This window comes from Nostoc sp. EspVER01, from assembly GCF_034530635.1.
In the GTDB taxonomy this organism is placed as follows: Bacteria; Cyanobacteriota; Cyanobacteriia; order Cyanobacteriales; family Nostocaceae; genus Nostoc.
Genome location: NZ_JAVRCS010000035.1, coordinates 1 through 57,671, shown reverse-complemented (window position 1 = coordinate 57,671; position 57,671 = coordinate 1). Strand labels below are relative to the sequence as shown.

General features: G+C 42.5%; 51 protein-coding genes and 1 pseudogene (1 of these 52 running past the window's edge). 25 read left to right on the top strand and 27 right to left on the bottom strand.

Annotation, left to right across the window (positions count from 1 at the left end; genetic code table 11):
- Both ptsP and RMX69_RS23665 read right to left on the bottom strand, forming a co-directional pair.
- Positions 1-2,147 carry the 5' portion of a phosphoenolpyruvate--protein phosphotransferase gene (gene ptsP / locus RMX69_RS23670; RefSeq protein WP_289797556.1) on the bottom strand. Its footprint begins 424 nt before the window's first position, so 2,147 of the gene's 2,571 nt are visible here — the first part of the coding sequence; its start codon is at positions 2,145-2,147; the stop codon falls past the left edge of the window.
- An 88-nt stretch (positions 2,148-2,235) separates the two neighbouring features.
- Complete coding sequence (locus RMX69_RS23665; protein WP_322638887.1) at positions 2,236-2,550, bottom strand: hypothetical protein; 315 nt, start codon at positions 2,548-2,550, stop codon at positions 2,236-2,238.
- A 387-nt stretch (positions 2,551-2,937) separates the two neighbouring features.
- Between RMX69_RS23665 and RMX69_RS23660 the strand changes: the two genes are divergently transcribed.
- From RMX69_RS23660 to RMX69_RS23650, 3 genes are all read left to right on the top strand, one after another.
- On the top strand, positions 2,938-3,396 hold the full coding sequence (locus RMX69_RS23660; protein WP_322638886.1) for a M67 family metallopeptidase: 459 nt from the start codon (positions 2,938-2,940) through the stop codon (positions 3,394-3,396).
- 140 nt (positions 3,397-3,536) lie between these two features.
- Positions 3,537-4,709 carry a molybdopterin-synthase adenylyltransferase MoeB gene (gene moeB, locus RMX69_RS23655; protein ID WP_322638885.1) on the top strand — a complete coding sequence of 391 codons (1,173 nt, stop codon included), beginning with the start codon at positions 3,537-3,539 and terminating at the stop codon, positions 4,707-4,709.
- A 371-nt stretch (positions 4,710-5,080) separates the two neighbouring features.
- The gene (locus RMX69_RS23650; protein ID WP_322638884.1) at positions 5,081-6,280 is read left to right on the top strand and encodes an MFS transporter; all 1,200 of its coding nucleotides are present in this window, start codon (positions 5,081-5,083) and stop codon (positions 6,278-6,280) included.
- 173 nt (positions 6,281-6,453) lie between these two features.
- Here the strand turns inward: RMX69_RS23650 and ftsH4 are convergent, their stop codons facing one another.
- A complete protein-coding gene (ftsH4, locus tag RMX69_RS23645) occupies positions 6,454-8,322 on the bottom strand; it encodes an ATP-dependent zinc metalloprotease FtsH4 (protein ID WP_289797561.1) in 1,869 nt (622 codons plus the stop codon).
- 1,051 nt (positions 8,323-9,373) lie between these two features.
- On the opposite strand from ftsH4, the gene RMX69_RS23640 reads away from it, so the two are divergent.
- Positions 9,374-10,030 (top strand): class I SAM-dependent methyltransferase, encoded by a 657-nt coding sequence (locus RMX69_RS23640; RefSeq protein WP_322638883.1) that lies wholly within the window; start codon positions 9,374-9,376, stop codon positions 10,028-10,030.
- Between the two features lie 107 nt (positions 10,031-10,137).
- Here the strand turns inward: RMX69_RS23640 and RMX69_RS23635 are convergent, their stop codons facing one another.
- Positions 10,138-11,094 carry an aldo/keto reductase gene (locus RMX69_RS23635; protein WP_289797563.1) on the bottom strand — a complete coding sequence of 319 codons (957 nt, stop codon included), beginning with the start codon at positions 11,092-11,094 and terminating at the stop codon, positions 10,138-10,140.
- 204 nt (positions 11,095-11,298) lie between these two features.
- Here RMX69_RS23635 and RMX69_RS23630 point away from each other — a divergent pair, with 204 nt between their 5' ends.
- Complete coding sequence (locus RMX69_RS23630; RefSeq protein ID WP_289797564.1) at positions 11,299-11,589, top strand: SDR family NAD(P)-dependent oxidoreductase; 291 nt, start codon at positions 11,299-11,301, stop codon at positions 11,587-11,589.
- Here the strand turns inward: RMX69_RS23630 and RMX69_RS23625 are convergent.
- Complete coding sequence (locus tag RMX69_RS23625; RefSeq protein WP_322638882.1) at positions 11,576-13,327, bottom strand: serine/threonine-protein kinase; 1,752 nt, start codon at positions 13,325-13,327, stop codon at positions 11,576-11,578. The two genes, RMX69_RS23630 and RMX69_RS23625, sit on opposite strands and share 14 nt — an antisense overlap.
- Before the next feature lie 313 nt (positions 13,328-13,640).
- On the bottom strand, positions 13,641-14,117 hold the full coding sequence (locus RMX69_RS23620; RefSeq protein WP_322638881.1) for a hypothetical protein: 477 nt from the start codon (positions 14,115-14,117) through the stop codon (positions 13,641-13,643).
- A 900-nt stretch (positions 14,118-15,017) separates the two neighbouring features.
- Between RMX69_RS23620 and RMX69_RS23615 the strand changes: the two genes are divergently transcribed.
- Positions 15,018-15,881, top strand: a complete 864-nt coding sequence (locus RMX69_RS23615) for a class I SAM-dependent methyltransferase (RefSeq protein ID WP_322638880.1) — start codon at positions 15,018-15,020, stop codon at positions 15,879-15,881.
- A 355-nt stretch (positions 15,882-16,236) separates the two neighbouring features.
- Here the strand turns inward: RMX69_RS23615 and RMX69_RS23610 are convergent, their stop codons facing one another.
- Positions 16,237-17,790: a GTP-binding protein gene (locus tag RMX69_RS23610; protein WP_322638879.1), complete on the bottom strand. Its 1,554-nt coding sequence runs from the start codon at positions 17,788-17,790 to the stop codon at positions 16,237-16,239.
- Positions 17,791-18,030: 240 nt separating this feature from the next.
- Here RMX69_RS23610 and RMX69_RS23605 point away from each other — a divergent pair, with 240 nt between their 5' ends.
- Positions 18,031-19,485 carry a carotenoid oxygenase family protein gene (locus RMX69_RS23605; protein ID WP_322638878.1) on the top strand — a complete coding sequence of 485 codons (1,455 nt, stop codon included), beginning with the start codon at positions 18,031-18,033 and terminating at the stop codon, positions 19,483-19,485.
- Positions 19,486-19,969: 484 nt separating this feature from the next.
- Here the strand turns inward: RMX69_RS23605 and RMX69_RS23600 are convergent, their stop codons facing one another.
- Positions 19,970-20,362 carry a hypothetical protein gene (locus RMX69_RS23600; RefSeq protein WP_322638877.1) on the bottom strand — a complete coding sequence of 131 codons (393 nt, stop codon included), beginning with the start codon at positions 20,360-20,362 and terminating at the stop codon, positions 19,970-19,972.
- Positions 20,363-20,840: 478 nt separating this feature from the next.
- Here RMX69_RS23600 and RMX69_RS23595 point away from each other — a divergent pair, with 478 nt between their 5' ends.
- The 3 genes from RMX69_RS23595 (at position 20,841) to RMX69_RS23585 (ending at position 25,314) form a co-directional block, all read left to right on the top strand.
- Positions 20,841-23,378, top strand: a complete 2,538-nt coding sequence (locus tag RMX69_RS23595) for a calcium-binding protein (RefSeq protein ID WP_322638876.1) — start codon at positions 20,841-20,843, stop codon at positions 23,376-23,378.
- A gap of 323 nt (positions 23,379-23,701) precedes the next feature.
- Complete coding sequence (locus RMX69_RS23590) at positions 23,702-24,184, top strand: hypothetical protein (RefSeq protein ID WP_322638875.1); 483 nt, start codon at positions 23,702-23,704, stop codon at positions 24,182-24,184.
- Between the two features lie 272 nt (positions 24,185-24,456).
- Positions 24,457-25,314, top strand: coding sequence for a lysophospholipid acyltransferase family protein (locus tag RMX69_RS23585; RefSeq protein ID WP_289797569.1), 858 nt, complete (start codon positions 24,457-24,459; stop codon positions 25,312-25,314).
- Positions 25,315-25,417: 103 nt separating this feature from the next.
- Here the strand turns inward: RMX69_RS23585 and RMX69_RS23580 are convergent, their stop codons facing one another.
- The 4 genes from RMX69_RS23580 to RMX69_RS23565 all read right to left on the bottom strand — a co-directional run bounded on the left by RMX69_RS23580 (position 25,418) and on the right by RMX69_RS23565 (position 27,920).
- Positions 25,418-25,678: a MoaD/ThiS family protein gene (locus RMX69_RS23580; RefSeq protein ID WP_099103963.1), complete on the bottom strand. Its 261-nt coding sequence runs from the start codon at positions 25,676-25,678 to the stop codon at positions 25,418-25,420.
- 370 nt (positions 25,679-26,048) lie between these two features.
- On the bottom strand, positions 26,049-26,339 hold the full coding sequence (gene gatC, locus RMX69_RS23575) for an Asp-tRNA(Asn)/Glu-tRNA(Gln) amidotransferase subunit GatC (protein ID WP_322638874.1): 291 nt from the start codon (positions 26,337-26,339) through the stop codon (positions 26,049-26,051).
- A gap of 110 nt (positions 26,340-26,449) precedes the next feature.
- Positions 26,450-26,971, bottom strand: coding sequence for a photosystem I assembly protein Ycf3 (locus tag RMX69_RS23570; protein ID WP_289797571.1), 522 nt, complete (start codon positions 26,969-26,971; stop codon positions 26,450-26,452).
- 247 nt (positions 26,972-27,218) lie between these two features.
- Positions 27,219-27,920, bottom strand: coding sequence for an SOS response-associated peptidase (locus RMX69_RS23565; protein ID WP_322638873.1), 702 nt, complete (start codon positions 27,918-27,920; stop codon positions 27,219-27,221).
- A gap of 199 nt (positions 27,921-28,119) precedes the next feature.
- On the opposite strand from RMX69_RS23565, the gene RMX69_RS23560 reads away from it, so the two are divergent.
- Positions 28,120-28,731 (top strand): glutathione S-transferase family protein, encoded by a 612-nt coding sequence (locus tag RMX69_RS23560; protein ID WP_289797573.1) that lies wholly within the window; start codon positions 28,120-28,122, stop codon positions 28,729-28,731.
- A 123-nt stretch (positions 28,732-28,854) separates the two neighbouring features.
- Here the strand turns inward: RMX69_RS23560 and RMX69_RS23555 are convergent, their stop codons facing one another.
- On the bottom strand, positions 28,855-29,082 hold the full coding sequence (locus RMX69_RS23555; RefSeq protein WP_322638872.1) for a DUF167 domain-containing protein: 228 nt from the start codon (positions 29,080-29,082) through the stop codon (positions 28,855-28,857).
- The gene (locus RMX69_RS23550) at positions 29,060-29,476 is read right to left on the bottom strand and encodes a DUF2809 domain-containing protein (protein WP_322638871.1); all 417 of its coding nucleotides are present in this window, start codon (positions 29,474-29,476) and stop codon (positions 29,060-29,062) included. The genes RMX69_RS23555 and RMX69_RS23550 overlap by 23 nt, the downstream gene beginning before the upstream one ends.
- An 849-nt stretch (positions 29,477-30,325) precedes the next feature.
- Here RMX69_RS23550 and RMX69_RS23545 point away from each other — a divergent pair.
- The 3 genes from RMX69_RS23545 (at position 30,326) to RMX69_RS23535 (ending at position 37,732) form a co-directional block, all read left to right on the top strand.
- Positions 30,326-32,143 carry a calcium-binding protein gene (locus tag RMX69_RS23545; RefSeq protein ID WP_322638870.1) on the top strand — a complete coding sequence of 606 codons (1,818 nt, stop codon included), beginning with the start codon at positions 30,326-30,328 and terminating at the stop codon, positions 32,141-32,143.
- A 286-nt stretch (positions 32,144-32,429) separates the two neighbouring features.
- Positions 32,430-37,295: an eCIS core domain-containing protein gene (locus RMX69_RS23540; protein WP_322638869.1), complete on the top strand. Its 4,866-nt coding sequence runs from the start codon at positions 32,430-32,432 to the stop codon at positions 37,293-37,295.
- Positions 37,296-37,342: 47 nt separating this feature from the next.
- Positions 37,343-37,732: a hypothetical protein gene (locus RMX69_RS23535; protein ID WP_322638868.1), complete on the top strand. Its 390-nt coding sequence runs from the start codon at positions 37,343-37,345 to the stop codon at positions 37,730-37,732.
- 16 nt (positions 37,733-37,748) lie between these two features.
- Here the strand turns inward: RMX69_RS23535 and RMX69_RS23530 are convergent, their stop codons facing one another.
- Positions 37,749-37,952, bottom strand: a complete 204-nt coding sequence (locus RMX69_RS23530) for a hypothetical protein (protein WP_322638867.1) — start codon at positions 37,950-37,952, stop codon at positions 37,749-37,751.
- A 93-nt stretch (positions 37,953-38,045) separates the two neighbouring features.
- Here RMX69_RS23530 and RMX69_RS23525 point away from each other — a divergent pair, with 93 nt between their 5' ends.
- From RMX69_RS23525 to RMX69_RS23515, 4 genes are all read left to right on the top strand, one after another.
- Positions 38,046-38,270, top strand: a complete 225-nt coding sequence (locus RMX69_RS23525; protein ID WP_322638866.1) for a hypothetical protein — start codon at positions 38,046-38,048, stop codon at positions 38,268-38,270.
- Positions 38,271-38,276: 6 nt separating this feature from the next.
- The gene (locus tag RMX69_RS29500; RefSeq protein WP_409880095.1) at positions 38,277-38,420 is read left to right on the top strand and encodes a PIN domain-containing protein; all 144 of its coding nucleotides are present in this window, start codon (positions 38,277-38,279) and stop codon (positions 38,418-38,420) included.
- A 49-nt stretch (positions 38,421-38,469) separates the two neighbouring features.
- Positions 38,470-38,703: a PIN domain-containing protein gene (locus tag RMX69_RS23520; RefSeq protein ID WP_322638865.1), complete on the top strand. Its 234-nt coding sequence runs from the start codon at positions 38,470-38,472 to the stop codon at positions 38,701-38,703.
- 108 nt (positions 38,704-38,811) lie between these two features.
- The gene (locus tag RMX69_RS23515; protein ID WP_322638864.1) at positions 38,812-39,945 is read left to right on the top strand and encodes a YbjN domain-containing protein; all 1,134 of its coding nucleotides are present in this window, start codon (positions 38,812-38,814) and stop codon (positions 39,943-39,945) included.
- Between the two features lie 53 nt (positions 39,946-39,998).
- Here the strand turns inward: RMX69_RS23515 and RMX69_RS23510 are convergent, their stop codons facing one another.
- Positions 39,999-40,586, bottom strand: a complete 588-nt coding sequence (locus RMX69_RS23510) for a L,D-transpeptidase (protein WP_322638863.1) — start codon at positions 40,584-40,586, stop codon at positions 39,999-40,001.
- Between the two features lie 686 nt (positions 40,587-41,272).
- On the opposite strand from RMX69_RS23510, the gene RMX69_RS23505 reads away from it, so the two are divergent.
- Complete coding sequence (locus RMX69_RS23505; RefSeq protein ID WP_289797581.1) at positions 41,273-41,689, top strand: hypothetical protein; 417 nt, start codon at positions 41,273-41,275, stop codon at positions 41,687-41,689.
- On the opposite strand, the gene RMX69_RS23500 is transcribed toward RMX69_RS23505, so the two are convergent.
- The 3 genes and pseudogenes from RMX69_RS23500 to RMX69_RS23490 all read right to left on the bottom strand — a co-directional run bounded on the left by RMX69_RS23500 (position 41,670) and on the right by RMX69_RS23490 (position 44,604).
- On the bottom strand, positions 41,670-42,347 hold the full coding sequence (locus tag RMX69_RS23500) for a hypothetical protein (RefSeq protein ID WP_322638862.1): 678 nt from the start codon (positions 42,345-42,347) through the stop codon (positions 41,670-41,672). The two genes, RMX69_RS23505 and RMX69_RS23500, sit on opposite strands and share 20 nt — an antisense overlap.
- Before the next feature lie 263 nt (positions 42,348-42,610).
- Positions 42,611-42,829 (bottom strand): annotated as a pseudogene (locus tag RMX69_RS23495) (transposase); the annotation flags it as partial.
- Between the two features lie 242 nt (positions 42,830-43,071).
- Positions 43,072-44,604, bottom strand: coding sequence for a protein kinase domain-containing protein (locus tag RMX69_RS23490; protein ID WP_322638861.1), 1,533 nt, complete (start codon positions 44,602-44,604; stop codon positions 43,072-43,074).
- A gap of 154 nt (positions 44,605-44,758) precedes the next feature.
- On the opposite strand from RMX69_RS23490, the gene RMX69_RS23485 reads away from it, so the two are divergent.
- Positions 44,759-45,004, top strand: a complete 246-nt coding sequence (locus RMX69_RS23485) for a hypothetical protein (protein WP_289797585.1) — start codon at positions 44,759-44,761, stop codon at positions 45,002-45,004.
- A 108-nt stretch (positions 45,005-45,112) separates the two neighbouring features.
- Here RMX69_RS23485 and ilvN read toward each other — a convergent pair whose 3' ends face one another.
- Positions 45,113-45,631, bottom strand: coding sequence for an acetolactate synthase small subunit (gene ilvN / locus RMX69_RS23480; protein WP_289797586.1), 519 nt, complete (start codon positions 45,629-45,631; stop codon positions 45,113-45,115).
- 270 nt (positions 45,632-45,901) lie between these two features.
- On the opposite strand from ilvN, the gene RMX69_RS23475 reads away from it, so the two are divergent.
- On the top strand, positions 45,902-46,267 hold the full coding sequence (locus RMX69_RS23475; RefSeq protein WP_322638860.1) for a phospholipid-binding protein: 366 nt from the start codon (positions 45,902-45,904) through the stop codon (positions 46,265-46,267).
- A 79-nt stretch (positions 46,268-46,346) separates the two neighbouring features.
- Here the strand turns inward: RMX69_RS23475 and RMX69_RS23470 are convergent, their stop codons facing one another.
- A complete protein-coding gene (locus tag RMX69_RS23470) occupies positions 46,347-47,258 on the bottom strand; it encodes an alpha/beta fold hydrolase (protein WP_289797588.1) in 912 nt (303 codons plus the stop codon).
- Positions 47,259-47,437: 179 nt separating this feature from the next.
- Positions 47,438-48,457, bottom strand: a complete 1,020-nt coding sequence (bioU, locus tag RMX69_RS23465; protein ID WP_322638859.1) for a (S)-8-amino-7-oxononanoate synthase BioU — start codon at positions 48,455-48,457, stop codon at positions 47,438-47,440.
- 278 nt (positions 48,458-48,735) lie between these two features.
- Between bioU and RMX69_RS23460 the strand changes: the two genes are divergently transcribed.
- Positions 48,736-49,305, top strand: coding sequence for a hypothetical protein (locus tag RMX69_RS23460; RefSeq protein WP_289797590.1), 570 nt, complete (start codon positions 48,736-48,738; stop codon positions 49,303-49,305).
- Between the two features lie 165 nt (positions 49,306-49,470).
- On the opposite strand, the gene RMX69_RS23455 is transcribed toward RMX69_RS23460, so the two are convergent.
- The 3 genes from RMX69_RS23455 to RMX69_RS23445 form a co-directional block, all read right to left on the bottom strand.
- Positions 49,471-49,857 (bottom strand): VOC family protein, encoded by a 387-nt coding sequence (locus tag RMX69_RS23455; protein WP_322638858.1) that lies wholly within the window; start codon positions 49,855-49,857, stop codon positions 49,471-49,473.
- Positions 49,858-50,084: 227 nt separating this feature from the next.
- Positions 50,085-50,210 (bottom strand): PEP-CTERM sorting domain-containing protein, encoded by a 126-nt coding sequence (locus tag RMX69_RS23450; RefSeq protein WP_289797592.1) that lies wholly within the window; start codon positions 50,208-50,210, stop codon positions 50,085-50,087.
- Positions 50,211-50,299: 89 nt separating this feature from the next.
- Positions 50,300-51,376, bottom strand: a complete 1,077-nt coding sequence (locus RMX69_RS23445) for an alpha/beta hydrolase (RefSeq protein WP_289797593.1) — start codon at positions 51,374-51,376, stop codon at positions 50,300-50,302.
- 240 nt (positions 51,377-51,616) lie between these two features.
- Here RMX69_RS23445 and RMX69_RS23440 point away from each other — a divergent pair, with 240 nt between their 5' ends.
- Positions 51,617-52,543 carry an AraC family transcriptional regulator gene (locus RMX69_RS23440; RefSeq protein ID WP_322638857.1) on the top strand — a complete coding sequence of 309 codons (927 nt, stop codon included), beginning with the start codon at positions 51,617-51,619 and terminating at the stop codon, positions 52,541-52,543.
- Between the two features lie 918 nt (positions 52,544-53,461).
- On the opposite strand, the gene RMX69_RS23435 is transcribed toward RMX69_RS23440, so the two are convergent.
- Together RMX69_RS23435 and RMX69_RS23430 are read right to left on the bottom strand one after the other, a co-directional pair.
- A complete protein-coding gene (locus tag RMX69_RS23435; protein ID WP_322638856.1) occupies positions 53,462-54,742 on the bottom strand; it encodes a VWA domain-containing protein in 1,281 nt (426 codons plus the stop codon).
- Positions 54,739-55,995 (bottom strand): VWA domain-containing protein, encoded by a 1,257-nt coding sequence (locus RMX69_RS23430; RefSeq protein WP_322638855.1) that lies wholly within the window; start codon positions 55,993-55,995, stop codon positions 54,739-54,741. The genes RMX69_RS23435 and RMX69_RS23430 overlap by 4 nt, the downstream gene beginning before the upstream one ends.
- Positions 55,996-56,233: 238 nt before the next feature.
- Between RMX69_RS23430 and RMX69_RS23425 the strand changes: the two genes are divergently transcribed.
- The gene (locus RMX69_RS23425) at positions 56,234-56,896 is read left to right on the top strand and encodes an ATP-dependent Clp protease proteolytic subunit (protein WP_322638854.1); all 663 of its coding nucleotides are present in this window, start codon (positions 56,234-56,236) and stop codon (positions 56,894-56,896) included.
- A 104-nt stretch (positions 56,897-57,000) separates the two neighbouring features.
- Positions 57,001-57,612 (top strand): ATP-dependent Clp protease proteolytic subunit, encoded by a 612-nt coding sequence (locus RMX69_RS23420; protein ID WP_179067384.1) that lies wholly within the window; start codon positions 57,001-57,003, stop codon positions 57,610-57,612.
- Positions 57,613-57,671 lie beyond the last annotated feature (59 nt).

Below are 57,671 nucleotides of genomic sequence, written 5' to 3'. Positions count from 1 at the left end.
GGAACCTCCACCATAATCCCCACTTTCATCGCTGCATCAAATGCGATACCAGCTTGAGTTAATTCAGCTTGCACTTCACCCAAAATTACCTTAGCTGCACGTATTTCAGTTACAGTAGCAATCATCGGCAACATGATCTTAATTTGGTGTCCCACACTAGCCCTCAAAATTGCCCGTAACTGAGTTTTGAAGAGTTCTGGACGATCTAAACAGAAACGAATTCCCCGCCAACCCAAAAAAGGGTTAGCTTCTGGAAACCCTACTCTGATATAGGGAAGCGGCTTATCACCACCGACATCGAGGGTACGAATAATTAGCGGACGATTATCTAAAACTTGAGCGATCGCCTGATACACTTCTAGTTGTTCTTCTTCAGTGGGGGCACTTGTCCTATCAAGATAGAGAAACTCTGTGCGGAGTAGTCCCACCCCTTCTGCACCGCTAGCCACCGCAACTTGCACATCACTAATACTACCAATGTTGGCAAAAACGCTAACTTGCCGACCATCATGAGTAATTGCTGGCTGATGTGCCGTAGCTCGTGCTTCCTGTTGGGCAGTTTGCCAAGCTGACTGCTTTGCTGCCAGTAAATCCAGGATATGTGATTCTGGTTCTACCCAAGCTTTGCCACTTTCACCATCAAGCGCCATTAGTGTACCATCTACCAAGTGCAACACTTGGGCATCCACTCCCAGAACTGCGGGAATACCTAATGTCCGGGCGATAATTGCGCTGTGAGATGTGGCACTGCCTAAAGTCGTACAAATACCCAACACCTTTGTCGGATCTAGTCCAGCGGTATCTGAGGGGGTTAAATCAGTCGCCACCAAAATGGCGGGTGACTCAAGATGCAGGTTAGCCGGAGCCTTCCCACCTAGTAATCGCAGCACTCTTCGCCCGACATCCACAACATCGTCAACGCGCTCTTGCAGATAAGAATCCTCAAGTGCGCGGTAGGAAGTCGCTACTTCATCGACTACAGCTTGCCAAGCGGCTTCAGCATTTATATGGTTGTCTAAAATGCGCTGATGAGCCGCTTCCAACAGTACTGGATCTTCTAAAAATAGTAGTTGGGCATCAAAGATGGCGGCTTCAGCATCACCAATTTGCAGAGATGCTTGGGAAAAAACTGCTTGAATTTCTTGTCGGGCAGTGTTGATCGCTGCCTGTAATCGTTGCCACTCTGCATCAGGATCGTTTACGTGGTATTCCGTAATAGAAATGTGGGTAGGTTGATAATGAACAACAGGTGCGATCGCTACTCCAGCGGAAGCTGCAATTCCCGAAAGTTCGCCGTGAGTTGTTGGTGTAACTTCATGGTGAAATGCTGGTGGAGAATTCAAAGTAACATTATCTTCACTCTCCGGGTTCGGCAGTCCCTCTTTGTTGGAACAATAAGACTGGGCTGCCTCACCAAAGTTATTTGCGAATAATCCCTGTAATGCCGCTAGCGCCTCATCTGCATCAGAACCAGTGGCAGTAATCACCAATTCGTGTCCTTGACGTACCCCTAAAGTTGTGACTTGGTTAATACTGTCACCCCTGACTAGCTCAGTATTTCTCGTTAAATTCCGTACCAGAATTTGAGATTGAAACCGGGCTGCGGTTGCCACAAACTGGGCGGCGGGGCGGGCGTGTAATCCTAAGCGATTGCTCACAAGCAGCCGGATTTCTCGCGTTGGGGATTCTATATTGGTTGTTATTGGGCTGACAACAGACAACGGCCTACTAACTACACCCAATTGAGTTGCTTTGGCGAGAAGTGCCCCGCGTGCTTCCGCCATAACTTGATGAATATCTCTACCAGCCGCCGCCGCCACCACAGCAGCGATCGCGCCTTCTACTAGAGGTGCTTCACACAAATACACTTTCTCCTGCTGTGCTTCTGGCAGAAACTCGATTGCCATTTCCGCACTCAGCAAAGCACTACCCAAATCCATCAACACCAAGACACCATCATCAGAAAAAACAGAAGCGATCGCCTCATAAACCTGAATCGGATCTGTACCCAATGGATTTTCCGGATCTTCAATACCTGCTGCAACAGCAATGGGAACTTGGTTCTGAACCATCTGCGCGGCGAGTTCCCGCACACCCAAAGCTAGTTGTCTACTGTGAGAAACGATAACAATTCCGATCCCTGCCACACCGTCAACCTTATTGAGAGGTTTGCGTTTAGCTAGTTATCCATTTCATTTTCTCATTCCGCACCGCTAAAAATAGCGCTAATCTTTATTACAATTGCAACTGCCCAAAAATATTCCGGTCTTTCCAGCTAAAAATACGAATAAAATAGCCTTCTTTTACGGAAATAGGTGGTTTCCACTCATAAACTCCATCGCTAGCAGTACGGGAAGAAATGTTTTGGATAAGTTTGTTCCCATCGTACAACTTAATCGAGACATCGCTGTCAAAATTATCCCGCCACAATATTAAAAAAGGTTGATCCTTCTTTGGAAGTACTTTATCAACTGGCTGACTAATTGAGATTTTGGCTAATACTTTTGCCGGATGATCGCTATATCGGTAAGTGACAATCGCATTTTTCACCACATATTTGGGTCTGTTCGCGAAGCGTCTCGTAGAGAAGCCCCGTGCTTCACGCAATGCTTTAAAGTAATGAGTAAGGAGTAAGGAGTAATGAGTAAGGAGTAATGAGTAATGAGTAAAAACTTATTACTTATTACTTCTTACTCATTAGTTTTCCCCGGCACTTGCGCGGGCTTTAAGAGGTGTGGTGAGAAATCCGGGAAAAGCTACTCAGAATCGGCAACAAAAAAAGCAGTAAATTGATTAGAGCATTCATCGTCTTGCGATCGCAATTCCACAAAAAGTTGTTGTTACTACTTTAAGGCTAATGAGTTGTGATGCCTGCGGTAAATGCTCACCCACGCATGACGGTATTTACTATAGGCGATTAAAATTCCGAACGCAGACATGATCCAACTTAGTCAAAAACACTTGCAAACCATCCGCACTCATGCCGAAAGCACCTACCCAGATGAGTGCTGTGGTATAATTTTAGGCTATCTGGCTAATGAGGGCAAAACTGTGGTAGAAGTCATGCCAACAGAAAATGCTTGGAATACAGAAGCGGCTGCTGAGTTTCCAGGGGGACGCACAACAGAAAGTAAAAGACGGCAATATACGATCGCACCCGAAGTTATGTTAAAAACACAAAGGGAAGCTCGCGATCGCTCATTGAATATTATCGGCATTTTTCACTCCCATCCAGATCATCCTGCTATACCCTCAGAATGCGATCGCCTATACGCTTGGCAGGGATACTCGTATATAATAGTTTCCGTCCAAAACGGCAAAGCTGGAGAACTAAAAAGTTGGAGCCTTGATGATACTCATCAGTTTCAAATAGAGGCAATTGAAAATATAAAATAACTGACTTGGTTTAAAGACAGTCATTCATCGCGGTTTTCGCCGCCACCACAAATGAAAATTCGTCTTTACCACTCCTATCTCTATATAAGATCCAGTTTTTCGATAGGATTAATATTCCGCTTTCCCACATCATAACTGCTATGCTCAATCCCAATCTGGACGAAATCCAGTTGACCAAAGACGATTACGAACGCTACTCCCGACACCTGATTTTACCGGAAGTAGGACTAGAAGGACAGAAGCGCCTGAAAGCCGCTAGTGTAATGTGTATCGGTACAGGTGGACTCGGTTCACCATTACTTTTATATTTGGCGGCGGCGGGTGTTGGACGCATCGGGATTGTCGATTTTGATGTTGTCGATACTTCTAATCTGCAACGCCAAGTAATTCACGGGACATCCTGGGTGGGTAAACCCAAGATTGAATCGGCAAAAAACCGCATTCACGAGATTAACCCCTATTGTCAGGTTGATTTATACGAAACTCGTCTGACTTCCGAAAACGCCCTAGAGCTGATTCAACCTTACGATATCGTAGTGGATGGTACTGATAACTTCCCCACCAGATATCTAGTTAACGACGCCTGCGTATTGCTGAATAAGCCCAACGTCTACGGTTCAATTTTACGCTTTGAAGGGCAAGCTAGTGTATTTAATTACGAAGGTGGGCCAAATTATCGTGACCTTTTCCCAGAACCACCACCACCAGGGATGGTTCCTTCTTGTGCAGAAGGTGGCGTCTTAGGAATTTTGCCAGGAATTATTGGTTTAATCCAAGCAACCGAAACTGTTAAAATCATTCTCGGACAAGGTAACACTCTTAGCGGGCGATTGCTGCTATACAACGCCTTGGATATGAAATTTCGGGAGTTAAAGCTCCGTCCGAACCCGATTCGCCCAGTAATTGAAAAGCTGATAGACTACGAAGAATTCTGCGGGATTCCACAAGCTAAGGCAGAGGAGGCAAAACAGCAGATGGAAAGTCAAGAAATGACTGTCAAGGATTTGAAGGAATTGTTGGATAGCGGTGCGAAGGATTTTGTACTGCTGGATGTCCGCAACCCCCATGAGTACGACATTGCCAAGATTCCGGGTTCAGTGTTGGTTCCTTTACCAGACATTGAAAATGGGAATGGTGTTGCTAAGGTGAAGGAAATATTGAACGGCCACCGCTTAATTGCTCATTGTAAGATGGGCGGGCGATCGGCAAAAGCCCTAGCGATTCTCAAGGAAGCCGGGATTGTCGGGACGAATGTCAAAGGCGGAATTACCGCTTGGAGTAAAGAAATCGATCCGTCAGTTCCGGAGTATTAACAAGAGAGGCAGGAGGCAGAAGGCACAAGGAAGGGTTAAAGGGGAAGGGTGAAAGGGGAAAGGAGAATATCTGTCCTTTTCCCTTTAACCTTTTCCCTTTCCCCCTCTTCTTCTGCCGTGAGCAGAGCGAGTTTGCAGTTTAAATCCCCACTTCCCATCTGCTGATGACGTTTTTAGAATTAAAAGTTAAAAATTATTCTATTTTTAATTAATTAATTTTGGTACAGAGCTAACAATGATAGATAGCGTAATGTTAGCGAGGCCACGTACTCCTGCAAAGAAGCAAGCTAGGCGCAGCGTCTCGTAGAGAGCGTCTTGAAATTTTTAATTAATAATTTTTAATTTTTAATTTTTAATTGGAGCGAAGCGACTTGACTATCTCGAAATCTCATTTCAATATTTTATGGGTGCAAGTTTGGGTGTTGGCAGCGGTGCAGGGAGCAATTACCCTCTCGTGGTTAATTTATAATATTTATTTGCCGCAACTTTTGACTCAGTTTGGTTTTCCGGCCTCATTGGCAGTTGGTTTGGTGCTAGTCGAAAATGCTTTAGGTGCGGTGCTGGAACCAGTGATGGGTGGACTTTCAGACCAAGCTAGACGCTGGGTAGGAACTCGGTTTCCTTTTATCTCAGTAGGTATGATTCTGGCATCGGCTTTGTTTATTGCCATACCATGCGTTGTAAGTTTGATCCCGCCCACTACCGTGATGCGATCGCTCTTACCTATAGTATTGGTAGCCTGGGCATTGGCAATGACAATATTTCGCTCTCCAGTCATGTGCCTATTGGGGATGTATTCGACACCAGCCCAGTTACCTCTAGCAGTAAGTTTTGTCACTTTGGTAGGCGGTGCGATTGGGGCTTTTAGACCGATAAGCAACAAGTTTATTCTGAGTTTAGGGCCAGTTTATACCTTTGCGCTCGGTTCTTTTGTGATGCTGGGGGCGGCGGCTGTGTTGCGGTTAGTCAATCCCCCAGAAGTACCAGTAGATAGACACCAAGCAGAAACGGTAAAGTTGCCCTTAGAGAAATTGGCTTTGATTTTAGGAACTGGTTTCGGTGTAGCGTGGGGTATCCGATTTCTCATGGATGTCTTGGGTAAAGTGCTGAAAGCCCAACTGAATACTGATAATATTGATGTGCAAATGGTGTGGATTGGATTAGCGATCGCAATTGCCAGCATACCAGCAGGAATCTTCGCCGTCAAAATTGGTAATAGTCAAGCAATGCTTTGTGGAATCTGTGCAATCATTCCTTCGTTATTGATAATGATATCTCTGGGCGCACAAATTCCGATAATTGTAGTAATCGTTGCGAGCTTTAGTTTAATTGTCAACGGCGCAATTCCTTTTGCTTTAGGATTAGTACCCCAGCGCTGGGCGGGATTAGGAATTGGGATGTATTTTGGTGGGTTTGCTTTAGCGATGAGTTTGTTTGGCGTTATATTTCCCCAACCGCAACAGATAACACCTTTTTTTGGTGCTGTTGGAGGTGGATTAGCATTTTTCCTGGCTGGTGTTTGCATTGCGGTGAGTGGCATTTCTGAAACGCAAAGGAACGCAGAGGTTTAACGCAGAGGGACGCAAAGTTATCTTCTGCGTCCCTCTATGTATGAATTACGAATTACGAACTTGTACTGAGTTTCGACTGCGCGGTAATCGAGCGAAGTCGAGATTCAACTACCGCGTAGCCGTAAAGCCTGCGGCATAGCTACGCTTCGGGCGCAGCCTCTCCAAGAGTTGTATTACGAATGAGTTACGGGTTTAACTTGACTCAACAAATCGTGCAATTTTTCGCCTTCAATGACCTCTGTTTCTAAGAGTTGAGTAGCGATCGCTTCTAGCAAGTCTCGATTCTGTCTGAGAATCTCTAGGGCTTGTTCGTGGGCTGTTTCCACGATTTCCTTGACTTCTCTATCAATGGCTTTGGATGTGTCTTCACTTACTGCCCGCCGGGGATTAGCACCACCATTACCCAGGAATGCTGCTTGTTGTCCTTGTTGGTAAGCTAATGGCCCTAAGACTTTGCTCATACCATAAGCTGTTACCATCCGTTCTGCCAAGTCAGTTGCTCGTTGCAAATCGTTGGAAGCACCTGTGGTAATACTGTTAAACACAATCTCTTCAGCGGAACGTCCACCCAACAAAGTTGCAATCTGACCCCGCAGTTCGTGTTCATTCATTAAAAAGCGGTCTTCAGTTGGTAATTGCAGAGTGTAGCCCAAAGCTGCCATCCCACGAGGAATAATCGAAATCTTTTCTACACGACCGTTTCCTGTTGTGAGCGCCCCGACCATTGCGTGACCAACTTCATGGTATGCAACAATCTTTTTCTCAGTCTCGTTCATCACACGACTCTTCTTCTCTAAACCGGCGACTACCCGCTCAATTGCTTCAGCAAAGTCTTCTTGAGCAACACTTTCACGGAGATTGCGCGCTGCTAATAATGCGGCTTCGTTTACCAAGTTTGCCAAATCTGCGCCAGCAAAACCGGGGGTACGAGTAGCGATCGCTTTTAAATTTACATCATCTCCTAATTTTACCTTTTGAGCGTGAATCTTGAGAATTGCTTCACGACCAGATAAATCGGGACGGTCTACCAATACTTGACGGTCGAAACGGCCTGGACGCAGCAATGCCGGGTCTAGGGTTTCGGGGCGGTTGGTAGCTGCGAGGACAATCACTGTTGCATCCCCAGCTGCAAACCCATCCATCTCAGTTAGTAATTGGTTAAGGGTTTGTTCGCGCTCATCGTTACCACCGTAGAAGCCGTTACTGCTACGAGACTTACCAATTGCATCTAATTCATCAATGAATACAATACAGGGAGCTTGTTTTTTGGCTTGTTCAAACAAATCCCGCACTCTGGAAGAACCTACACCGACAAACAATTCCACAAACTCAGAACCAGAGATGCTGAAAAATGGAACTCCTGCTTCTCCTGCTACGGCTTTCGCTAAAAGTGTCTTACCAGTACCCGGAGGGCCAACTAACAACACACCTTTGGGAATCCTAGCGCCGATTTGCGTAAAGCGTGCTGGAGTCTTGAGGAAATCCACAATTTCCACCAACTCAGTTTTCGCTTCTTCTACCCCAGCCACATCTGCAAAGGTGATTTTAGCAGATTCGCCTTCAACGTAAACCTTAGCTTTGCTCTTACCAATGGAAAGCGCACCTTGGGGGCCACCGCCACCACCACCACGAGCGAGAAAGAACTGCCAAATACCAATAAAAATCAGTGGTGGAATCACCCAACTCAAGAGGGTTGTAAACCAAGTATTTTTGGGTGGCGGTGTAGCAGCGAACTCAACTCCCTTTTCTTCTAGCAGTTTGGGTAACTCTAAATCAAAGATTGGTGTAGTTGCAAACACCTGGCCCGGCTCGGAATTTTCTGTTTTTAGTTGGTAAATAATCTGGTTTTGACCAACAGAAACACGGCTAACTTCCCCTTCCTGTACTTGATGAATAAATAGGCTATAGGGAACACCAGCAGGGCCGGAAGCAAATAAACCAGGCAAAAATAAATTTAGGAGCAGGAATAAGCCGGATACTGCCAGTAATATATTAGCAACGATCCGAAACCGAGGTGACTTAGGCTGTTCTTTAATTCCCATAGATGTTACCGATCCTTAAATAATGAAAACTAACTTGAAAATTGGGCATAGGGACAATAGGCAGGCGTGTGGAGGGGCAGAGGGGAAAGACTTACTACAACTTCCCCTCTGCTCCCCTGCTCCCTGCTTCTCTGCTTCCTCCTGTTCCTTGTTTCCCTTAACGCTCTGATAAACTTGATTAAAGACTAGTCAAAAATGCTGGTATATTAGCATCTGAGCAATGTCTACGACGGGCTGTAAGGCTCATGATGCTCGTTAGCCCTAAGACTCGCTAACGATAAGGCAAAGTTGTTGAGCTTGTCTCGATCTTTAAGTATACTACCGTTTCTCATAATTTCTCCCATTTAGCGATGTTCGCAGCATTTTTTTACTTATTTATGTAACTAAACTTAACAATTTAATTAATCTTTGTGAACTAACGAGCAAATACGGTTTACCGTACTCAAAAAATATGCAGAGATTGGGAGACGCAAATAAAAATCCCCCACTAAGAGTTATTCTGGAGCCTTGGCGGAGCTTTTCTTGCTCCACTCCTGAATTCGGCGTTGCATATATGCGGTTCCTCCTAGCCATTAATAGACTTCTTGGCATTTGTCGGGGAAAAGGGTAAAGAAACTCAAAATCCTTTCCCTTTAACCTTTACCCTTTTCCCTAAGAGTGCAAAAACATATTTTTGCAAGAGGTCTAATGTCCATCATGCGACCAGTGGGGGCGATCGCTAGATATTAGGTATGGATGGAACATCTTTGGCAGCAATTTCATTATTACTAATACGGAAAGTATAGTGCATTAAATAAGCTCGTTCTGAAGGGCGAAATACTGAAGATATATTAATAGCGATGGTTCATCATCGTATATATAAACGCCTCTATCCTTTTGTCATTTCTGTGATATCTTACGGTCAGTCTGCTACGCGTAATAGGTTATTAAATTCATCCTATCAGGTGAGTCTAATGGGTGAGGTACAACAAACACGAAATATTGTACCTTGAGGCTATCAAATAGTTGTTTAGCACCCCAATTTCTCGGCTCAAAAATTAGGAAGTAGATAATGACTGTAAACCAAATTATTGGAGATTCAAAAAATAATATTTTTGCAAACCTTGGTAAACATTTTTTTGCCTGGATGATGACTTCAAATAGTAGTAAATATGATAGAATTGTCAGCGATCGCAAACGTTCTCTTTTTGCTAATGTCCAAGGTAAAGTGTTAGAAATTGGTCCCAGAACAGGCGCTAACTTACCCTACTATCCTAAAGATATCCATTGGATAGGAATCGGGACAAACTCACATACGCATTCCTCTCTCCAAAGACAAGCAGAAAAACTGGGTTTAAATATCGACCTCCGCATTGGTAATGCTGAATGGTTAGATGCTGAAGATAACAGTATAGATACTGTTGTTAGTACATTGGTTTTGTGTTCAGTGCCAAATATAGATTATACATTGCAGGCAATTTTAAGAGTACTTAAACCAGGTGGACGCTTCTTATTTATTGAACATGTTGCCGCACCTCAAGGAAGTTTATTGCGACAAATCCAAAACACAGTTAGTCCGATTTGGAAAGTGATAGGTGACGGTTGTCATCCAGATAGAGAAACTTGGATAGCATTAGGAAATGCTGGTTTTAGTAGCATCCATTATGAGCGATTTGATGCGCAATTACCAATTGTTAGTCCTCATATTATCGGTGTAGCGACAAAATAAAAGTATGAATAAACCCCCGACTAAGGGATTTCCAAGAAATAGTTGGATATTTTTTGATTTGGAAGTCCCTAAAGCCGTGGGGTTTATGAGGTTTTCCACCAGAGATTTTATGGATTCTCGCGCAGGAAAGTATCAATATCATTTAGTTCTTGCTGATTGAGGCGAAAGTCTCCAGCACCAATGATTCCTTCCACCTGCTTAGGATTGCGTCCGCCAACGATCGCCGCAGTCACCGCCGGATTATTTAAAGTCCAAGCGATCGCTACTTCACCTGGGGAGCGATCGTGTTGTTTACCAATGTGTTGCAACACCTCAACTAACTTCAGGTTACGAGATAGACGTGGCTCCTGAAATTCACTACTATTTTTGCGCCAATCATCATCTGGGAAATTAGCAACCCGCTCAGGTGTCATCTTTCCTGTAAGCAAACCAGATTGCATAGGTGAATACACAATCACACCTATATTATTTTCCAAAGCAAAAGGCAGAATTTCCTTTTCGACATCACGCTTCACCAGTGAATAAGGCGGTTGCAATGACGTAACTGGTGCAATCTCCTGGATACGTTTCAACTGTTCGACATTGAAATTGGAAACTCCGATATAGCGAACCTTACCCTCATCTTTGAGCTTGGCCAAAGTTGTCCAGCCTTCTTCGATGTCTGAATCAGGGTTAGGCCAGTGGATTTGGTAGAGGTCGATGGTTTCAATGTTGAGTCGGCGCAGACTGGCTTCAACCTCCCGCCGCACAGAATCCGCTTTGAGACTGCGACTAATTTCGCCCTTTTCATCCCAGATCATTGAGCATTTAGTGAAAACATAGGGGCGACTAGATCGACCTTTGAGCGCTTTAGCAACAACCTCTTCAGAATGCCCTAAACCATAAATAGCTGCGGTGTCAATCCAATTAACGCCAAGGTCAAGAGCGCGATTGATCGCAGCGATCGATTCCTGGTCATCTTGCTCTCCCCAACCAAAAGCCCATCCACCTCCACCAATTGCCCAAGCACCAAAGCCGATTGGGGTAATGTTAAGCTCCGAATTGCCAAGCTGTTTGGTTTGCATATCTACCTTCTTCAAGAATTTCTGAGTCAATTGTTACTTTACGCTGCAAAAATTATCTCAACAGCTATCTGAGGTGTGAATTACTACTGGTGCAAACACGACAGCCAACCACTCTTAAAATAATTCGTAATTCGTAATTCGTAATTACCGACTCTGCGGCTAAACAAATCGAGAGCGAATTCGGAAAACTTGATATCCTTCCTTGTGAACAATGCTGGAATAATAAGTGATGGCGATGCCTACGGCGGTAAACTACGCCTTTTGCCTAGTCAAGTTGATATTGAAACACTACGACATACTTATGAAACGAATGTATTTGGAGTGTTTGCAGTTACAAAAGCGTTGTTGCCACTTTTAAAGAAATCAAAAGCAGGGCGAATAGTGAATTTATCAAGTGGTTTAGGTTCTCTGACTCAGAACTCCGATCCAAATTATGAATTCGCTGACCTTAAGCTTCTTGCTTATAACTCATCTACGAAACCTACCGAATATTAACCTCTTGAAGGTAATTTACTCCTTGAAGATATTCAACCTTAGTAACTGAGCTTTTAGGGACGAATAAATTTGTTCTTTTTGCAGAAGCTATCCTTTGATAGTCAGCTACCACGCGTTGTTTTTGAGTATACTCATTCAATTTGACTTGAGCTTGAGCATAAACTAGAGTATCTTGGGGAATATTTCTAAGAAATTTGACGGCACGATCGAAATCACCAATAGATGCTTTTTTATAGGCTTTCTGTAAAAAGTAGGCCGCTCTGATCTGCCGCTTGCGATTATATTCAGCTAACTTGTCTTGAACTAAAGCACCCGCACGACTTTCTTGAGGAATTTGACGCAGATATTGTAACGCAGCAGAAAAATCTTTTTCACCTGCTCTTTCGTAAGCTTTTGTTAATAAATCTTGCGTTTGTGCTTCAATGTTTACAGATGCTTTCTGAACTATTTTATCTGTTTTAGATTGCCAATATAAAATCTTGGGAACTTTCGCAGCAGCATGAAGAACATCTGACCATCTGCTCTCCTGAAAAGCTAGTTGTGCTATTTCGTATTGCTGTGCAGCTACTTGCCATTGCTCTTGCCACTCTTCGATTGTGGCTTGTGCTTCTGGATAAACATTGCTGTGGGAAGGAATTGATTTAGCAAGTGCGATCGCTTCTTCTAAATCTCCTGCTTGATATTCTTTTTTTGCTTTAAATAAAGTATCTGTTTCTGAATATGCAGGTGCAGTATTAACTAAAGAATATACACCAAATCCCATCAATAAAGAATTAGCTGCCAATCCTACTTTCATTCCTGTTAAGAATGGCGATGATTTTCCAGACGCAGGATTTTTTGCTACTTCTAGGGAAAATTGAGAATCTTCCTCTAATGTTTCTGATAGCAGAGGTTCCCAAATTATTTGTTTGAGTACCCGCAGTACTTCACCCGCAGACTGAAAGCGGTCTTGGTGATTATAACGGATCATTTGGCTGAGAACAGCAGCTAAATAATCGTTAACTGGCGTGTTTTGAGAACGCCAAAAAATTTCATTAGTAGAAGGATCGGTTTTTAATTGTAGTGGTTCTAGCCCTGTTAAAGCTTGGATAGCAATCATACCCAAAGCATAAATATCACTGTTGGGCTGTGTTTGACCAATAAATTGTTCTGGCGGTATGTATCCCAATGAAGTGACGGGAATTCTATAAATGGGCAATTCTGCACCTATGCCAAAATCGATCGACTGGATTGAGCCAAAGTCAATCAGAACTAACTTGTTATCAACAGTACGTCTGATCAAGTTTTCCGGTTTGATATCGCAATGGATCACACCTTGAGAGTGAACAAATTCTAGAATACCTAAGACATCTATCAAAAATTCTACAACTTCGCTTTCACTCCACAGACACCCGAAATGTTGCTCGATGGGCAATTCCGCAGTCAGCGCATGTCCTTCAATACACTCTTGCACTATATAAAATCGCTCGTTTTCTTCAAAACAGGCGATAAATTCAGGAATTTGGTTATGGCTTCCCAGAAGCTTGAGGGTTTCAGTTTCAGTCAGAAACAGTAACCTCAACATATCCAAGTAGCCGGATTCGGAGCTGCTAACTTTAATCTGCTTAATAACGCATTTAGGATTCTCTGGATAATCTACGTCTACAGCAATGTATGTTTGTCCAAACACCCCTGCACCGAGGCTTTGGACAACTTGGTAACGCCCTTGTAGTAATTTACCGATTATGTGGTGGGTCATGACCTGGTTACTCAGTAAGTCCTTTTATCTAGTTTTTCTGACATTCCCTCCTGTTTCCGGAATACTTTAGAAATAAATAACCAGAATTTTGATACTTTAAATACAAGCTAATTTTTTTAAGTATTTTTGCGTAGTAAAAAGCTGATGTGCAGCTAAATTGTATAACACAAAAACGTAAAATTATTGTAGTGCGGGCATCTTGCCCGCATCGCATATACAAATTAAATACGCAACAGCTTATATCAGTGTTACAAAAATAGAGTGGACAAGGTTTCAGTCTTGCTCACTCTACTCGGCTATCCTTGCTTCATCCTTAGTCTGATACTCGACTCCATGTGGGAGCGATTAACTGCCCAGCCAATCCTCCTTTTTGACCAATCGCAAAAACCTGGGTTGCTAGGAGTATTCTTCCTTTTTTCTGAGTTTCGGAGATTATAAAATTATATGTCACCGTGCCAGTAGAGAAAGGGATCGTAGCAACACCAGTACCATTTGTGGCCACCGAATAAGTTCCATTCGTCACCGGAGGAAGATCGTTAATGCTTCTAGAACAATTAGGAATCGGATTGGCACACGGTAAGTTCGCTATGAGGTCTACAGTTAGTCCACCTTTTCCATCGAAGGTTATCGGCCCTAAGCTGGCAACATTAGCACTGTTGTTGACATAGGCATAATTTCCCTCAAGACTGGCCTTTGTGAAAGTCTGAGCGCTATAGGCCATAGCAGACTGAGCAGTGTAGATACCAAATATGACCAGAATTACCGCCAGTACCTTGAAAATATTCTTCATTTGAGTAGATTTATTTTGCATTTTCCTTACCTCGCTCTAACAACTAAAAATTGAGATTCCCCCACTTGGGGCATGACACAAAAGCTTAAAGACAAGCTCAAGCAAGCACAACCGCTTCACATAGCGGTTAGCTCTCTTGGCTGCTGTCAGCTATCAGTTGCAACAAAGTGCTGCTCTGGCAGGGATAAATATAGGATTTCCCACCAGTCAGATTTTGTAGTAGGCAAACTATTTATGAGACTGGTTTTATTAGTCTAATACCGCTAATTCGGATGATTAGACAGAAAAAACATCCCAAAATAGGCAATTACACTGTGATTAGTGAAAATACTACCACTATTAGGGGAATTAGACTGCAAAATTCCGTATTTCTTCCAATTAGTATGACTGGGTATTAGACATCAAATAATCAGGTGTATAGGTATGTTGAACTGTCCGCTGAAACAGTTAAGAAAACGTTCGTTTTTTTGACTTTTATAGTTGCAATTAATCTTGGTTATTGTCAGATTTTGGTGATGATGAAAGGTTACGTACTTTAAGGTAGAAAGTTTTAAAACGTTTTCTTATTCGGGCGTGGAATTTGTGACTTCAAGGGGCGATGGCTTCTCTACGAGACGCTACGCGAACGCCCGCCGCAGGCATCGCTCACGGCTTTCTTGGGATGCAGATGTTCTATAATCCAAGCAAAGCTTCAATTGTGGGAATTTTTCTTTCCTCTGCCTTCTGCCTTACCCCAACCAAGATCACCAAAAGTTGCCAAGAACCTTAATCTTGGCTCAAACCGATGATTGCAGGTCGCTAGAAAAACGGGAGAGTAATAACTACAACGGGTACGCCACCGCACCCATTTATGAGAACGCTATTTGCCCTATGCTAAAGCGGAAAGTAAAAACAACAGTTATGAAATTTGCACAAAATCTTACCCACCGCAAAGGCTTACTAAAAGCCCTGACTCTAGCAATCCTTGTATTGGCATCCGTAATGCCCCCAACTGTTCTAGCCAACGAGAGTAAAAAAGCAACATTTAACAGCACAACCACGTTCCAAACCATACTCACCAGCAGTCATCGCTCCATTGCAAATCGTGACCGAGATAAGTACCGCCACCCAGCCCAGACCCTCGAATTCTTCGGTCTGCGCCCAAATATGACTGTAGTTGAATTGTGGCCAGGAAGCGGCTGGTACACTGAGATATTAGCCCCATTTCTAGCGTCTAAGGGACAACTCATAGTTACTAACTTGACTGCCAGCATGAGTAAACCCGCTTTGGCTTTCCAAGAGAAGCTGGCAGCTAATCCAGAGGTTTTTGGTAAGGTCAAAGTCGCCCAAATCAATCCCCCAAATGAACTTAGCCTAGCCCCAGATAACTCTGTGGATATGGTTGTTACATTCCGTAATATTCACAACTGGGTCAAAGCTGGCTATGAGGAGCAGGTTTATGCGGCGGCTTATAAAGCACTCAAGCCAGGGGGCATCTTGGGAGTGGAAGAACACCGCGCCCTTAAGGGGACTTCTTTAGAAGAGAGTATTAAAACTGGCTATATGTCTGAAGATGGGGTAATTGCTGCTGTGGAGAAAGCTGGCTTTAAATTGGTAGGTAAATCAGAGATTAATGCCAACCCAAAAGATACCAAGGACTATCCGGGCGGAGTTTGGACACTACCTCCAACCTTGAGCCAAGGTCAAAAAGATCGGCAACGCTTTCTGATCATTGGAGAGAGCGATCGCATGACCCTCAAGTTCATCAAACCCAAAGCCTCCTAAGAGGGGAACAGGGAGACAACTGTCGCCTTATGATATCATGTCCGGCTAATTAGTTATAATTCCCAAATCTATGCAGAAAACCCAAAAACCCCTCCCCTCTGCGGTTTTAATGATAAGTCTTTAACCGGACATGATATGACATGAATAATTAGGGCTTGCTGAGGCGATCGCACAAATAGCAGCTTGACTCGCTTGAAAGCACAGGAGCATAATTTAACGTGAGTTCGACGGTTAGTAAACGGCAAAAAGCTTGCTAGAGATGAAACATAAGAAGTTGGGCAGGTGTTGCGTGCGATGGCTAAATGATTTGGGACTGCTTAACAGTAAGCACATTTATTTTTGAATTTTCAATTATTTAACTATTGACTTCTTCATCATGTTCAACCACCTCAGATTTATCTTGTAATGGCTTCACTACCCGTGCGATCGCTTCCTGAATAAAAGCTTTAATAAATTCATCTCTGCGATTAATTTGAAACTGTCGCTGTACAACTTCCGTCATTCCACCATCACCCCAATCTTGGTCATGACGAAAATATTCAATGAAACTTTTACCAGCAATTCGCGTTAAATAAGCTGCTGTCACACCTTGAATTGCTCTACCAATAATAAAGGTGGCAACATTGAGTTGCAACGCTGTAGATAATAATTGAATTGCTCCTTTGACAATCCCCAAACTAGCGATGGTTTTCGCTAAAGAAAGCGCTAATTCTCGTCCCCGTTCCATATTCAATTCACAGCCATACACTCTGCCAATTTCCACAACCATTTGAGCGTTGACTGCGGCTGTCGCCAATAAATCTACAACTGGTATCGGCGTAACTGATACCACACCAGCACCAATCCATTGAAACCGTTCTACGATTTTGTCAGCTTGACGGCGACGCTGCCCATCAATGAGTTTTCGCGCTTCGTCTCCCAATCGCAGAGATTGCAAAAGAATATTATCCGCCACCAAATCTTCACCCTCGGCTCGTAAAACAGCAGCCGTGCGCCGCAACAATGGCACAATATCGGGTTCAGGTTGGAAGGTTTCGCCAGTTTCGAGTTGTGCAGATTGGGGATTAGCAGCGATCGCTACCACATCATTAGTAGCAATAAATCCCCGTACCCGTTGACGCAATCTCGCAAGGATGGATTCTTTATCTTCATCTGTATATAAATCAGTTTTGTTGAGAACTAGAAGCGATCGCTTCCCAATTTCTGCCAACCCCCGCAGTGGCTCATATTCTGAGCGTCGTAAATCATTATCTACCACAAATAACAGTAAATCTGCTTCTGTCGCCAATTCTCGCGCCATTTGTTCCCGTTCCGTTCCCGCCACCCCTGCTTCTAAAATCCCCGGCGTATCCGTAATTAAAATCTTGCGTTCTAATCCCTTCAACCGCAGACAATAGGTTTCTCCAACCTGAGTTGTACCCATCGGTGCATCCACCTGACCGACCATGCGTCCCATAATCGCATTAACTAGGGAAGTTTTGCCAGCACTCCCCGTACCAAATACCACTACTTGAATTTCACCCCGTGCGAGGTTGGCTTCAATTTCTCGCGAGCGACTTAATAAAGCTTGGCGTGTGACTTCATCTTGAATTTGCGCTACCTGTTGCCGCACAGCCTGGAGAGTTGTAGAAGCAGCATCAGATTTAGCAGCCGGAATTTGTGCCGCAGTCGCTCGCTTCGGGTTACGGCGCGATCGCTTTTCCCCGGATCTAATCACCAATACATAATAAACAAAAGCGGCAACCAAGGCTCCAATCAGGATAATCAGCAGCAACAGCAGCAAATTGCCTAGCAACGGCGAATAGGATAATTGCCAATAGAGGCGTGATAGGGAATCAATTAGCCATAGGGCTAGCCCCAAAATGACGATCAGACCGACAATCAGCGTTACTATGCGTGACAGAGGCATGGCTGGGAAGGTTTAGTAAGTATTCAGTAGGCAGATGCTTCTAATCTTAATAGTTTCAGCATTTTTTACCAGAGTAGTGAGAAGGAGGCAGAGGAGCAGGGGGGCAGAGGGGCAAGGGTGGGAGAAAAGAGACTTTCCTGATAAATCAACAATGCTTACTCCATTTTTTGCATCTTTAAAAAATTGCAACAATGTAAAAATGCAATTGTCTACATTATCAATATTTCCAGAAGTTTTAGTATGCATACTATTACCAAAAAGTCAATAAATAATTCTTGGGCTGGTGCGATCGCAGAACCGGCAAAAGAATTTCCCCTTACTCAACTGTCAATTATTTCTGGCAAAATTCCAGATGGCTTGCGTGGCACTCTTTACCGCAATGGTCCTGCACGCCTAGAACGCGGTGGCGCTCGTGTCGGACACTGGTTTGATGGAGACGGGGCAATTCTCGGCGTTCATTTCACAGATGCAGGAGCTACCGGAGTCTATCGCTATGTGCAAACAGCAGAATATCTAGCTGAAACTCAAGCGGATAGGTTTCTTTATGGTGTCTATGGGATGCATACGCCAGGCCCCATCTGGAAGCGCTGGGGCCAACAGATGAAGAATGCAGCGAATACCTCAGTGTTGGCATTACCTGATAAATTATTGGCTTTATGGGAACCAACCAATCCCTACGCCCTTGATTTGCAAACTTTAGAAACGAAGGGATTGGATGATTTAGGTGCTTTGGATAACGGATTACCTTATTCTGCTCATTACAAGCGTGATGCACAAACAGGCGAGATTTTTAACTTTGGAATCAGTATCGGAAGTTCTGTACAACTGAATCTCTACAAAAGTGATGCTACTGGCAAAATCATCCAAAAAACTGCTTTTAAGCTAGATCGCTGCTCTATAATACATGATTTTGTTTTAACTCAAAGGTATCTGGTGTTTTTCATGCCACCGATGCGGATGAAAACACTATCAGTCATTCTTGGTCTGACTACCTTTAGTGAATCTCTGTTATGGGAACCTAAATTAGGAACCCAGGTGTTAATCTTCGATCGCGAAAACTTATCTTTAGTGAGTCGTGGTGAAACCGATGCCTGGTTTAATTGGCATTTTGGCAATGGCTATGAAGATGAACACGGTTCCGTGATTCTGGATATGGTACGATATGCAGATTTTCACCAAACTAATGAGTATCTCAGAGAATTTGCAACTGGTGAGACGCACACAGTAAGTAAAGGAACATTGTGGCAAGTGCGCCTCAATCCTCAAACTGGTAAAGTGACAGCAATACAGGAAGTTGTCAACCGCAAGTGTGAATTTCCCAGCGTGCAGCCATGCCTACGGCGGCAAGCTACGCAAGTTGGGCAACCTTGGCGTTATACTTACATATTATTAATGCCCCAAAGAGGGGATACAGACAAAGAATTGTTCAGTGCGATCGCTCGCTTCGACTACAAAACCGAAACCCTCACTGAAGCAGACTTAGGCGAAAACCGCTATCCTTCAGAACCCATCTACGCCGAAGATGCCCAAAACCCTGAGCAAGGCTGGGTGCTAACTGTTGTATACGATGGTAATTCTCATAGTAGTGAAGTTTGGGTATTTGATAGCGATCGTCTGGATGAAGAACCAGTTTGCAAACTAGGATTACCTAGCGTTATTCCCCACAGTTTCCACGGCACTTGGAACCCAGTTTAACAATTTGGGGAAGAAGCAGGGGAGTAGGGGAGACAAGGGGACAAGTTGACATCCTCACCGACCTAAAGGCGCTCTTAAGAAGGAGTAATGAGTAATAAGTAATAAGTAAATACCCATTTTTCATCCACTCATTACTTTAAAGCATTGCGTGAAGCTTTAGGATTCAGACCCAAATATATGGTGACAAGAGGTAAGAACTTGCAACAAGTCTTTGCCCTTGTCTCGAATGGCACTAAGAAAAGCGGAAAAGCTTATCAATTAAGCAGTTTGTAATTGTTTACGTAATTCATGCCGGGGTTTTGTCATTAAGGGGAAAATTTTGGGGCGACGTTTACGAACTCGTGGTTGACTTCGACCTAAGCGGTCGGGAACAGCCTTGTGAGCAACAACTTTTAGCAAAGTGCGATAAATTCGGAGGCGTTTTTGAGAAGTTGCTGCTAATAATTTGGGAATAAAGTTAATTAATAGAATAAATTGATTTATCTTAGAGAGTAGTAATTAAACTAACTCGTTGAGTACGAAAACTAGTAATAACGATGTAGTAGTAAATTTCTCTTACAATTATGGTTTTAGGTAGAGCATCAAATTCATCTTTACTCAATCCTTTTGGACAACTTCTAGGCTTATAACAAGTAACTAATTTGTCGCAAGCTCCAATAATTTTACCTTTCTGCATAGTTGTTGTACGAGATTGATGCTTACAAAATACAGCATCACAGTCAAGCTTTTTGATAGTAAACATATCGGCGTAAGCACAAAAACCTCTATCTCCTATAAGCACATCATTGGGTTTAAGAGAACTGTACAGTTCTCTTGCTAATTTAATATCATGAGTGTTCAAAACGTCTATGCATAAAGCAACAGCGGCTCCTGTCACCAAACTGAATATCACACCAATTTTCGCAATTGGAAACCCACATCCGGGCTTTTAACTACTTTTACTTTGGATATTCTTTTTGGTTTTCTACGGTGTTCGGCATAGACACTGTTGACCCATCTATTACTTTAATATTGCGACCATACCATAAATGTTCTTTTGTCACTTTATCTTCTAGATTTTGTACTGAGGAGTTGAACAGTTTTTTTTCTAATAATCTCTCTGGAAGCCTTGCTCTGGCGCAGACAATATCCGCTTGTATCACTTGTTCGCGGAGCGTCTCGAAGAGAAGGAACTTCTACCTTTTCTTCTGCTAAGGTATTTCTTCACAAGATCCTCACATTCTTATTGTAGCTTTCATTGTAGCTTTTAAATTGAACTACCTATCTAGGGTTTTTCCCCGCTGGCAGGGCTATTCATAGATGACATCTTTGCCAGCGAATATCTCTGAATCAAACTTATAAGCGAGGGGATTGATATGGCAGACATTATTGGAGACAACCAGAATAACACTCTAATTGGCACGTTTGACAATGACGCTATCCTTGGTCAGGGCGGTGATGATAACCTCTTTGGTCGGGGCGGCAATGATGACCTCTTGGGTGGGGCTGGCAATGACTCGCTTAATGGCGAGGACGGCAATGACCTTCTCAATGGTGAGGACGGCGAGAACACCCTGCTTGGTGGGTTGGGCGATGATGTCCTCCTTGGTGGATCTAGCAATGACCTTCTCGATGGCGAGGATGGGGACGATCAACTCCTTGGCAAAGGCGGTGACGACACCCTGCTTGGTGGGTTCGGTAATGATGCTTTCCTTGCTGGATCTGGCAATGACCTTATCGAAGGCGGAGACGGAAATGACCGACTCGCTGGAGAAGACGGTAAAGACCAACTCTTTGGCGGGGAAGGGGTTGACACGCTCAATGGCGGGGCTGGCGATGACCAGATTGATGGCGAGAATGGCGATGACAACTTGATTGGTCAGGCTGGCGATGACACCCTCCTTGGCGGGGCTGGCCATGACCGACTAGAAGGAGGGGACGGGGATGACAAAATCTTTGGTGGGACTGGCAATGATACTGCTGACTATTCAAATAGCACTGCCGGTGTCACCGTCAACCTGGCGACTGGAACCGCCAAAGGAGGGGCTGGGAATGATGTCCTGTTTAATATCGAACAAGTCTTTGGTTCTGCTTTCAAAGACTTTCTAATTGGCGGGCGCGGTAATGACTCGCTCTTTGGTAGAGGTGGCGATGACCTGCTTGATGGTGGAGTTGGCAATGATCTGCTTGATGGCGAAGAAGGCAACGATACTGTCCGTGGTGGGGCTGGCGATGACACCTTGCGTGGTGGGACTGGCAATAACCAACTTTTGGGTGGAATTGGTGTTGATACTGTTGATTATTTCAGTGCCACTGCCGGAGTCACGATTAACCTTGCCACTGGAACCGCTACAGGGCAGGGCAGGAGTGATGTCCTGTTGGAGATTGAAAGAGTCGTTGGTTCTAGGTTCAATGACACCATCCTTGGCGGAGCTGCCAATGACTTCTTCATCAGTGGTGGGGACGGGAATGACTTTGTCAATGGTGAGGCTGGTAATGACCGCCTCTTTGGCGATAACGGCAATGACACCCTCCTTGGCGGGGCTAACGACGACTTTATCAATGGCGGGTACGGCAATGACTCCCTGCTTGGCGGTAGCGGCATTGACATCCTGCTTGGTGGGGCTGGCAATGACTTTCTCAATGGTGAGGACGGGAATGACAACCTCATTAGTAGAGAAGGCAATGATACCCTGCTAGGCGGCAGCGGCAATGACGCCTTGCTTGGTGGGGATGGCGATGACCAACTCCAAGGTGGAGGCGGGGATGACCAACTCTTTGGTGGGACTGGCATTAATACTGCTGACTATTCAAATGCCACTGCTGGAGTCACCGTTGACCTTGGCGCTGGAACTGCCAGTGGGGGAGATGGGAATGATGTCCTGTTCAATATCGAGCAAGTCTTTGGTTCTAGTTTTAGCGACTCCCTGATTGGAGGAGGCAGCAGTGATACCCTCTTTGGCAGAGGCGGCAATGACACCTTGCTTGGTGGGGATAGTGATGACTTTCTTGATGGTCAGGAAGGTAATGACCTCGTCTTGGGCGAGAATGGGAATGACAGCCTGTTTGGCGGGGCTGGCAATGACCAAATCGAAGGAGGAGAAGGCGATGACACCCTCCGTGGCGGGGCCGGCAATGACACTCTCTTTGGAGGACCTGGAAATGATGTCCTCATAGGCGTTGATACTAACGGTTCTGATTCTCCTGGATTAGGGGAGGTTGATACCCTAACTGGAGGGCCTGGGGAAGATCAGTTCTTACTTGGAGATGCTACTAATGTCTTCTATGACGATAACAACAGTGGAAGTACTGGTTTGGCAGACTACGCTACCATCAGTGGCTTCAACTCCAATGAAGATACAATCCAGCTCAAAGGAACACTGGCAGACTATCGCTTGCAGACTGTGGGAGCCGATACAAGGGTATTTCTGGACAACTCAGGAGAAATAGATGAACTCGTTGGTGTTGTGCAAGCATCGCCTCTGAAGCTTGATAGTGACGACTTCCTGTTCTACGAGAAAGAAGATGCTGCACAAGGGACAAACAATACACTAGCCACTGCTGAGAAGCTAGGTACTTTAACATTAGGTTCAGAAGTTAATACCTCTGCTCAACTAGCAAGACTTCCAGGGAACAATCCTGATTTCGACTTTTTCACATTTTCTTTAACTAACCCAGGAACTGTGACTATTAGCACGCTGAATTACAGTGGTGTCTTTCCAGTTCTCGGCGTATTTAATAGTGCTGGGAACTTACAGAGTTCCAGTACTTCTCAATCAATCACCGCTTCACTAGGGGCAGGTACTTACTCCATTTCAGTAAGTGATTATGATTACTTCCCTCAAAATGGCGGAATTTTCAGTTCTGGCTTTTTTGATCCTGGTTCTTATACGCTAGGAGTCACTGTAGCCTAAAGACAAATGGTACTAAGAAAAGCCGAAACAGTCGCCTACGCAGCCAAGCGTCCACTGCTATTAACGAATCAATACTTGTAATGCTTATACAGCATACTTTACAGCTTTTCTTAGTGCCATTTGCCCTTGTCCCCAAGTCCTCTTTCCCATACCCATTCACTCTAATCTTCGATAATTGCTAAGGAATGAGAATTAAATAACATCGACTTTTGTAGGTTGGGTTTCGCAGACTCAACCCAACCTACACAGGTTATTAAATCCACGATCCTAAGTGTAAAAACGTAGTATCCTACATATTGGTATCTAAAAATAAGTCCAAAATCATGAGGAGAAACCCGATAGCATTACTACTTAGCGGAGTGATTGTCAGCTTTGGACTGTCATCATTGTTAGCTCAAGCACAACAACAGGTTTCTAATGCCCAAGTCGCGGCAATGGTAGAAGCGTTGCGACTAGCTGCACCGCAGACTGGCACCGCAAATGATGGACTCTACAGTGAATGGCAAGTTAAACCAGAAACCTTAAAAGGCTGGTCGAAATATTGTCTTAAACAAGAACTAACACCAACGCAGTTTGAAAATAGCCCCGCGAAGGCACGTCAAGTCGTTTCTTGCATCACGCGCCGTGAGTTTAACAAACAATTTATCACCAGCAATAATAATGAAACCGCTGCTGTGCGTGGCGTCGGTTGCTGGTGGATGACTGGCAGCTATACAGGCTGCAACAGCGGATTTACTGCTACATATCTTCAAAAAGTTGTGGCTTTTTACCAACAGCAGCGTTCAAAACCAGCAACTACTCCATAGATATCACTAAATTAATCGCCGCGATGTGGCAATAGAAATATGAGTGAAAAGTAATGTAGAGACGTAGCAGTGCTATGTCTCTACAAGGGTTATGGATAACGCATATTTAATTTCACCAAATATCTAATGATTAAGCGATCGCAATTAAGTAAAATCAACCCTTATGCGTCTATGTTGACTTTAATACAGAGTTTTAGCTTTAACCCAACCGGATTGAGTTATATCTAAACAAGGGATTGTTTGAACTTTGCCAATGCTGTTAGAATGCATCGATGTCAAAAAAGCAACATTTCTTAAACAAAAAAACCGGTTGGTCTTTGGATGAGCGAGATCCAAAGTTCATAGAATCTCTGATGCCCCTATTTGGGTTTTTGTATCACTACTATTTCCAAGTTAAAACTAGTGGCTGGGAGAATATTCCACCCCAGCAAAAAGTCTTATTTGTTGGTTCGCACAATGGCGGACTCGCAGCCCCAGATATGGTAATGATGATGTACGACTGGTTCCGAAGATTTGGTGTAGAGAAACCCATTTATGGTTTGATGCATCCCAAGGCTTGGCAGGTTAGCACGCCACTAGCGCAACTGGTCGCCAAGGCTGGAGCAATCATCGCTCATCCAAAAATGGCTTACACAGCCTTGCGTTCTGGAGCGAGTGTGCTAGTTTATCCCGGTGGAGCCGAAGATGTCTTCCGACCGCATTATTTACGTAACAAAATCTACCTTGCGGGGCGACAAGGATTTATCAAGTTAGCATTACGGGAAAATGTGCCAATTGTGCCTGTGATTTCCTGGGGCGCTCACGATACACTCATTGTCATCGCTGACTGCTACAAATTTGTACAGCAACTCCACGAGTGGGGGATGCCTTGGCTATTAGGTATCGACCCAGAAGTTTTTCCAATCTATCTCGGACTGCCTTGGGGATTAGCAATTGGCCCGTTGCCCAATATTCCATTGCCAGTGCCCATGTATACGCGGGTTTGTCCGCCAATTGTATTTGAACGCTACGGTAGAGAAGCAGCTAGCGATCGCTACTATGTCAATGAATGTTATGAATTAGTTGTTAGTCAGATGCAGCAAGAGTTAGATAACTTAATAAACCTAACTGCTAAGACCAATTCTCTTTGAATAGTTATGAGTTAGAAGTTTTGAACCTTTAACTCCTAACTCCTAACTCCTAACTCTTAACTCTTAACTCCTAACTCCTAACTCCTAACTCCTAACTCTTTTCCTAGCCGCCACTGACTGGTGGAATCAACACAACCTCATCCCCATCTTGTAGTAGGGTATCTGGTTCGACAAATATCAAATTAATCCCAAAACGGGTTATATCGCGCCATTGTGAGAGTTCAGGGTGTTCAGCTATGAGGCGATCGCATACTGCTTTGACTGGCATACTATTAGGAAATTCCAGCACTAGTTCCGAAACCCTAAAGGCTTCTTGATAAGCAGCGAACAATTTTACGGTAACAGTAATTACAGATTTAGACATATAACATACTTTGGCAGTACGAGCAAGTATTTTAATAGTTGCCAAGAATGTAAACAAATGTTCAACATAACTTATGTATGTTTTGCTTCCCCGCCCCTTGTGCGTGAAACAAATTTAAGTATACGTGGACATCCTCTAAGCGTACTCTTACGGAGAAGTAAGCTACGCGGTAGCATCTCTAAGAGTTGCTATGCCGTTGGCGTACTCTTGTAAGTGTCGCGACAAGCCTCTCGTACCATTTTGTGGAAGCAAGTTATGCATAACGTCTCCCTTTGTGAGAAGAGAAGACTTTACGCTGCGCTATCGTCAATCTAAAATTGCAAATCGTTCGACTGAGCGTAGTCGAAGTCTAAAATCCCAAATTGTTTGACTATTCAGCATTGAGGATTTTTGGTACTTTAAAAAATTCGCCTTCTTGTTCAGGCGCACCGTTGAGAATACTTTCTCGGTCAGGATAGGGTTGTAATTCATCCTCTCGTGTAATATTGCTGACATCAATTGCACGTGTTGTTGGCAGCACATTACTGACATCAAGTTCATTCAATTGTTCGATATAGTCCAGAATACTTCCCAACTGGGTAGTGAATTGTTTCTCTTCTTCTGGAGTCAATTCTAAACGAGCAAGATTAGCTACTTTGTGAACTTGTTCTTGGTCAATCATAAATTGTCATTGGTCACTTGTACTGAGCTTGTCCTGAGCGTAGCCGAAGGGCCTAGTCGAAGTATTGGTCATTAGTCCTTAGCAAATGACAAAGAACTAATGACTAATGACTAAAAGAATACGTCAATTTGCGATCGCCCAGTGGTTTTTAGCCAGTTTTGAGCTTCGACATAGTTATTGGGGGCCATGCGAATCGCACGAATCCAATAGTCTGCTGCTTGGTCAAAAAGTGCTTCGCCAGCCTCGTTATCTCCAGCTTCTTTTTCTTTTTCGCCTTGATAGTGGTAAATCACAGCGATGTTGTTCAAGGCTTGGGGCATACGTGGGTTTAACTCAATTGCCTGATGATATAGTTCTAAAGCCTTGTTGTGGTCGCCATTGCTGGCATAAATTAGCCCCATATTGTAGAAAATATAGCCGCGATCGTTGGTATCTTCCTCTAGTGTTAGAGCTTCTTCATAGTATTCCAATGCCTCAGCATATTCCCCTTCCGCTTGGGCCGACATACCATCTCGATAATAAACAAACGCTTCTTTAGCTTTTTTGTTGGTTGGCAGGATCTTCAGAATAATATCCGCCATCACAGTAAAGGATTTGTCAATAAAATTATCGTTCTTTTGTGTTCTTGGCATATTTCTCTCTAGGTATTGGGTATTGGGGCATTGGGGATTGGGCATTGGGCATTGGGAATTGGGTATGCAGAAGAGACAAAGGTAGACAAGTCAGAGGGGGAAGACTTGGGAGAGACTTGTTCAATAATTCCTCGTTGTCCCCCTGCTCCAACTCATTACTCATTACTCATTACTCATTACTCATTACTCCCCCGGTCCCCGCACTCTTTGCTCCCTCATCTCCCCAATCCCCCAGTTCACTCAATAGTTAATTTAACTGATTTGCGGGGGCATTCTTCTCGCTGAGGGGTACGATACATTCTGAACTATTATGTCGAGAGTTGTTTACCAAGGTGCTAACTGGATATGCAGTCATTGCTGACGCTGGATAGGGACGCAATAGCTGCTGTAGGGTTTGGGCTGTTTGCACTTGGGAATCTAGCCATAAATCGTAATCTTGTGGTTCCAGAATCACTGGCATCCGCTCGTGGATGGGTTGGAGTAATTCGTTAGCTGCCGTTGTCAGAATTGTACAAGAGATTATTTCTTCGTTAGCAGGCGATCGCCATCTCTCCCACAAACCTGCAAAACCGAAGGGTTGCCCATCTTGAAGACGAAAATAAAATGGCTGCTTCTTACCTTGTTGGCGTTGCCACTCATAAAAGCCATCAGCTAACACTAAACAGCGTCTGTGCTTAAAAGCCGAACGAAAAGCGGGTTTTTCAGCAACAGTTTCTGCCCTAGCATTAATCAGCTTTGCCCCCATTCCTGCATCTTTCGCCCATGACGGAATTAATCCCCAATACAACTGCTTAAATTCCCGCTTTTCGCTTTCGGTATTTTGCAACACTGTTGCCACCATTTGCGTAGGCGCAATATTATATTCCGCTGCCAAATCGGGAACTAACTCGACATGGAAAACTTCAGACAATCCTTCTGCCGACTGGTTTAGAGTAAATCTTCCACACATAGTTTTATTTTCGACCGCTAACTAAATTAAATGTCTCAATCTAGAAATAAATAATGTTTTTTTTTATTTTTTTGAATATTTTCCTGTAGTACGTTCAGATACTAAATACAAAAAAAATATCCGGTTTTGGGAAAATCTTTTGGTAAAATATTGTATTTTGAACCTTTACTTCTCAATACATTCCTAACTGTATTTTAACATGGAACTACTGCATCTGTACGATTTTTTACCTTCTGGCCATGGTTATAAGATACGTCTTTTATTGACACAACTAGGTATGCCTTTTGAGAGGATAGAGCTTAACATCTTGAAAGGCGAGACTCGAACACCAGAATTTTTAAGTAAAAATCCTAACGGTAAGATACCTGTTCTGGAAATCGAGTCAGGGAAATATTTGGCAGAATCAAATGCCATATTGGTTTATCTAAGTGAAGGTACAGAGTTTTTACCTTATGACCGCTTTTTACGAGCGCAGGTGCTGCAATGGTTATGTTTTGAACAATATAGCCATGAGCCTTTTATTGCTACATCAAGATTTTGGATTTCTATTTTAGGTAAAACTGAAGAATATAGTGAAGCAATCAAACAAAAACGCGAACCAGGCTATGCAGCACTTAACTTGATGAATAAACACTTAACTTCTCAAGATTTTTTTGTGGGAGAACGTTACACGATTGCTGATATCGCTTTGTTCGCTTACACTCATGTAGCTGATGAAGGTGGGTTTGATTTAACACAATATGCTGCTATCCAAGCTTGGATAGAAAGAGTCAAAACTCAACCAAGGTATATCAGTATTACAGAGGCATAAAAATTAGATGAGAGCAAGTTTCTATCTCTCCTTTCTTGTCTCTAGTAGAGAATGTACTGGGTGGAATGTAGCTCACATTCAGAAGGCAGCAAAGTCTTCACAAAAGATATTATTAAGCAGCAGTTAGGTATTCGTATCAATTTCCATCAGCTTTTGCCGAGAGGAGAAACCTGACTTAATTCTGATATGAGACTTCGGTACATCAAATTTATCCGCTAATAGTTTAATTAACTCTTCATTAGCCTTACCATCAACTGGGGGCGATTTTAAATAAACAGTCAAGCTACCATCAGGTTGTTCTTCAATTTTCTGCTGCTTTGAATTAGGTTTAACCTTGACTTTTTTTTGCATAACCTATTCCATGTAATTGTCGCAGCCACAACCAGCCTAAAACAGAACCCAATACATAATGAGGAAAATCCCACCAAACAAAGGTCGTACCAAGTAACAATTTACCTATCAAGGTGGCGCGAATTTGCTCTAATAGTGGCGGATGCCAAAGTTGCAAGAATTCTAGTATACAGGTGATCGCAAAAACCCATATAGGAATTTGGATTACTGCTGCACGAGTTCTGAAAAACCAAAATGCGAACAGACACCAAAATATTTCGTAAAATACAGCTGCTCCGTAGTCATTAAACCAGTGATGGGCAGGCCCATTGTAATACTTAAACAAAAATCCCATCGGTACAACGATGAGTACAGAAATAATAATCAATATTGTTTGGTTACGGTATCGAAGCATTTTCTATAGGCTAGAGACTAAGCAAAATTTTAGCAACGGAACGACTATAAGTCTCGGCTGGGTAATGGGGAAGAAAATATAATTAAGATTTGGTTAGCGTCTGAATCCCCATTCAACTTTTCAAGAGTCCCCAATTTACGCGCTCTGGCTTGGCTTCAGTCCCCTTTCAATCCAACATAGGCTATTGCTCCAAATACAGAGTTGGGATGTATTTATCTATAGGGAAGCAATATATAACTAAATATTCATATTTATCATTCCACAGGATAGATAAATGTTATTTTGTAATTAAACATAATAGTTTTTTAACAAAAAAATGATATTTAAACCTAACCTCATGACAAACACCATCAAGCTAAAAAGCTGGCAACATCAACATTAACCAAACAAATCAGTAGATTTTAAAAAATATTTAATTTCAGGTTTACAAACATATATCAATTTATTATAAATCGGATTTATTAAGGATTTTTAAGATTTGATAAAAAAGTTCGTGCAGCCTTATACTCCATGATAATTAAATAATTACAGCATGGGTTCAAAAAGTTGCGGAAAAACCAAAATATTTGGCCTAATTATTTAATAATTTGCGTAATTAATTAATGGGTTTTCAGGAAATAAACTATCTGATTTTGTAGAGTAAGCGTTTCGCTTGCAATAAAGGGCTGGCTTTTTGTATCAGCCCACAGTAAGTAGTTGGATATTGTTTGTTGAGAAGTTCCTAACTAAATAGTTAATGTTTTTTAACGTGAGATTATGCAAATTACCAGTAATTTACATTGAACTGATAAATAGTTCTTTGATTAATGCTGAACTTACATATTTAGTGAAAAATTTAGGAGAGATAATATGGTTTTCGGTACTATAAATCCTGATACGATAAATGGAAGTTTAGGAAATGACACCATAGTTGGTTGGGCTAGTGGTGGTAAAGCCAATAGTGCCTCCGGTAACGATATCTTGAATGGCTTGGCTGGTAACGATTCCCTCGCAGGTGGGACAGCGAACGACAGCCTAAATGGTGGAGATGGCAATGATACACTTGATGGGGGCACAGGAAACGACACTCTAAAAGGTGGTGCAGGCAGTGATACCTTCAAAGGCAGTCAGGGTAACGACAAAATTGATGGTGGAGATGGCATTGATACCGCAGACTACACTCAACTAGGTCAAACTATTAACTTGTCAGGTGTCGGAACTATTCAAAAAGCTGGGGGATTGGGAAAAGACCTACTCTTTAAAGTAGAAAAAGTTATTGCTAATCCTAAGGTTGCCAACAATACCATAGATGCATCCCAATCTTTGCCTGGGGTATCTATCGTCGTTAACCTGCAAACCCAAAATTTAGCCGCAAATAACGTTCCTGGTTTAGGAAGATTGTCATTTACCGCAGTCAACTTTGATAATGTCATCGGCACAAATGCAAATGACATCATTGTTGGCGATAGTCAAAATAACCAATTATCCGGCAATAATGGCAATGATACACTTGATGGTGGTGTAGGAAATGACACTTTAAAAGGTGGTGCAGGCAGTGATACCTTCAAAGGCAGTCAGGGTAACGACAAAATTGATGGTGGAGATGGCATTGATACCGCAGACTACACTCAACTAGGTCAAACTATTAACTTGTCAGGTGTCGGAACTATTCAAAAAGCTGGGGGATTGGGAAAAGACCTACTCTTTAAAGTAGAAAAAGTTATTGCTAATCCTAAGGTTGCCAACAATACCATAGATGCATCCCAATCTTTGCCTGGGGTATCTATCGTCGTTAACCTGCAAACCCAAAATTTAGCCGCAAATAACGTTCCTGGTTTAGGAAGATTGTCATTTACCGCAGTCAACTTTGATAATGTCATCGGCACAAATGGAAATGACAGCATTACTGGCGACAATCAAAATAACCGATTATCTGGTAATAAGGGCAATGACACACTTGATGGTGGTGTAGGTATTGACACTTTGAATGGGGGAGAAGGTGACGATACTTACATTGTTGACACTACTCTAGATACCATTACAGAGGCTGCGAATTCAGGTACAGATAACGTCCGGTCTTCTGTAAACTACATACTAGGATCCAATCTGGAGAATCTGAGGCTGAGGGAAGGTGGCAACATTACCGGGATAGGTAACAGTTTTAACAACTTTCTTTTTGGTAATACTTCTAATAACACTCTAAATGCAAGAGCAGGCGACGATACCCTAGACGGTAATAATGGCGATGATATCCTCAATGGTGAGGATGGCAATGATAGCCTACAAGGCGGGCCCGGCAATGAAATACTCAATGGGGGGTCTGGAAACGATATCCTCATCGGTACTTTTCCTAATAGTCCATTTCCACCTGGATTAGGGGAAACTGACACCTTAACTGGCGGGACTGGGGTAGATAGATTTATCCTGGGGGACGCTGAAAATGTTTTCTACGACGATAACAACATTATGAATCCTGGTTTTGGAGACTTGGCTATTATTACTGACTTCAACTCTAGCCAAGACCGAATTGAACTCAACGGATTTTCACAGGATTACCGCTTGCAAGTTGTTGGAAGCAACACACGAATATTCTTAGACAAACTGGGAGCAGAGCAAGATGAGATCATCGGTATTGTGCAGGGGGTAGTGGGTCTCACACTTGATAGTGACAATTTCACTTTTCTATGAGCGGAAAAATACTGGATGGATAAAATACAAACAATAGAAAGTACTAATATCAAAAGGCAGATTCAAGGATACTTTTCTTTGTGGCTAGGGGAACACGGCTGCGTGTTCTCCTTTATCCGACATGAAACTATTTACAAGCTAGTACTTATCTTCGGGGGAAACACATCTTAATTCTTTCTAATTGATTAGCGTTCTAAAATTATCTTGATAATTGCAATTTTGGGTAAATGATAATCAAAACTAATCACCTAGACAAATTGAATCGTCAATAGTTGCAAAAAAACCGATGAAATCCCTCAAAAGTCCCTCATCCAGCTTTTCTAATTCCCAAGCACCAGAACAAACTCCTCAATTGGCCTATAAACCGTTTGGCGGCCAAACTCAAAAAGCATCTTTTACGCCCGTGACACAAATGGACGTAGAGAATGAAGCTTTTGCAGAAGAAAAGATGGAAGCAGCTGGATTGGAATTACAAGCCAAGCATCGGACGATTACGCCAGAGGGACACGAACGGCTGACTGTATTGCAAGCCAAGATGGATCAATCATTGACTTCTCGACTGGAAAAAGCAACTCGATTTGGTCATAACTTTGCCAATATTCCAGTCAGAAGACCAGATACACCAACACCAATTCAAGCAAAGCTGACGATTGGGGAGCCTGGAGATAAGTACGAGCAAGAAGCCGATCAAACGGCGCGTCAGGTGATGCAAAAAATTCATCAGCCACTGAGTGGGAAACTTCAGCGAGAAGAATTACCTGATGATGAAGAAGAATTGCAAATGAAGCCAGAGGGCAGTATTCAGCGCGAGGAACTGCTAGAAGAAGTACAAATGAAATCTTGGGGAGAGACTCCCTCGCTGCAACGGGAGGAACTACCAGAAGAAGAATTGCAAATGAAGCCGCTTGGTACTTCATCCCAGATAGTGAATGAGGTAAAATATCCAAGCAAACAGCTTGGACATGACATTAGTCGAATATCATTGCGGCGTCCACAAACAAAACTGACAGTTAACGAGCCTGGAGACATTTATGAGCAGGAGGCTGATAACATCGCTCAGTTGGTGATGCAGAGGATGAGCGTAGGTCGGGAGGCATTACCAGAGAAAGAAGACCAATTACAAATGAAATCTCTGGCAGGTTCTATTACCCCTTTGGTGCAGCGTCAGGGTGGAGGAAGAACAGCAGCAACATCTGAGCTAGAAACTTCAATCCAACAAGCACGTGGCAATGGGCAGCCGCTGGCAGATGATATCAAGCAACCAATGGAGCAAGCATTTGGGGCTGATTTCGGTAGTGTTCGGATTCATACTGATGCTCAATCTAATCGCTTAAATGAATCTATACAAGCTCGTGCTTTTACCACAGGGCAAGATGTGTTCTTCCGTCAGGGCGAATATTCTCCTGGAAGTGATGCAGGCAAAGAATTACTGGCCCATGAGTTGATGCACGTTGTCCAGCAGAATGGCAGTGCAGTGCAGCCAAAATCTCTTTATGTAGCATCAAAAGAAAATAAACTTCAGACAAAAGTGCCGACAACCTCTGCGGGGTATGGGCTAGCTATCCAACTGCGAGAGAATTTCCAAAAACCAAGTGACGAAGATAAGCAAAAAAAATTAGAGTCTAAAACTGATACAGAAAACGGCGAACAACAAAATCAGCCTACAACAGAAAAACATCAAGCTACCCCGACACCCCCAGATAATGGTGGGAACGCGGCAACAGACCCACCTCCAACAAAAAAAGTTGGTGCAGCAGTAACTCAGAAACAAGTTGAGGTTGGGGGAAATCAACCAAAAGAGCCTGAGTCAAAAGATACCAAAGTTAATACAGAAAAGGTCGATTCTCAACAGCAAGCTCAAAACAAAGGAGCAGATGTAGGTAAGGGAGCCGCAGATTTACCTGGAGGAAACGCAGGGAAAGCGATCGCAGCATTACCAGGAACAAATGTAGCCATTACAGCAGATGATGGTAAAAAGGCTCCCACTTCCCCTGAAGATGACCCAGCATTTCAAGCGGTAGTCGGCACAACAACAGAGGTTGCAGGACTTGAGAAAAAACACCCACCTGCTAATAGCAAAGCCCAAGAAGCCCAAGCGGCAGCCCAACCCCCAGGTAATGAAGTAGACAGCAAGGCGCAAGCTAATCAAGTTGGTGAGATGCAACAAGCCCCAACACCAGGATTTGACCCTGCCGCCTTCAAAGCCAAATTGATGGAGCGCATTGCTGATATGGCTCCCAAGAACTTGGAAGAGGCAGACAACTTTAAAAATAACAACAAACTTGACTCTGTTAAAGGTGATTTGAGCGGTCAGGTTAAAGAAGAACAGAAAAGCTCTCAGGGTCAACTAGAAGAGAAAACTAAAGAAAAACCTGATGCCAGTGGGATTGAGGCTAAACAAGTAACACCACTGCCAAAGAATGAGCTAGGGACACCGCCAACAGGCGTTGATGCAGATAAAGCTGCACCCAAATCTAAAGGACAAGCTGAAGTCGAGGTACCACTGCAAGAGGACAGTAAAAAACTTGACCAGCAGATGAAAGAGGCGGATATTACCGAGGAACAATTGGCAAACTCCAACGAACCGGAGTTTCAAGGCGCACTCGCAGCTAAGAAAGATGCCCAAACCAATGCCCAAGAAGCGCCGCCACAATATCGCCAAAAAGAGCAAGGGATACTCGCAACTGCTCAAGCTACGGCAGAAGCTACAGCCCAGCAGCATCTCCAAGCAATGCACGGTATCCGTACCCAAAACCTGGGCCAGGTAGGGGAGCAGCAGGTTGGAGCCAAGAGCAAGGATGAGCAAGCACGGGCAAAAGTTGCTGGTGATATTAATAAGATTTATGACAAGACCAAAGGCAAAGTTGAGAAAACCCTCGGTGAACTAGATGGGCAAGTTATACAAGCCTTTGATGCTGGTGCTGCTGACGCAAAGATTGCCTTCGAGGATTACGTTGGCAAGCGGATGGACGATTATAAGAGCGATCGCTACGGTGGCGCATTCGGCTGGACAAGCTGGATTAGAGACCAATTTGCAGGTCTACCAAATGAGGTAAATGTCTTCTATCAAGAAGGTCGCCAGCTTTACATCAATCAGATGGATGGTGTCATTAACAAAGTTGTCGCCATTATTAGTAAAGGACTGACCCAAGCCAAAGCAGAAATAGCCAGTGGTAAGCAGGAGATTCAGAATTATGTTAACCAACTACCGCAAGACTTAAAAGGAGTTGGTCAACAAGCTGCCGCAGACATTGACAGCAAATTTGAAGAATTGCAACAAAGTGTTGACGATAAGCAAGATGAGCTAATTGACACCCTAGCGCAGAAATATCAGGAGAACTTGGAAGCTGTTGATGCCCGCATTGAAGAGATGAAGGCAGCAAATAAAGGTTTTATTCAAAAAGCTTTCGACTTCATTGTGGGAGTCATCAAGACGATCATTGAACTGACCAAAATGCTTTTGCAAGTGCTAGCGCGAGTTGCTGGCGTAGTTGGGCAAATCCTCAAAGACCCGATTGGTTTCTTGACTAATTTGATCCAGGCGGTGAAGCAAGGCTTCCTCAACTTTATGAATAATATCGGGAAGCACCTCCAGCAAGGATTAATCGGCTGGCTGACAGGCACAATGGCAGAAACTGGTATTGAAATGCCAGAAAACTTCGATCTCAAAGGGATCTTTAGTCTAGCAATGCAGCTTTTAGGCTTCACTTATGAAGCAATTCGTGCCCAAGCTGTGAAACGATTGGGTGAAGAAAAGGTCAGCCGATTGGAACAAACTGTTGATGTATTTCAAGTCTTAGCCAGTCAGGGAGTGGCTGGGATTTGGGAGTTTGTCCAAGAGAAGATGGGCGACCTCAATGCTTTGGTGATCGAACCCATCAAGAATTTTATTATTGAAAAAGTAATTACAGCCGGGATTGAGTGGATTCTCAGCCTGTTGACTCCGGCTTCAGCATTCATTAAAGCTGCTAAGGCAATTTATGAGATTGTCAAATTCTTTATTGAACGCGCCCAGCAGATTGCCGATTTAATTAATGCGATACTGGATGCAATTGGTGCGATCGCTAGTGGTGCGATCGATCAAGCAATCAAAGGCGTTGAAAATGCCCTTGCTAAATCTTTACCAGTCGTCATCAGTTTCCTAGCAAGTCTTTTGGGCTTAGATGGAATTGCCGGCAAGATTCAGGCAATCTTCCAGAAGTTGCGGAAACCGATGGAAAAAGCAGTTGATTGGGTAATTGATAAAGGTGCAAAGGCGTTTAATAAAGTTGGGAACAAGATTAATAAGAGCAATAAACACAAGAGGAATAAAGTTGATGAGGGTTCAGCGGGACAAAAGCAACAAGCTCTAAATGAGAAGAACAACAAAAAAAATCAGAAACAATCTGACAAGCGAACTGAGCAACAGAAGAAAGCTGACCTTCATAAAGCTATTGCCAAAGCTGAACAGATTATGAAGAAGCAGGGGGCTACCCCTGAAACTGTTAAGGCAAAACTGCCAGTTCTTCAATCTAAATATAAACTTACGTCACTTGAACTAGTGAAGACTGGTGATACTAAATATCATGTAGAAGGCAAGGTCAATCCCCAAGAAAAAACACCAGACATCACCATATCACAAGCAGATGAAAATTGGGAAAAAGCATGGAGAGCCAAACAGACCGAAGTGCATAACGCAATGCAACAATTTGTCCCCCGATTTCAAGCTTTAGATCGAGATGCTCAGGTTAATATAAGAGGCAGTTTGGCATCGGGTGTCAAAATGAATCCGAAAAAGAAGGCATCTAATGGAGAACCTTACGTTTTTAACCCCACAGATTTTGACATAGATGCTTATGTGGTCAGTGATAATCTTTTTAGACAGGCTTTAAACAATAATCCTACTGCTGCTAGGAATGGTCAAATAGTAGGCTCGAAGAGTGGAATAAAAGAAGTTAATAAATTGATTTGGGATATGCGTGAGGTACTGGCAAACATCACTGGAAATAGAGACACCGGAAATGTTAAGTGGCAATTCAACGTTTTGATACGTAGCTCAGGAAATACAGATTTTACTACAAACAAAGATCGACGCTCTGTAAAGGCTCTTGGACTTGAACCTTCAAGAGGAAATCCCTTAACAATACAACCACCAGATCAGAATAATACTTAATAATATAACCAACCAATTCAGAATAATTAGGAAAGAGGAATTTTTATATGACTTACCCACAAATAAGTTTTCAAGTTCGCATCAATGAATCCGCCAGTTTAGCAGAAATGGGCGCAAGAGTAGGGAAAGCTTTAGAATGCAATTTTACTTCCTCAGATGCAAAATTCTTTGAAGACGATGAAGTTTTAGAAGCAACATTTCTTGGACTATCGATTACACTAAGCCACGAGACAGAAGTGCAGGAAGGCAAAAATCATAAGTATTATTTAATGGGTACTTTGAAAGGAGAATTGGAGTCAATATGGGATATTGAGTGTCCTATTATTAATATAAGTGAATACATACTTGGTGTATTAACAAAATATGACAAAGGTGAATGGTATATACCCGAATTGAAAGAACTACATTTTGAAGCTGGCTTGTCTTTTCCCAATTAACTTCGCGCGATCGCCATTAACCAAGTATTAGCGGCTGATACCCTTGGATGTAGTTTAGGGCGATCGCAAGATTTTGGGAAGTGCGATCGCGCTTGACACCAATCCAACTGAATAATGGTGCAATCAGCGCAAAACCCAAAAGCGATCGTCTCATAGTGACTTGGTAGTGGGATATGTGTAGAGCGATCGCGCCAAAACCTGATTTATTAGCGAAACACATTACACTAACTCAGATGAGCAATACTCACCAACTAAGTCTGCCATAATAATTCCAGTACTTCTCAAAAGTGCGATCGCTAGCTAGGAGAATATCATGCCGGAAAATTCATCGTATAATATTACACTTGATAACCAAGACATTATCATCAAATTCAATAGGAATATTCTTGATCTTGAAAGCCTGACTAAATTTTTAGAATATCTGGAGTTAGAGACAATTAGAAAACGCAGTAATTTCACTCAAGATCAAGCCACCACCTTAGCTGATGAAATAGACAGCGAGCTGTGGTTAAAAATCAAGCATAAATTTGCAGGATAGTTGGTAGTGCCTACACAACAGCCCATTATTGTTGATACTAATATATTGTTCTCAGCATTGCTAAATAACCAATCTAGTTTTACTGAGATACTCTTTGGCTCAGATTATCGTTTTTTCGTCTGCGAGCAAGTTCTGGTAGAACTATATTAAACGCAAGGAGAAGTTAGTAAAACTCAGCCAACTATCTGAAGATGAAATAGTGCGAATTTACCAAATATTGCTGAAACGAATTACTCTTTATAAAGAAGATTTAATTTCTCCGAAAAATCGAGCAACAGCCTACGCGTTATGTCAGGATATTGACGAAAGCGATACCCCCCACGTAGCACTAACATTGGAATTAGAGGGCTTATTGTGGACAGGGGATAAAAAACTCAAAGAGGGATTGAAACGAAAAAACTTTAACCAGTTCTTTGAAAACAGCAGCTTGTAGGAAATGCCCAAAAACTTAAGAATCCCTTGAATTACCTCTGGAATTCGCTGCCAGCATATCCTAAAGATATTTGATAAAGATATTTTGCAACTTTAATCACATCTTTGTATGGCAGATCACACTGAAACTTATCAGCTTAACACCGAGTTAACCCTACACGACTCCTCCCAAACACCACTAACCGTTCACGCCATTACCCTATCTCTCACCAAACAAAACAACGAACTTATCGAGTGTCGCCTCGCCTTCTGTGTCAACGCACAACTCTACCAACGCATCGACACCACAGCCTTATTCAATCTCAAACCAGATGCGCGTAACCCCCTATCATCTGGTAAATTTCTCAGCGAACCAGACATTACTATCGAAACCAGTCTTAAACCCGATTTATTACCACTACTAGCAGAACACGCCATCAACATTGATGAAACTGCAAAATATATCCTAAATTTAAGCCAAGAACAACCCGATAACCAAATCCTCTTCACTGAAAGTTGGTTGGGTTTATCTGTTAAACAGCAACAAGAATCAGATGAAATCGGCTATCGTACTCTTTGGTCTTATATTAGTCTAGAAAATCTGGCTCAAACAAGCGCTTCCGGTGAAGGAATTGCTGAAGGTATTGTCAACTTTTTTAAAGATTGGACTGAGGCAAATTTGTCAGCTAAAACTCAAAAATCTGCTGCCAAAATGCTAGAAGGAATCGATAAATTTTTGACTGAATTCGCTGATATTAACACAGATGACATAACACAAAAAATAGAGGCAGCTTTGCCATCAGATTCTACAGATGGTAGTATTTTTGAAGCAATAATTAATTTCTTCCAAGCTGATAATTGGCCGTTTGTACAACTTCCAGAACAGCCAGCTTTACAAATACCGTTCCAAGGCGAAAATGGCAAATGGAATTGTTACGCTAGAGCCAGAAGTGAACAAAATCAATTCGTTTTTTACTCAATTTTTCCAGTCAATGCACCAGAAAATAAGCGGTTGGCTGTAGCAGAGTTTATAACTAGAGCTAATTCTGGCATGATTATCGGCAACTTTGAGCTAGATTTTAGCGATGGCGAGATTAGCTACAAAACCAGCATTGATGTAGAAGGTGACAGACTCAGTTTTGCCCTCATTCAACGGGTAGTTTACGCCAACGTCACGATGATGGATGAATACCTGCCAGGGATAATGTCTGTCATTTATGGTAATGTCTCACCAGAAGAAGCGATCGCCCAAGTTGAAAGGTAAGCTAATCATTCAGCATTGGAAATTTTTAGTACATTTGTATAGAGTAAGCCAGATTAGGGTTCTACTATAACAGTTGTACTAAGTTTGACCATTTCATACAGTTCACGAACATCTTCGTTATACATCCGAACGCAACCATGAGAAGCTGCTTTCCCGACAGATGTTCTATCAGGAGTACCATGAAATCCGATGTATTCTCTGCCAACATTCCAAAATGCAATCCAGCGTTCTCCCAAAGGATTATTTGCACCTGGAAGAACTAATTTTCCAGTTTTAGGATGTGTCCAATCTGGGTTTTTCAACATCTCAATAACTTTGAACTTTCCTATTGGCGTTTCCGAACCTGGTTTACCAACCGCGACTGGGTAGCTAGCTTGTAAACTGTCTCCTTTATATACATACAGCTTCCGCATACTTCGTTTAAGTACTAGATGGATGTGTTGTTTAGAAACTGCGGGAACAATTGGCTTGACTATAGGAGATGCTACTTTCTCAATTGTTTTTTGGGAATCTGCACGTTTCTCAATACTCACCCTAGCAGTATGCTGTGATTGCAGCCAGAAGAACAGTGCAATTGCACCAAAACCAATACTTAAACCAGTACAAAGTTCCAGGTTATTCTTGATTATCTTGTTTTGCATAAACTATTCAGCTTGGAGCGAAGCTAGCTATTTAAGTTAAAATAATCACTTTTTTTAATCAACTTTAAGAAATTAAACCAATTTCAAAAAAGAATGCGGCATATAAATACTTCTAAACCCTTGTTATTTATGGCTTTATAAATGAGCGTATGACTGAATTGGTATTATCTGATTTATCTAAGGGCATACATTGTACAATTCCAAATCTGAGAGGATGTTTGAAAAGTCGTTTTGTCGGTATCAAAAGTTTTAGAACCCTCTAAATCCCCCGATAAATTGGGGGGCTTTTATTCCGGTTTCCTCCTTTTTAAGGGGTTGGGGAGTCTAAAAGTATCTAAAGTCACGGCAAAACACTTTTCAAACAACCTCTGAGGCAATGCTTAAAGCCTTAATCAGGTTACCTGATATATTGTTCTCTCTTCATTAACTAGCTTAAAACATGCTTTCCTCTCAACGAGCCAAAATTAAAGAATCAGCAAGCTTAATTCCTAAATTATAATTTTTGGCTTTCCATTTTGCCCTTTATAAATCTATAGTTTTACCATAGTCTTATTGGGAAATTGGGAGAGACTGAAGGTGCTTTTTGAACTGGTGTAGATGGTTGTTTTATTCTCCTTCTTGAAGGAGTTTGTCTCTGTGGTGTGTCCGTTACTAGTCTGACTCGTGGTCTAGATTCTGGTCTACTAATGGCTGTTGAACGCCTTGATGACCTTCTAGGTTCCTCTCTACCAATGAATGTTGAACGCCTTGATGACCTTATAGATTCTGCTCTACTAATGACTGTTCGGCGTGACGAAGAGCGTCTGCTTCCTGGCTGTATCGCAGGTCCTGCAGCAGGTAATCCATCAACAATAATATTATTATTACTATTATTATTGTTTGATGCTATTGCCGGCCCTGCAACAGGAAGTGCTTCTTGGGCCAGTAAACGTTGCGCTGGAAAACAACTCAAACTTGTGAAAACAACTAAAGCAGTAGCAGAAAGTCTAATTTTCATCTTCTTTAATAACCTTTGCTTTATGAATTTACTTCAGATGCACGCTACTAGAATGCCAAGCTCAATTAATCAGATTGATGTGCAGACTATCGATAATTCCTATTGAACTCTTTACACGACAAATTATCGTTTCCTTCTAACTTATCTGCACGCCAGAGTCCATCTTTCTCAGTTTTATCTGTAAATATATATACTCCTTCTCCTTGACATTTATTATTAGCAAAGTTTCCTCTATATTCGTTTCCATTCCTCAATTTTAAAGATCCCAGCCCTTGCAACTGGTCATTTTCAAACTGCCCTAAATAATAGTTAATATTACTTTTTTCTGGATATGATAATCTCCCACAACCACTACGTTTATTATTTTTAAAGTCTCCATAGTATTGAAATTCATTCTGCTTAAAAGCCATCAACCCTCTACCATTGGCTTCTTTGGTTTTTGGATTGATCTGCCCGTAATATTTATAGACGTTAGTTTCCCAGGTTGGTTTGCCTGTAGCTGCGGGGGGGGAGGATAGCTGTTGATCTTTATCGCAAGGTAGTTGTGAGAATTTTGAAGAAGAAGTTGGTATAGTATCTGGTGTTGTTGTGGGAACTGGTACAGCAGTTGGTGTAGGAGATGGTTCTGTTGGGGAAGCTGGTACAGTGTTTGGCTCAGGAGATGGTGGCGATGCTTCTTGCCCTAGCATTTGCTGTATTGGAAGAACACCTAAACTTGTAGAAATAAGTAAACAAGAAATATAAAGTATAAGTTTTATCTTCATAAAACACCTTTATTGTGTAATGTATACAACCTAAAATTCATTCAGAAACCCTAATTCTATGGAAAATCTTACTTAATTAATACTTGTAAATAACAGTATTAATCCCATCCATAGTTTGCCATCATAGTTACAAAATGCGGATAAGTACGTAATTAGGGGTATTCAGTATAAATATTTAATTTATCAAAATATTTGATAACAAACTAAGTATAAACCATTAGATGTATTTAACCAGCATAAATGGAAAGAAACTTAAGTATTTCTTAAGATTTTAGGATGTTTTGCCATTTTTGTGGGAAATTAATAGTAAAGTGCCTGTTTAATAAACTGCGTAATCCAAAATTGCTGAAGTCACGGAAGCCATATCCAAGTATTTTAATTAACTGATGTTTATTATTAATCCCTTCTAGAGTAACACTGGTAATTTTTCCATCAAAATAACAACCTATTTCACCCAAGTATCTAACCATTGTACCTAAATCAAGTGGGAGCCAACCAATTTACAAACTACCTCCGCTCTCCATAAACATCAGTTGCTAAATTATATGTACTTTCAATCTGAATAATTAAATAATATCCGGTAACAGAGCAATCGCAGAACTTTTCCGTCTCCTGAATTTACTATCTTTTAATGCAATTCGATATGAGGAATTTAAATCTGCCATTAATGCATAAAATTCCAATTGATGGGAAGACTTTGCCTAAGTAAATAAGCTGAAAACTGTTAAAAGGGTTTTAGACTGAGAAAGCTGATAGTTGGCATACTAGATGCTGAAGACCCCTTACATGACAAATTATCGTTTCCTTCTAACTTATCTGCACGCCAGAGTCCATCTTTCTCAGTTTTATCTGTAAATATATATACTCCTTCTCCTTGACATTTATTATTAGCAAAGTTTCCTCTATATTCGTTTCCATTCCTCAATTTTAAAGATCCCAGCCCTTGCAACTGGTCATTTTCAAACTGCCCTAAATAATAGTTAATATTACTTTTTTCTGGATATGATAATCTCCCACAACCACTACGTTTATTATTTTTAAAGTCTCCATAGTATTGAAATTCATTCTGCTTAAAAGCCATCAACCCTCTACCATTGGCTTCTTTGGTTTTTGGATTGATCTGCCCGTAATATTTATAGACGTTAGTTTCCCAGGTTGGTTTGCCTGTAGCTGCGGGGGGGGAGGATAACTGTTGATCGCTATCGCAAGGTAACTGAGAGAATTTTTTGATTGTAGAAAGCGGTTTCGGAGTAACTGCTTGCGGTTGTGGAGTAAGTGTCTGTGGATTTGGAGGAGTTGGTGATTGAGCAAAATATCTAGATACCACATACAAAGACATGATAGATCCAAGTAAAACCGCTCCGCCTATTACCATAACTTTCCGATTAGGTGCCGATCGCTGGCGATCTGACTTTGGTGATGGTGGTGATTGAGTAAGTGCTTGCAACGCTTCTGCTGCTGTTTGGTAACGCTGGCTAAAGTGAGAGCGCACCATATTTGTTAACACCTCGGCAAATCTGTCGCTGACATTCGCCCGATCGCGCCAAATTATTTCACCTGTTACCGGATCTTCGGGTAACTTTTGAGGCGATATGCCTGTCAGTGCTTGAATTCCTAGCATACCTACTGCATATACATCGCTAGATAGTTTCGGCTTGCCATTAGCTTGTTCATTTGGCATATAGCCATTTGTGCCAATCAGGATGCTTGATGTGACTAGACCTTGAGTATTGGTCTCCAAGCATTTAATTTCTTTCACTGCTCCAAAATCAATCAGCACAATCTTTCCGTCTTGACGACGACGCATGATATTCTGTGGCTTAATATCACGATGAATAATATTTTGTTGATGGATAAATACTAAAACTTCTAAAACATCCGCGAGCAGTTTTTTTACTTCTGTTTCACCCCAAGGCTGACCTGCTATTATTTCTTTGCTTAAGTCATGCCCATCAATAAATTCTTGTACTAGGTAAAATTCGCCGTTTTCTTCAAAATGGGCGAATAGTTTGGGAACTTGGTTGTGAATGTTGTCTAAGCGATATAAAGTTTCAGCTTCCCGATTAAATAAACCTTTAGCAATCTTCAGAAGTGCTTCATTCTGGTTTTGCGGCTTCAGGTGTTTGACAACACATTTAGGCTTGGGAGTTGTAGGTATATCCAAATCTTCTGCCAAATATGTCTCGCCAAATCCACCGCTTCCCAAGGGATGAATAATTTTATAACGACTGCGGAGTACTGTGCCAAGAGGATACATTAGATTTATACAGCATTAAATAAGGTATATAGAATTTAATTTCCGGCAGTTTTAACTAAAAAAAATACAACAGCAAATTCAGTCCTTTACTCCCAGACTTCTAAGACTTTAAAGGTGGATAACCTATCCGAAAAGCGCTGCTGAGGAGTCAAAATTGACTAGCAATACAGTATATTTAATTTTACGTTATTACAATTTTGTCAAATTTTGTTTAAAAAATCTCAGTTTTCCTCCCATTCAACGGTTGATTTACGCCAATGTCACGATGATGGATGAATACATGCCAGGGATTATGTCTGTCATTTATGGTAACGTATCACCAGAAGAAGCGATGCCTACGGCAACCCGTTCGCGTAGCGTCTCCGACAGGAGAAGCGGGAACGCCAAAATTGAAGGTTAGTTGGATATCTGTTTTTTTTGCTAGTCCCTAAGCAGAAGTCATAGTAACAATTGCCACTATGACTTCTGCTGCGTTTGAATATTTCTGAGTCTTGATTTAAATTCCCAACTAAACCTTTGCTTCCAAAGATTTGAGTAACTCGGTATTCACACCCGATTCACGAGTTAGGGCAATTTTGCCAGTGCGGGCGATTTCTTTCAAACCAAATTTTTGTAATACTTGCACGATCGCTACCATTTTACCTGGATCTCCCACAACTTCTAAGGTGAGAGAATCTTCCGCCACATCCACGACTCGCGCCCGGAAAATCTGAGACAATTCGATCACTTCTGAGCGATTGCTGCTACTAGCATTCACCTTCAAAAGCATCAATTCCCGCTCCACACAAGGAGTTTCGGTAATATCCTGGACTTTTAGGACATTGACTAACTTGTACAGTTGCTTAGTGAGTTGCTCGATCACGCGATCGTCACCAGGGACAACCATTGTAATTCGGGAGACTCCTCCTTGTTCAGCAGGGCCAACAGCAAGGCTTTCGATATTAAAGCCGCGACGCGCAAATAAACTAGAAATGCGGGAAAGAACACCCGCCTCATCTTCTACGAGAACTGAAAGGGTATGTTTCATCTTCGCCAACAGAGGCTAGAGCAGGAATTGAGTAACGCAGACACTAGCAAAGGGCAACGCTAGACCTACTACCGCACTAAATTTTCAGTGCGACCTCTTATTGTAAACTTAAGCGTTGCACTCATTGCATTCTCAATCGATAAATTGTTTAGAAATCCGACTGCAAGCAAACATTTTGTTGAATGTATATCTTTTCATTGGCAGATGCAGCATTTGTTGTAAACCTTTTATACTCAGATTTGATAAGCCTCTAATAGGAGAAAAGTTTTTATGGGTTGGCTACAAAGATTGTTTGGCATGGAAAAACCTCAAAATGCCGAAGTAAATCCGGCTCCACAGGCTATACAGCAAGCTTCTAGTAGTGATGTCGCTACGGCTACGCAATCAATACCCCCAGAACGTCTGGGATTAAGCGGAGAATATGACCAAAGTGGTTTAGCAAAGCGGGTAGCGTTGGCATTTGATGAAGATCCCCAACTCGACGATGTTAATACCCTTTGGGTGGCTCAGACGGGTAGCACTGTGGTGTTGAAAGGTAAAGTTCCCAGTCAAGAAATTCTCAACAAAATGATTTCTGTGGCGCGTTCTGTGAATGGTACTACAGATGTTGACAGTAACCAAGCAACGATTGGCTAGGTGCAAGAAGGCAGAAGCTTGAGGGAGATGAGGGAGATGAGGGAGCAGGGGAAGAATTCAAACTCCTAACTCCTAACTCCTAACTCCTAACTCCTCTCTCAATCCAATCTAAAATCGCTTGGTTAACTTGTTCTGGACATTCATCATGGGGACAATGCCCTACGTCTTCCAGATTTAGCAGTTCCAACTTCTCGTTATACTGGGCAAATTGGCTAGCTAGGGCTGGCGGCACAAACCGATCTTTTTGTCCCCAAATTAAAAGCATTGGAATTGTTAAGGTTGGTAATACTGTCTTGACACTGGGACTAAAGTTAATTCCGATCGCAGCTTTGAACAAAGCACTAAACGCCCTCGCAGAACCCCGGTCTTGGGGAGGCCCTGCTAAAATTTCGATCAGTTCATCGGTAATCGCCTCTGGGTTAGCGTAGGCAAGACGTGCCCAGCGACGCAGCACCCCAGGACGGCGCACGAAGTTAAATACAGGTTTAAGTATCAACGGCGAAGCGACAACATTTTTGATTGCTGTGACGACTGGACGTAGCACAGGAGGAATTGCTTCTTGTTCTAATGATGGGTCGGGTAAACTCATCATTACCATACCCAGCACCATATCGGGGTGGGCGGCAGCGGCGGCCATCGAAATCAGCGAACCGTTGGAATTGCCTATTAATATTGCTGGTTGACGGATAAATGTTTTCCAGAAATCGTAAACTTGTTCAACCCAGAGTTCGATGCTGTAATTAGCTGCGGCTTTTTCAGAAGCGCCAAAACCCAACATATCTATAGCGTAAACTGTGTGATGCTCACTCAACACTTCTAAATTATGTCGCCAATGACCAATGGAAGCGCCAAAGCCATGTAACAGAATTAGCGGTGTTGTTTTGGGGTGACTTTGGCTAGGGCGAATGTAAGTGTAGCGAGTTTGCCAGCCACGCCAAATCCAATCTCTTTGATTACCAACCCGTTCCTGCCAGTGTACCGTAGTGGTCACACTTACCTCCGATTTATCAGCGCTGAAATACCATTATAAGAATTAGGGATTGAGGATTGGGCATGGGGAAAGGGAAAGGGGTAAGGGGAAAAGGGGAAAGATTAAATTTATTCCTTTTCCCTTTTCCCTTTAACCTTTTCCCCTACCCCATGCCCCATGCCCCATGCCCCATTCCCTACTTACCTAACAAATTGGGGCATAATTTCGGCAGCGGTGAATATTCCATAGATGCCGCGTTGGTACAATTGTCTACCAGCTTTGAGATAGCCAAAAGCAGGGCCGCAGACATTGGCTGCCATGCTGGTTTCATCTCCCAGAGTAAAGGTATGGGTAGAAATCTTTCCTTCAAAGGTACGTCCTGTTACCTTCACATTGGTGCTGAGAGGCTTTTTGGGATTGCGGGTATCGACTACACCACCAACTGTAACGCGATCGCGCCCTACTATCCCGGCTACTTCTAACATCACATCATCAGCGTGTTCCATATTTGTCAAGGTCAGGACGCCATTAGTTTTATCTAGTAGTGCTTCTACTTCCGCGTCAGTCATCGCCCTAGCAGCTTCTACTGTATAACCAGGCATGTGGCCGATGTCTTCCCGAACAGTAGCGCGGTAAGCTTCCCAGTTAGCAATTCCCACCCCAAAGGTAATTTCAACTTGATGAATTTCGGCGTAACTTTGGGCGGCTAAAGCTGCTGCTGCTGTTAATAGTCCAGGGGTAGCACCGCATCCTGTCATGTAGGTAATCCCGGCGGCTTGCAGTTCCTCTTTCATCGCTAGGAGTTGTTCTACAGCAGTGGTGCGTTTAATTGCATCTACTAATACTCCACGCCAACCAGATTTGATAAACTCCTTGGCGACATTAGGAATAAAGTCATTTGGCAGGTTGGGTAAAGCCAAAAAATACCCATCTACTTCAGCTATTTCGATTAAATCCTGAATACTTTGATTTGTTAATGTACCAATTGGCTCTAAATAACCCACCGAACCTTGGGACTGATAGGTTGCAACGGATTTTTCAGTATTTAAACCTTCAGCAGCATAAGCGTAGCCTTTTTGATCTGCTGCTGCGACTAAAATCATTTCTCGTTTGCCAGCAACTACTTTGGCGGCTGCTTGTCCGAGTCCGCCAAAACCCAGTACTCCCACACGTATCGCTGGCGAAATATTTAGAGAATTTTTGATTTGTTCAGAATTCATAGTCAATTCGTTAAGTTGAATCCAAAGCCTTGATTATTCGGCATCTCAGCTTCCGGCTGGTAACTGGTGGCTGATGGCTGATAACTCAAAGCTATAGAGATTAATTATGATTCATTATCCTGGGTTCTTTGGCTGGATATTGCAGATATTTATCTACTAGCGATCGCTTTTGAGTTTTTTGACTGGGAATATACCAGATTTAAACCAATGACCGCAACTGGCAACCCCAAAGAAAGCTTAAAAATACTGGCTAAACTTGATGTTCTCACAGAATAGAGTTGCGCGAAGATACAAAGACTTACGCAGGCGATCGCCTAAAGTGGTATGAACTTGTTAATATTCTGAGCATTATGAAGCGCATTTGCACTACAGTTAATATTTTTACAATAACTTCATTATCTGCTTTTGTATTTGCTAGCACCACTAATTTATTGCTAGTGCAGACAGTCACAGCTAAAGTAGTACAGACAAAAAAGCAAGTCAATCAACCAATACCATTTAACTCAAGAGTACGAATATATCCTGCAAATAATAGCTTACCAGCAAGCCGTTTGATGACGATTGAAAGTGTTATTAAAAAGTCTAGTAAGATGCAAATCACAGAAGCAAAACTTACAACATACGAGGAATTTGCAGCCAAAACAGGGCTATACAAATCATCGATTTCCAACAACCGAATGGTGTGGATAGTGACTGGTTTTGTCCAAGGTGAGTTGAGAATGTCTAGAGGTAGAAGTGTCTGTACTGATAACGCTAAACTTGTGGAAGTAAGGGATGCTGAAACTGGCGATTCTTTTGGTAGAAGTATTTACTGTCCTCCAAACAACCAGATAAATTTTATGCCGTAAAGTCGACTTAGAATCAAAATAACTTGTTTTCAGGAGATTCACTGTTTATGAATATAGAAATTTTGCCAGCAATAAGCCGTAATTAGACTGGTGCGTAGGCGTAGGTCGTTATAGACATCGCTTCATTATCTATAGTGATAACAAGTTCACCTGTCAGCAGTAATTTTAACGCTCATAAATTTCTAATGGTAAATTGTCTGGGTCTTTAAAGAAAGTATATTTCTTACCTGTAATTTCATCAACTCTGATATTTTCTACCTCTACTCCTTTTGATTTTAAATAAAAAACAGTTTCCTCTACATCATCAACTTGAAAAGCAAGATGTCTTAAACCACAAGACTCTGGTTTACTAGGTCGTTCTGGAGGATTTGGGAAAGAGAATAGTTCGATTTGAGTATTTTCTGCAACTTTTAAATCTAATTTATAAGAATTTCTGGCGGCGCGAAAAGTCTCTTGAATAATCGGAAAGCCTAAAGTTTCGACATAAAATGCTTTGGAGCGATCGTAGTCAGAACAAATAACAGCTACATGATGAATGCCAGTGGTTTTCATTGGAGTTTTGCTTTTTTTAGGACAATTATTAAGAGAGTGTGCGTAGGTGGGAACCCAACCACATTACCCGGATTTCTCACCACACCTCTTAAAGCCTGCGCAAGTGCCGGGGAGAAATAATGAGTAAGAAGTAAGAAGTTTTTACTCATTACTCATTACTTCTCCTTTGCTCCATCAAACGCCTTGAGCTTGTGAGAAATGCGGGATTACACCCTCTTAAGTCGAGGTTAAGCTTTAATGTTTTTGATTGATCTTACCTTTCTTTTCATGAACAAGCCAATAATGCCAAGAAGAAGTATGCTACCTAAAGTACTAGGTTCAGGTACTTGTCGATAAGAAAAGAACTCTTGCATAAATATTTTGTGGCATAATTAGGGGTCATCCTAATTTCACTCAAACCACGGTTTCTTCATAATTATTCGGTTCTTATCCCAAACGAACGTTACTTTAAATGTTCGGTAAAAAATGACGTGAGTTTATCAAAGGGAATTAACTCAACTCTGTCATATAAATCAACGTGTCCTGCTTTCGGAATGATATACAATTCTTTAGGTTCGGCTGCACGTTTGTAGGCATCTTCACTAAACTCTCTTGAGTGAGCTTTATCACCCGTGATGAAAAGCATAGGACGAGGGGAAATCGTTTCTATGTCATTAAACGGATAAAAATTCATAAACTTAACATTACTGCTTAACGTCGGGTGCGTTGTGAGTTCCGGCGATCCTCCTTTAGGCGTGTATTCACCTCTCGGTGTACGGTAGAAATCATAAAACTCACGCTGGATAGGGTGTGTGTTTTCATCTAACCTATGTACAGTCCCACTTGTGTATTTGGTTTCACCATTGGTAAACTCTACATAACGTTGCTTTGCAGCCTCCTCCTGGATTTTCTTTCTCTGCTCAAGGGTCAGCGAATGGTTAAGTGCATTTCGGTTGGCTGCTCCCATATCGTACATGCTGACAGTTGCGATCGCTTTCATTCGCGGATCAATCTTAGCGGCACTGATAACAAAGCTTCCGCTACCACAAACTCCAATTATTCCGATTCGGTTTTTGTCAATAAATGGACGCGTCCCAAGAAAGTCAACTGCTGCACTGAAATCTTCAGAATAAATATCAGGCGCAACAGCGTTGCGTGGTTCGCCCTCACTTTCACCCCAGAAAGACAAGTCAAGAGATAAAGTCACAAATCCTCGTTCAGCCATATTAGCAGCATACACGTTGGCACTTTGTTCTTTTACTGCTCCCATAGGATGCCCAACAATGATCGCCGAATGTTTTTTACTCTGATCTAAATTATTGGGAATAAATAGATGTCCCGCAACATTCATTTTGTATTGGTTTTTAAAAGTAACCTTATACATCGTAACGTTGTCGCTTACCTTAAAAGTTGTATATCCCTTTGGTGTTATTTGTTCCATTTCTTTTGTTGTTTTTGATTGTTCTTTTTGTTCTGTTTGTGTGTAAGCTTGCCCGCTGATCATAAGAGTCATCATCCCTAAAAATAATATATATTTCATATAATTTTTCTCCTTTTCATTATCTGATTTACAAGTTGAAATTATTGCTCTATTAATCTTAAATTTCTCCAAATATCAATCTGTTTTTATCAGCAGCGTTTCTACCGTTTGCTGTATGAGTTCAATTATGCGGGCGTGAAAACGGATAGCGTTAGGACGTTCATTGAAAAAAACCGGACAATTCTCCAAAAAATTGCCGTGCAACGTACTGAACAGAAACAAAATGTTTAAGATAAATTTATGAACCAAAAAGAAGCAGAATTTGAAAAGCGAAAGATGCAGATCAATCGGGAGGAGCTGATCGAAAGAATGATTCGTATCGCTCCTGAAAACAGCCTTTTGGAAGTGTTTCCGGGCATTTTTATATATCAATCGTCGAAACCGACCGAGAGCCAAATATCCGTATTAAAGCCCGCCTTCTGCGTCATCGCGCAGGGCAGCAAGGATGTGCTTTTGAACGATGAATTATTTCACTATGATTCCGGTCATTACTTAATCTCGACGCTTGATTTGCCGATTATGAGTAATGTCGTCGAAGCGTCCGAGGAAAAACCTTATTTGAATCTTCGCATAGACCTCGATCCGGCACTTGTGGCTGTGGTGATGATTGAATCTGGCATCGAAACTAAAAAAAGCGGCACTCGAGTTAAGGCGATGGATGTCAGCCCGGTTGATGCCGATTTGCTGGAAGCGGTCGTCAAATTGGTGAAACTATTTGACACGCCGGACGAAATGAAGTTTCTCGCGCCGCTCATCATCCGCGAGATCATCTACCGGCTTTTAAAAGGAAAACAGAGCGCACGCCTGGGCCAGCTTATCACTACCGAAGGCGACGCGCAGCGCATCTCTAGAGTGGTCAAGCAAATCCGCGAGAACATTGATCAGCCGCTGAAAATCGAAGATACAGCCCGTGAACTCGGCATGAGCGTGTCAAGCTTTCACCAACATTTTAAGTCCGTCACGGCGATGAGTCCTTTGCAGTTCCAGAAACAAATACGGCTTCAGGAAGCGCGCCGTCTGATGCTCGGCGAAAACATGGACGTGGCGATCGCCAGCTTTCAGGTCGGTTACGATGACCCGTCTTATTTCAGCCGGGAATATAAAAAACTATTTGGTATTCCCCCGCATCGTGACATTGCCAAGCTTCGCAGCAATTTAGGGCAATAAGAATTGGACAGGTTTATTGGTGCAAAGGACTAATACATTAATGATCGCAACACATCCTTGGGTAAAGACGCGATGAATCGCGTCTCTACAAATGGTCTATCTGTCGCATTCTTTTTTCAAATTGGTATAACCGCTATGAAACTGTTGCCCCGTCAGTGATTACCACCCTCTAGGGCAGCATTGCTACGTGATGCAGGTATCAACATCATCGTTTACCTTTGTTGCCGGATGTCTAAACTTTCGCATATTTAACTTAAATTTATATTCAATCAGCAAAAAGGCATATTACTTTCTCAAAACTTCATATTTAATAAGCAAAAAGGCATATTGCTTATTCAAAATGGCGTTTGACTTTCTCAAACCCCAGTTTGCTTGTTTATTTAAGTAATTCACGCATTGATTTTGGTGTATGCTTGAGCCGAAAGCTTGCGATCGCGATCGCTTCATTCAGCAAGAATATATCAACGGCTTAGATTTAAGATTCCTATAGCGACTTAATCCAAGTTGTAGCTTTGTATACTCCTGTATCTTGCCAAACTTCGATTATTAATCCAAGTTGTAGACTTATATACCAATACGGTTCAGTTAAGGCTAAAACTCTTTATCAAAGTCAATTTTTTTAACGAACCGCAGAGGCACAGAGGGAACAGAGAGAGGAAAACAATGCTTAACTGAACCGTATTGACTTATATACTAGTGAATTAGGTCATAAATTTCTGCTAGTTTATCTTCAGGGATGTCTTGCAATTCTTGGACAATCTTCTGGATAAGCATAAGTCAAATTCTTCGCTGGTTGTTAATCAATAAGTTAGGAATATGCGACTACTTTGTTGCTTAATTGAGCAATAAAATATTTTTTCTCGCTTTGCGCCTTGGCGCGAAACTTTCATCCCGCTAATCAGCAACGCTGAATTTTTACTATTCTTGTAAAACAGTCTTTGATACAATCCTAGTTTTCTTGAGGTCTGCTTCAGAAAGTTCTTCCCCAGCTTGCAGGCGAGTGGCTGAGGTTTGCAACACTGTCGCTGCCCCTTTATCTCCAATTTGTAAAGCGGTTTTAGCTGCTGTTTGTAGCATTGTGGCTGCACCAGTGCGATCGCCTTGTTGCAATTTCGCCTCGGCTAACTGGGTTTGGCGATACTTCGCTAATGCTAAAATAGACTGTTGTACCTGCGGATTAGATGTCGGTTGATAGGCTCGCACTACATCTGCATACATCGGTATCAAGGGCGAAAGTAAACCTTCTTCGTTAACCAACGGGTCATCATAACGAATTTGTAGATGAGCGATCGCTTGTTTCCCTTCTGGCAATTGTCCCAGATAAATGTTCGCCAAAACTACCCGTTCTACATCCTGCATCAAATCTCCCAAACGTACAGCAAAGCTACCATCAGCTTCCGGTTCCACTGGTAACTCGATTGTGTCTGGCGCAACTTGGGCAATAGGTTTCAGTTCTGCTAATCGGACATTGGGCACTAGAGATAACAGCAAGTAGGCATTAGTTAACCCGATAGACTGAATCCGCCCAAACAGTCGGCTAAATTGCTCCACAGCTTGTTCAGGATGTTCAATATGGGCTAAAGTCCCACCACCAACATCAGCAATTTTTTCTAGCAAATCCTGATTCCAGCTATTGCCAAATCCGAAAGTGTTGATAGTTAGGTTCAGCTTGGCAGCCTTTTGCGCCAGTTTCAGACAGCGTTTGTTGTCATCTCGCCCAATATCCCACTTCCAAATCCGCAAACCGCTTTCTCCATGTCCATCCGTCAGCAGAAACGCCTGGGAAACAGCGCCTCTTGTACCCTTCATCAGTTCTGTAATTCCCAATTCCAAGCCATCAGCGATCGCAGTGCCACCGCTAGCAGTCAGTTTGCTTTTTATTTGAGTTTTGATGCTTTCGGGGTCTTTGATCGCTTGGTTAGGGATAATGACTTCCGCAGTGCCGGAAAAAGCTACAACTGAAATGCGATCGCCTACTTTCAACCGATCGATTAATCCTTCCACCGCCTGGATCACCGTTTTAATTGGGTGTCCATGCATGGAACCACTTTTATCCAAAATCAAGCAGAGATTAAGGGGAAGATTTTGATCGGACTCACCAGCGAGCGCAAAAATTGTAATTGCCAATTGACGTTGGCTACTTGTTTGAGCCACATCAACATTATTGTCATTTAACGCCGAGAGCAATTTAACTTTCATTGAGGAGGAGTATCTTGCAAAACTGTTTTGGAGACAATTCTGGTTTTCTTGCGATCGCTTTCAGATAAATCTCCACCAGATTGTAGCTGGGTAGCAGAAGTTTGCAACACCGTCGCTGCGCCAGTATCTCCCATTTGTAGCGCAGTTTTCGCAGCCGTTTGTAACATTGTCGCTGCACCACTGCGATCGCCCTGTTGCAATTTCGTTTCGGCTAGCTGGGTTTGGCGATACTTAGCTAATGCTAAAATAGAGTGCTGCACCTGGGGATTCGGGTCTGCTTGGTAATTTTTGACTACATGGGCATAAACTGGGATATTTGGTGTAACTAAACCTACCTTGTTAGCGGCTGGATCGTCGTAGCGGACTTGCACATTAGCGATCGCTTGTTCACCTGTTGGCAATTGTCCCAAATAAATATTAGCTAAGATTACCCGTTCTGCATCTTTCATTAAATCTCCCAACCTTACAGCGAAACGTCCATCAGCTTCTTGTTGCAGTGGTAACTCGATTGTGTCTGGGGAAACTTGGGCGATAGGTTTGAGTTCCGCTAGCCGGACATGGGGCATTAGAGAGAATAACAGATAAGCGTTAGTTAATCCCACAGTTTGAATACGGCTGAACAGGCGATTAAACTCTTCCTCTGCCTGTTCGGGTTTTTGAATATAAGATAAAGTACCTAAGCCAGCATCGGCAATTTTTTCTAAAACATCTTGGTTCCAGTTGTCACCAAATCCCAAAGTATTCAAAGTCAAATTATAGCTAGCAGCCAATTGGGCGAATTTCAAACAGCGATTGTTATCACCGTGTTCATTTTCCCCGTCGGTTAACAAAAAAGCTTGGGAAACAGTATCTTTTTTGCCCTTCGCCAACTCCTCAATCCCCAAACGGAGTCCTTCATCAATCGCAGTTCCCCCATCGGCGGCTAGGCGATTAATTTGCTGTTTGATTTTCTCTGGATTTTCGACACTTTGACTAGATACTAAGACTTTGGCCCGGTGATCGAAAACTACCACACTGAGGCGATCGCCAGGATTGAGTCTATCTACCAGACGATTCGCTGCTTTTTTCACCGTTTCTAGCGATCGCCCGTTCATCGAACCACTATGATCGAGAATTAAGCATAAATTCAGGGGTACATGGCGGTCTTGAGTCTCTGCGGTCGCTGAAATCGAAATTCCCAACTGACGTTGACTGTTCAGTTGATTTGCGTCCAAATTACCATCATTCAAGGCAGGCTGCAAATTAACCTTCATAACTCAGAGTCCCTATTCAGGATATACATATTAAAAAATAACTTCAAAGCACTACTTTAGCTCTACGGAAAACCTATCCAACATAAATACACTAATATAATCAGAATATCTTAGAAGCCAAGCATTGGCAGATGCGAAGCCACCTTCACCATTAGGGAGAAATCCGCACCTTGAGGGAAGCGTGCATCGCGCTAGGATGTATTACAGTTAACGGCATAGTTTCAGGCGATCAGTTGCTATGGACATTTCCCCAATCAAGGCTGTTCAAGCCCCATATTACGGCGATAACTTTTACCGGACACCACCGCCAGATTTACCTTCCCTTTTATTGAAGGAGCGAATTGTCTATATTGGGATGCCACTGGTGCCTGCTGTCACGGAATTGATCGTGGCCCAATTGCTGTTTTTGCAGTCCGACGACCCCGACAAACCGATTAAAATCTATATCAACTCTACCGGCACTTCCGGTTACAGTGGCGAACCCATTGGCTTTGAAACCGAAGCCTTCGCCATCTATGACACCATGAAATATATCAAGCCTCCTATCCATACCATCTGCGTAGGTTCTGCAATGGGTATGTCAGCGATGCTTCTCAGTGCTGGTACAAAAGGTTGCCGCGCTAGTTTGCCTCACTCCTCGATTATCCTGCATCAGCCTAAGAGCTACGCCCAAGGTCAAGCAACGGATATTCAAATTCGCGCCAGGGAAGTTTTAGTAAATAAAGGGGCCTTAGTTGATATCTTACATCGCACCACTGGACAGGCTCCAGAAAAAATTACTAAAGACATGGATCGGTTGTTATATTTAACACCATACGAAGCGAAAGAATACGGTTTAATTGACCGAGTTTTTGAGAAAGAAGAACTTGCAAATCCCCCACTTCCTGCCAGTGTCCTTTAATTTAGTTAGGAGTTAGGAGTTATGAGTTATGAGTTATTGAAAACTCCTAACTTTTAACTCCTAACTTTCCCACCGCCCCCAAATTATTAAAAACGGAGTAAATTATGCCTATAGGCGTTCCTAAAGTTCCTTACCGGATGCCCGGTGGACAATATACAGATTGGATTAGCATCTACGATCGCCTTTACCGGGAACGGATTATTTTCTTGGGGCGCGATATTGATGATGAAATCGCCAATCAAATTATTGCTGTAATGCTGTATCTGGATTCAGACGACCCAGGTAAAGATATTTATTTATACATCAATTCTCCTGGTGGAATGGTTACATCTGGCATGGCTATTTTTGACACCATGCAACATATCAAATCAGATGTAGTAACTATTTGCGTGGGATTAGCTGCTTCAATGGGGTCTTTCCTGCTGGCAGCTGGCACAAAAGGCAAACGGTTAGCATTGCCTCACTCACGGATTATGATTCACCAGCCTTCAGGTGGCACCCGTGGACAAGCAACCGATATCGAAATTGAAGCTAGAGAGATTCTGCGGATTCGTCACCAGCTCAATGGCATTTATGCCGATAAAACAGGTCAGACCATAGAAAAGATTGAAAAAGATATGGATCGTGACTTTTTCATGTCTGCCGAAGAAGCAAAAGAATACGGCTTAATTGACCGTGTGATTGAAGAACGAACCTCGGTAATAACTGGGGAGTAGAGAGGCAGGGGAGCAGCACTTCTCTACGAGAGGCTTCTCTTTCAGAGACGCTAACGCGA

Bases quoted from the DNA above. Each gene is read 5' to 3' on its own strand.
- RMX69_RS23610 (WP_322638879.1), bottom strand. From the start codon at position 17,790: ATGCCTCTGTCACGCATAGTAACGCTGATTGTCGGTCTGATCGTCATT.
- RMX69_RS23555 (WP_322638872.1), bottom strand. From the start codon at position 29,082: ATGCAAAAAAAAGTCAAGGTTAAACCTAATTCAAAGCAGCAGAAAATT.
- RMX69_RS23515 (WP_322638864.1), top strand. From the start codon at position 38,812: ATGGCAGATCACACTGAAACTTATCAGCTTAACACCGAGTTAACCCTA.
- RMX69_RS23540 (WP_322638869.1), top strand. From the start codon at position 32,430: ATGAAATCCCTCAAAAGTCCCTCATCCAGCTTTTCTAATTCCCAAGCA.
- RMX69_RS23435 (WP_322638856.1), bottom strand. From the start codon at position 54,742: ATGAAAGTTAAATTGCTCTCGGCGTTAAATGACAATAATGTTGATGTG.
- RMX69_RS23615 (WP_322638880.1), top strand. From the start codon at position 15,018: ATGAAATTTGCACAAAATCTTACCCACCGCAAAGGCTTACTAAAAGCC.
- ilvN (WP_289797586.1), bottom strand. From the start codon at position 45,631: ATGAAACATACCCTTTCAGTTCTCGTAGAAGATGAGGCGGGTGTTCTT.
- RMX69_RS23560 (WP_289797573.1), top strand. From the start codon at position 28,120: ATGGAACTACTGCATCTGTACGATTTTTTACCTTCTGGCCATGGTTAT.
- RMX69_RS23635 (WP_289797563.1), bottom strand. From the start codon at position 11,094: ATGCAAACCAAACAGCTTGGCAATTCGGAGCTTAACATTACCCCAATC.
- RMX69_RS23545 (WP_322638870.1), top strand. From the start codon at position 30,326: ATGGTTTTCGGTACTATAAATCCTGATACGATAAATGGAAGTTTAGGA.
- RMX69_RS23475 (WP_322638860.1), top strand. From the start codon at position 45,902: ATGGGTTGGCTACAAAGATTGTTTGGCATGGAAAAACCTCAAAATGCC.
- RMX69_RS23425 (WP_322638854.1), top strand. From the start codon at position 56,234: ATGGACATTTCCCCAATCAAGGCTGTTCAAGCCCCATATTACGGCGAT.
- RMX69_RS23535 (WP_322638868.1), top strand. From the start codon at position 37,343: ATGACTTACCCACAAATAAGTTTTCAAGTTCGCATCAATGAATCCGCC.
- RMX69_RS23625 (WP_322638882.1), bottom strand. From the start codon at position 13,327: ATGACCCACCACATAATCGGTAAATTACTACAAGGGCGTTACCAAGTT.
- RMX69_RS23440 (WP_322638857.1), top strand. From the start codon at position 51,617: ATGAACCAAAAAGAAGCAGAATTTGAAAAGCGAAAGATGCAGATCAAT.
- RMX69_RS23570 (WP_289797571.1), bottom strand. From the start codon at position 26,971: ATGCCAAGAACACAAAAGAACGATAATTTTATTGACAAATCCTTTACT.
- RMX69_RS23565 (WP_322638873.1), bottom strand. From the start codon at position 27,920: ATGTGTGGAAGATTTACTCTAAACCAGTCGGCAGAAGGATTGTCTGAA.
- gatC (WP_322638874.1), bottom strand. From the start codon at position 26,339: ATGATTGACCAAGAACAAGTTCACAAAGTAGCTAATCTTGCTCGTTTA.
- bioU (WP_322638859.1), bottom strand. From the start codon at position 48,457: ATGAATTCTGAACAAATCAAAAATTCTCTAAATATTTCGCCAGCGATA.
- RMX69_RS23510 (WP_322638863.1), bottom strand. From the start codon at position 40,586: ATGCAAAACAAGATAATCAAGAATAACCTGGAACTTTGTACTGGTTTA.
- RMX69_RS23585 (WP_289797569.1), top strand. From the start codon at position 24,457: ATGTCAAAAAAGCAACATTTCTTAAACAAAAAAACCGGTTGGTCTTTG.
- RMX69_RS23430 (WP_322638855.1), bottom strand. From the start codon at position 55,995: ATGAAGGTTAATTTGCAGCCTGCCTTGAATGATGGTAATTTGGACGCA.
- RMX69_RS23505 (WP_289797581.1), top strand. From the start codon at position 41,273: ATGGCTGTTGAACGCCTTGATGACCTTCTAGGTTCCTCTCTACCAATG.
- RMX69_RS23455 (WP_322638858.1), bottom strand. From the start codon at position 49,857: ATGAAAACCACTGGCATTCATCATGTAGCTGTTATTTGTTCTGACTAC.
- RMX69_RS23605 (WP_322638878.1), top strand. From the start codon at position 18,031: ATGCATACTATTACCAAAAAGTCAATAAATAATTCTTGGGCTGGTGCG.
- RMX69_RS23490 (WP_322638861.1), bottom strand. From the start codon at position 44,604: ATGTATCCTCTTGGCACAGTACTCCGCAGTCGTTATAAAATTATTCAT.
- RMX69_RS23620 (WP_322638881.1), bottom strand. From the start codon at position 14,117: ATGAAGAATATTTTCAAGGTACTGGCGGTAATTCTGGTCATATTTGGT.
- RMX69_RS23590 (WP_322638875.1), top strand. From the start codon at position 23,702: ATGAGGAGAAACCCGATAGCATTACTACTTAGCGGAGTGATTGTCAGC.
- moeB (WP_322638885.1), top strand. From the start codon at position 3,537: ATGCTCAATCCCAATCTGGACGAAATCCAGTTGACCAAAGACGATTAC.
- RMX69_RS23530 (WP_322638867.1), bottom strand. From the start codon at position 37,952: ATGTGTTTCGCTAATAAATCAGGTTTTGGCGCGATCGCTCTACACATA.
- RMX69_RS23525 (WP_322638866.1), top strand. From the start codon at position 38,046: ATGCCGGAAAATTCATCGTATAATATTACACTTGATAACCAAGACATT.
- RMX69_RS23420 (WP_179067384.1), top strand. From the start codon at position 57,001: ATGCCTATAGGCGTTCCTAAAGTTCCTTACCGGATGCCCGGTGGACAA.
- RMX69_RS23445 (WP_289797593.1), bottom strand. From the start codon at position 51,376: ATGAAATATATATTATTTTTAGGGATGATGACTCTTATGATCAGCGGG.
- RMX69_RS23595 (WP_322638876.1), top strand. From the start codon at position 20,841: ATGGCAGACATTATTGGAGACAACCAGAATAACACTCTAATTGGCACG.
- RMX69_RS23640 (WP_322638883.1), top strand. From the start codon at position 9,374: ATGACTGTAAACCAAATTATTGGAGATTCAAAAAATAATATTTTTGCA.
- RMX69_RS23450 (WP_289797592.1), bottom strand. From the start codon at position 50,210: ATGCAAGAGTTCTTTTCTTATCGACAAGTACCTGAACCTAGTACTTTA.
- RMX69_RS23500 (WP_322638862.1), bottom strand. From the start codon at position 42,347: ATGAAGATAAAACTTATACTTTATATTTCTTGTTTACTTATTTCTACA.
- RMX69_RS23580 (WP_099103963.1), bottom strand. From the start codon at position 25,678: ATGTCTAAATCTGTAATTACTGTTACCGTAAAATTGTTCGCTGCTTAT.
- ftsH4 (WP_289797561.1), bottom strand. From the start codon at position 8,322: ATGGGAATTAAAGAACAGCCTAAGTCACCTCGGTTTCGGATCGTTGCT.
- RMX69_RS23660 (WP_322638886.1), top strand. From the start codon at position 2,938: ATGATCCAACTTAGTCAAAAACACTTGCAAACCATCCGCACTCATGCC.
- RMX69_RS23550 (WP_322638871.1), bottom strand. From the start codon at position 29,476: ATGCTTCGATACCGTAACCAAACAATATTGATTATTATTTCTGTACTC.